The sequence below is a fragment of the Bradyrhizobium sp. LTSP857 genome, from assembly GCF_000938285.1.
GTDB lineage: Bacteria > Pseudomonadota > Alphaproteobacteria > Rhizobiales > Xanthobacteraceae > Bradyrhizobium.
The window spans coordinates 1-47,924 of record NZ_JYMS01000023.1; the positions used below are offsets into that span (position 1 = coordinate 1).

Below are 47,924 nucleotides of genomic sequence, written 5' to 3' on the forward strand. Positions count from 1 at the left end.
CCTCAGAGCGTGTGATTTTTTGGCAGCGTGCCAGGTAAATCTGTCCGAATGCCGGTGGCATGTGATTCTCTGGCGATGATGGATTGGCGGGAGGCGAAGATGGCTGCCGATGAATTGTTCGGTGATCTGCCGGCGCAGTCGAAGCCTGAAGCCGACGCGGCGCCGCTCGGCGCGCCACGGCTGCGTGAGCCACAGCGCGACCAGATCGCGTTGCGAGCGGTGGATATCGAGAGCCTGATCGGGGAAGACCATCCGGTGCGCCTGATCTGGTCTTATGTCGAAGAGCTTGATCTGAGTGAGCTGGAGAACCGGATCAAGGCCAGGGGCGACCGCCCCGGTCACCCCGCGACCTCGCCGCGGCTTTTGCTGGCGCTGTGGCTCTCAGCCACCAGCGAGGGCGTCGGCAGCGCGCGAGCATTGGAGCGACTGTGCGAGAGCCACGATGCCTATCGTTGGCTGTGCGGCGGGGTGTCGGTGAACTATCACATGCTGGCGGACTTCCGGGTCGGTTGCGCCGACCTGCTGGACCGGCTGCTCAGCGAGCATCTGGCGGCGCTGGCGAAGGCTGGTCTCGTCAATCTGGCGACACTGGCGCAGGACGGGGTGCGGGTCCGGGCCAGCGCGGGAGCCGCCTCGTTCCGGCGCGAGGCGACACTCGAGCGGCATCTGGCCCTGGCTGGGACGGTGGTGGAAGACCTCAAGCGCGAAGTCGACGTGCGCTCTGACGCCAGCAATCAGCGCGCCCGGGCAGCCAAGGAGCGAGCCGCGCAGGAACGCAGCGCGCGCGTGAAAGCGGCGCAGGCGGCGCTTGCCGAGATCAAGCAGCAGCGCAAGGAACGCGAGAGCAAGCAAGGCAATGGCAAGACGCCGAAGGAGCCGCGCGCGTCGACGACGGACGCCGATGCACGGGTCATGAAGATGGCGGATGGCGGCTTCCGCCCAGCCTACAACGTGCAGGTGACGAGTGCGGCCGGCGAGCAGTTCGTCACTGACGTTAAGGTATGCAACACGGGGTCCGACCGCGGGCTGATGCGGCCCATGCTGGAGCGGCAGCGCACGCGCCCTGGCGGCCTGCCCAAAGACCATCTCGTCGATGGCGGCTTTGGCAGCGCGGAAGACATCGAGTGGGCGCATGCCGAGGGCATAGAGGTTTTTTGCCCGCCCACTCAATCCAAGCACGGCACCGACCCCTACCTGCCGCGACGCGGCGACGGCGCGGGGGTACTGGCTTGGCGTGCGCGGATGGCGAGCAAAGAGGGCAAGGCCCGGTACAAGCCCCGTTCGATATGCGAGTGCATCCATGCCCGCTGGCGCAACTGGAACCTACGGCAATTGACCGTGCGCGGGATCGAAAAGGTCCGCGCCGTCGTGCTCTGGTACGCCCTCACCAACAACATCCTGCAAGGCAACCGCCTCCGCAGCGCATAAACGAGAGCTCATCGACGAACTCAGACCCGCCATTTACCGCGACAGGAAACTCCACTCCGTTCCGAACAAGTAAAAGCGTCACAAGCTCTCAGGGTGACGGTGATGGAGTGGCCGGCGCGGAGAGATCTTCACCCGAACCGGTGTTCGTACCGATCCACCGTCAGCGCACTCACATCTACATCCGGCTTCTTGCCTGACAGCATGTCCGCAAGCACCCGTCCGGAGCCGCAGGACATGGTCCAGCCGAGCGTGCCGTGACCGGTGTTGAGGTGTAGATTGGCGTATTTGGTCGGGCCGATCACGGGCGGGCCGTCCGGCGTCATCGGGCGCAGGCCGCTCCAGAACGTCGCCTTGGCGAGATCGCCGCCGCGCGGGAACAGATCGGTCAGGGAGTGATCGAGCGTGGCGCGACGGGCGTCATAGAGCTTGGTCGAGAAGCCGGAGATTTCGGCGGTGCCGCCGACGCGGATGCGATTGCCGAGACGGGTGATCGCGACCTTGTAGCTCTCGTCCATCACCGTCGATTCCGGCGCGCCGGAGGCGTCCTTGATCGGCACCGTGATCGAATAGCCCTTCACCGGATAGACCGGCAGCGAAATGCCGAGCGGCGCGACGAGCCGCGACGACCAGCTTCCGAGCGCGAGGACGTAAGCGTCTGCCTGCAACATGCCGGCGCTGGTTGCGACACCGCTGACGCGCGCGCCGTCGGCGACGATACGATCGATGCCGGTGTTGAACACGAAGCGCACGCCGAGCGCCTCGGCATGCTTGGCCAGCGCCTGCGTGAACATGTGGCAGTCGCCGGTTTCGTCCTGCGGCAAACGCAGTCCGCCGGCGAATTTCTCCTTCACGCCCGCAAGCGCCGGCTCGACTGCGATGCAGCCCTCACGGCTCAGCACCTCGTAAGGCACGCCATATTGCTTGAGCACGGCGATGTCTTCGCCGGTGCCGTCGAGCTGGGCCTGGTAGCGGAACAGCTGGAGCGTGCCTTGCGAGCGCTCGTCATATTGAATGCCGATGTCGCGGCGCAGATCGCGCAGGCAATCACGGCTATACTCCGCGATCGGGATCATCCGGCTCTTATTGATCGCGTAGCGCGCGCTGGTGCAGTTGCGCAGCATCTTGGTGAGCCAGACCCACATCACGGGATCGAGCTTCGGCCGGATCACCAGCGGGCCGTGCTTCATCAGAAGCCATTTGATCGCCTTCACCGGCACGCCGGGGCCGGCCCAGGGCGAGGAATAGCCGGGCGACACCTCGCCGGCATTGGCGAAAGAGGTCTCCAGCGCCGGCTCCGGCTGACGGTCGACGACTGTCACCTCATGGCCGGCACGCGCGAGGTAGTAGGCAGAGGTGACACCGATGACACCGCTGCCGAGGATCAGAACTTTCACGCTTCGTCAAACTCCCGCGGCATCACGCTCGCCGCTGCAAGAACAAACTCCGCAACGGCGAGAGCAATTATCAGGCCACCCGCTTGATGGCGTCCCCGAGAATCGACACGATGTCGTCGATGTGGCTCTTCTCGACGATGAGGGGCGGCGACAGCGCGAAGGAATCGCCGCTCATGCGGAAGTACAGCCCGCGGTTGAAGCAGTCGACCATGACGTCGTAGCCACGCGCACCGACCGTGCCGTCACGCGACGACAGTTCGACCGCGCCCATCAGGCCGCAATTGCGGATATCGACGACGTTGGGCAAGCCCTTGAGCGAATGCAACGCATCGCCCCAGTACTCGGCGATCGACGCACCGCGTGTGAGCAGACCCTCGTCCTTGTAGATGTCGAGCGTCGCGATGCCCGCGGCACAGGCGATCGGATGCGCCGAATAGGTGTAGCCGTGGAACAGCTCCATCTGGTTCTCCGGGCCGACCATCAGGCCGTCGTGCACCTTACGGCTCGCAAACACTGCGCCGCAGGGCACTGTGCCGTTGGTGATGCCCTTGGCCGTCGTCATCAGGTCCGGCGTGACGCCGAAGAAATCGGCGGCGAACGGCGTGCCGAGACGGCCGAAGCCGGTGATGACCTCGTCGAAGATCAGGAGGATGCCGTGCTTGTCGCAGATCTCGCGCAGGCGCTTCAGATAACCCTTCGGCGGCGGCAGCACCGCGGTCGAACCCGGCACCGGCTCGACGATGACGGCAGCGATCGTCTCAGCGCCGTGCAGAGCGACGAGACGCTCAAGATCGTCGGCGAGCTCAGCGCCGTGCTCGGGCTGATCCTTGGCGAAGGCGTTGCGGGTGAGATCATGGGTGTGGCGGATATGGTCGACGCCCGGAAGGAGGGTCGCGAAGGCACGGCGGTTGGCGACCATGCCGCCGACCGAGGTGCCGCCGAAGCCGACGCCGTGATAGCCGCGCTCGCGGCCGATCAGGCGGGTGCGGGACGCTTGGCCGTTGGCCCGATGATAGGCGAGCGCGATCTTCAGCGCGGTATCGACCGACTCGGAGCCGGAGTTGGTGAAGAAGATCCGGTCGAGGCCCTTTGGCGCGATCTCGGCGAGGCGCTCGGCGAAATCGAACGCCAGCGGATGGCCCATCTGGAACGAGGGCGCGAAATCCAGCGTCATCAGCTGCCGCTCAACTGCGGCGGCGATCTGCTTGCGACCGTGGCCGGCATTGACGCACCAGAGGCCGGCGGAGCCGTCGATCACCTTGCGGCCGTCGACGGTGGTGTAATGCATGCCCTCGGCCGAGGAGAACAGGCGCGGCGCCTTCTTGAACTGCCGGTTGGCCGTGAACGGCATCCAGAACGAATCGGTCTTGATGGTGTTCGGAATCTGATGAAGGGTCACAGGCCACGCTCCTTTGCTGACGGGATACCAGAGCCACGGCTTCGATAGCGCAACAAGTCCTTTTCTGGTGAGCTGCAAGCCATTGATTTAACTAGGGCTGCCGGTCCATATTTGCGCGATCCGCAACACCTGCAACAGGGACCAGGGGTATGAGCGTCGATATCGGTGGACGGCTGCGATTCATCCGGGCGCGCCAGAAGCTGTCGCAGCGGGCGCTCGCCAAGCGCGCCGGCGTCACCAACTCGACGATTTCGCTGATCGAATCCAACCAGATGAACCCGTCGGTCGGCGCGCTCAAGCGCATCCTCGACGGCATCCCGATGGGGCTCGCCGAGTTCTTCGCGCTGGAGCCCGAGACACGGCGCAAAATCTTCTACCGGTCGGAGGAGCTGACCGAGGTCGGCAAGAAGCCGATCTCCTATCGCCAGATCGGCGACAATTTGTTCGGCCGCAACTTGCAGATTTTGAAGGAGCGTTACGAACCCGGCAGCGACACCGGGCGCGTGCACCTCGTCCATGACGGCGAGGAAGGCGGCATCGTGATCTCGGGCAAGCTCGAAGTCACCGTCGAGGACGAGCGGCGCATCCTCAATGCGGGCGATGCCTATTATTTCGAAAGCCGCCGACCGCATCGCTTCCGTTGTGTTGGCGGCAAGCCCTGCGAAGTGATCTCGGCCTGCACGCCGCCGACGTTCTGAAGCGCGTCAAAATTATCCGGAATCCTACGGAGTGCCCCGGTGTCTTACGGAGCTTGAGGCATCTCAATTTTCGCAGCCCGATCCTCTATATCTTGCGAGCCGTAGCCGAGCAGCCTGGCGCTGAGGTTCCGAGGCCGCTTCGAAACAGAGCTCGCGATGAGGACCACTCTAGCCAATGCAGAAGCCGCGCTCGACGAAGTTCAGCGCGATGCCCACAAGCTCCGCTCGCAAGAGCTGCGCGAGGCTATCGAAAAATGTATCGAAGAACAGAGGCAGCAGATCAAGGCGCTCCGCCGGATGATGAATTAACGCGGCTGCCGGATTGACACCGGACGCGTTCCCGGCCACCTGAACCGAAGCGACGCCGTAGGCGACCAAGATCCAGAACGTCCCGCCCCGCGGAGTGCATCACCATGGCGAGCCGTACCGGCATCATTGCGCGCCTGATCGGCGCGCTGCTCCTGCTATGCGTCGCCACCACAGCGCAGGCCGAGAAGCGCGTCGCGCTGGTGGTCGGCAATTCCGCCTATCAGACGGTGGCCAAGCTGCCCAATTCCGCGGCCGACGCCCGGCTGATGTCGGATACGCTGCTCTCGCTCGGCTTCTTCGTGGTCGGCGGCGGTGCCCAGGTTGATATCGACAAGGCGGGCTTCGACCGTGCGCTGCAAGCCTTCAGCCAGGAACTGATCGGTGCTGACGTGGCGCTGTTCTACTTTGCCGGCCACGGGGTCGAAACGCACGGCCTCAATTACATCGTGCCTGTCGATGCCCATCCGGCGGACGAAGGCGATGTGTTCGTGCAGGGGGTCGGCCTTGCCGGCGTGCTCGATCAGATGGAGAAATCCGGCGCCAAGATCAATTTGATGCTGCTCGATGCCTGCCGCAACAATCCATTCGTCGGACATGGCCTTCGCAACGCTGCCGGCGGACTGGCCCAGATGCAGGCCCCGCCGGGCACGCTCATTTCATTCGCCACACAGCCCCGCAGCGTGGCGCTCGACGGCGACAACGGTCACAGTCCCTATACACGTGCCCTGGCTGACGCCATGCAGCACCAGGGCTACGGGCTGTTCAGGACTTTCAACGAGATGGGATTGGCGGTGGAGAAGGCTACCCACGGTCAACAATTGCCGTGGGTCGCTTCGTCGCCGATCGCAACCAGCTTCTACTTCGCCGGCAAACCTGTGCCGCCTGCGCCGATACAGGCTGCGCTAACGACGCCGACCGCCGTGTCGCCGGCGCCACTGCCAGACACGATGTCGCGTCGTGATCTGGTTACCGACTGCGATCGTCTCGCAGGCATGCCTGATGACGCACTTGGTGCTGCGGGCGTTCCGGGCGTCGCGTTCGAGAAGATCAAGGCGACTGAAGCCACCGCCGCCTGCAATGACGCCATGCAGCGCTATCCGGAGGTGGCGCGATTCGCCTACGAGGCCGGCCGAGCCGCCACCGCCCGCAAGGACTATTCGGAAGCGCTTCGTTTGTACGGGAAGGCTGCGGACGCAGGCTATCCGACAGCGATGCACAATATCGGCGTGCTTTACGCGACCGGCGAAGGCGTCAAGAAGGACGACGCCGAGGCCGCGCGCTGGTACAAGAAAGCATCGGACGCCGGCGATCCCTTCGGCATGCTGGAACTCGGCTGGCTCTACGCTTTCGGAGAAGGCAGCGCCAGGAATTGCCCCGAAGCCATCCGGCTCAACGAGGCCGCGGTCAAGGCCGGCGTCGCGGCGGCGATGAACAATCTCGGCTTGCTCTATGTCCGGGGTCGCTGTGTCGAGCGGGACTACGCGGCGGCGCGCCGGCTTTTCGAGCAGGGGGTTGCATTGAACGACGACGCCTCCTTGAACAGCCTTGGCTCGATGTACAACGAGGCCCAAGGCGTGCCGCGCAACGCACGGCTCGCCCGGGAATTGTTCGAGAGGTCAGCCGCGCAGGGCTATGCACTCGCCCGGCAGAACCTGCGCAACATGCGCCGCTAGCGGCGCAGCCTCGTCAGAGCTGGGTCAGCAGCTCCTCGATCCGAATCGGGAAACGACGCACCCGCACGCCTGTCGCGTGCCAGACGGCATTGGCGACCGCGCCTGCGCTGCCGGTGATGCCGATCTCGCCGACGCCCTTGATGCCGAGCGCATTCACATGCGGATCGTGCTCCTCGACCGTGATGACGTCGAGCGGCGGCACGTCGGCATTCACGGGGATGTGGTACTCGCCGAGATTGGCATTCATGATCCGCCCGCTGCGGCGATCGGTGATGGCCTCCTCATGCAGCGCGAACGAGATGCCCCAGATCATGCCGCCGAACAGCTGGCTCTTCACCAGATGCGGGTTGACGATGCGCCCCGCGGCGAAGGCACCGACCATGCGCGTGACGCGGATCTGGCCGAGATCAGGATCGACCTTCACTTCCGCGAACACCGCGCCATGCGCGTGCATCGCGTATTCTTCCATCGCCGCAGGGTTCGGCGCACCGGTGCCGCGCGCCTCGACTTCGGCGACCCCGGCGCGCGCGAGAATTTCGGAATAGCTCTCACCGCGGCTTTCATCGTCACGCCGGAACAGCTTTCCGTCGCGCGCAATGACGCCGGCATTACCGGCGCCGAACAGCGGCGAGCGCTCGTCAGAGGTGGTGAGGTCGGCGAGTTTGGCAATCACGGCCGCTCCAGCGCTGTGAATCGCAGCACCCGCTGTCGCCGTGTGCGCCGAGCCGCCGGCGATGCCGGCATCGGGCAAATCCGATGTTCCCGCCTTGAACGCGACGCGATCGATGTCGAGCCCGAGGCCATCGGCAGCGATCTGGGCCAGCGCCGTCCACGCGCCCTGCCCCATGTCATGCGCGCCGATCTCCATGGCGCCGGAGCCGTCACGCCGGATCACCGCACGTGCCGCAGCCTGGAACATCAGCGCCGGAAATGTCGCGGTGCCCATGCCCCAGCCGACCAGCAAGCCGGCATCGTCGCGCATCTGCCGCGGCTGGAGCGGACGCTTCGCCCAGCCGAAGCGCGCCGCGCCCTGTTCGTAGCAAGCGCGCAGCGCCTTGGAGGAGAACGGCTTTCCGGTGATCGGCTCGACCTCGGCGTAGTTCTTGAGGCGGAAGGCGAGCGGATCGATGCCGCAGGCCCAGGCCATTTCATCGATGGCGCTTTCCAGTGCGATCGAACCGGTCGCCTCGCCAGGTGCCCGCATGAACAGCGGCGTGCCGGTATTGACGCGCACGGCATCATGCGACGTGCGGATCGCAGGTGCCGCATAGAGCGTGTGCGAGGCATCGGCCGCAGGCTCATAGAAATCATCGAACGTGCTCGACACGGTTCTCGCATGGTGATCGAGCGCAGTCAGGCGTCCCTCGCCATCGGCACCGATGCGCAGCCGCTGACGCGTCGGCGCGCGATGGCCGACTGGGCCATACATCTGCTCACGGCGCAGCACGAGCTTCACGGGTCGACCGACGAGCTTGGCGGCCATGATGCCGAGGGTCGGCGGGCCGGACATCAGCCCCTTGGAGCCGAAACCGCCGCCAAGGAAGGGACTACGGATGTGGATCTTGTCCGGCGCAATGCCGAACAGTTCGGCGATGCGCCCAAGCGACAGCATCAGGCCCTGGGTCGGCATGTCGACCGACAGATTGTCGCCGTCCCACGACGCGACGATCGCATGCGGCTCCATGGCGTTGTGATATTGCGGCGGCGTTTCGTAAACCGCGTCGATCTGTTTCTCGGCCGAGGCAAGGCCCGCCTCGACATCGCCGCGGTGATTTTCCGTCGGGTTGCCGACACCGACGACCGGCGGCACGAAACTTTTGCCGGCATCGAGGCCGACAAGCGGGGGCAGCGTCTCATAGCGCGGCGCCAGCAGCACAGCACCTTCGGTCGCCGCCTCCAGCGTTTCAGCGATGACGACGGCGATCGGCTGGTTGGCGTAGCGGACTTCGTCGCTCTGCAACACCTCCATCCGGAACACGAATGGATTGGTCTTGATCTCGGGGTCGATTGCGAGCGGCGGCTTGTGGCTCGATGTCATGACATCGACCACGCCGGGATGGCGCTTGGCGGCTGCGACATTGAGCGAGGTCACACGGCCGCGCGCGATGCTGGAGACGGCCATCACCGCAAACAGCATGCCGGGCGGGTGATTGTCGGCAGCGTAGGTCGCCTGCCCCTTGACCTTGAGCACGCCGTCGCGGCGGGTCAGGGGCTGGCCGATGCTCGAGCCGTGCCGCAGATGAGCGGGAGCGCTGGTGAGATTGAGCTCAGACATGGATAGCTCCGGAGATGGAGGCAAAGGGTGAAGCCGGCAGCGCCGGCAGGCGCACGGGCGTGCCAGCGGCGGCCAGTGTCAGCGCGCGCACGACGATGCGGCGCGCGAGCTCGATCTTGAAGGCGTTGTCGCCGGACGGCTTTGCGTCCGAGAGCGCGCGCCAGGCGGCTTCCTGGAAGGCGTCCGCCGTCGGTGCGACGCCCTTGAGCACGTCTTCCGTGGCGCGGGCACGCCAGGGCTTTGCGGCGACGCCGCCAAGCGCAAGCCGCGCCTCCGTGATCTTGCCGTTCTCGATCTGCAAAGCGGCCGCAGCCGAGACGACGGCAAAGGCATAGGAGGTCCGCTCGCGAACCTTGAGGTAGCGCGCATGTGCCGCGAAGCCACGTGCCGCGGCCGGCAGACGCACAGCGACGATGAGGTCGCCGGGTTCGAGCGCCGAGTCACGCTCGGGCGTATCGCCGGGCAAACGATGAAGCGCATCGAGCGCGATCTCGCGCCGGCCGTTCCTGCCCTCGATCTCGACGATGGCGTCAAGCGCAACCAGCGGCACACAGAAGTCGGAGGGATTCGTGGCGATGCAGCTTTCGCTCCAGCCGAGCACCGCGTGGGTCCGGTTCTCGCCGTCGCGGGCGTCGCAGCCACTGCCGGCCTCGCGTTTGTTGCAGCTGCTGGCGGTGTCATAGAAATAAGCGCAGCGCGTCCGCTGCAGGAGATTGCCACCGACTGTCGCGGCATTGCGCAGTTGCGCTGATGCGCCGGAGAGAAGCGCTTCAGCGACAGCGGGATAAGACTTTGCGAATTTGGCATCATGCGCAAGATCAGCGTTGCTCACCAGCGCACCAATACGCAACGACCCATCGGCGAGATGCTCGATCTGGTCGAGCCCTTCGAGATGCGTGACATCGACCAGGCGATCCGGACGGCTGACGCCGCCCTTCATCAGATCGAGCAGATTGGTGCCGGCGGCGAGATAGGCGGTACCCGGCTGGGCGGCCGCAGCAACGGCCTCTGCGACCGTGGCGGGCCTGACATATTCGAACTGTTTCATGCGGAGCGCCTCTGATTGGTTTCGTCGGCACCGGCCTGAGCCTCGAGCACGGCATCGACGATGCCGGCATAGGCGCCGCAACGGCAGAGATTGCCGCTCATGCATTCCCGGATGCGCTCGGGATCGTTGCCGGCCTGGGCTTCCTGCATCATGCCGATCGCACTCATGATCTGGCCGGGCGTGCAGAAGCCGCACTGAAATCCGTCATGGGCGATGAAGGCGGCCTGGACCGGGTGAAGCTGGTCGCCGCGCGCGACGCCTTCGATGGTGAGGATGTCGGCGCCATCATGACTGATGGCGAGCGCGAGGCAGGAATTGATACGCTTGCCGTCGACGAGAACGGTGCAAGCGCCGCATTGGCCGCGGTCGCATCCCTTCTTGGTTCCGGTCAGATGGAAGCGCTCACGCAGGAGATCGAGCAGCGTCACGCGTGGATCGTCGAGGACGAAGTCGCGCCGCGCACCGTTCACGGTGAGGCTGATGGAGTGGTTCATATAAGGCTCCGATCAGATATGGACATGTGTGATCGCGCAGCGCACCACCTCCGTGGCCGCCGTCGATTCTAGCGCCGCCCGGACACAATCCGGGCCAGCACCTCTGCGAAGATACGGAGGCACCCTCCGCTTAACAAGGGCTGCCCAAAAATATTTGGAATTCGTCAAAAGCCCGTGCGCAGACAACGCGGTGCAGCCCTGCAAGGGTTCAATCTAACCAATTCGTGATCTACATTGTCGGCATGGACGACCACACCGACCAGATCCGCAAACCTCGCGCCGACGCCGTGCGCAATCGCGAGCGCGTGCTCGAAGCGGCCAAGGCTGTGTTCAACGCGGGCGGCCCGGAGGCAAGCCTGGAGGCCGTCGCGAAACGCGCCGGCGTCGGCATCGGCACGCTCTATCGGCATTTTCCGACCCGCGAGGATTTGTTCGAGGCGGTGTACCGGCGCGAGGTCGAGCAGCTCAGCGAGCTTGCCGAGCAGCTGAAGAATGCGAAGGATCCGGTCGATGCGCTGCGGCGCTGGCTGCGTTCCAATGTCGAATTCGTTGCCACGAAAAAGGGCATGTCGGCAGCACTGGCGCTGACATTCCAGAGCTCGTCGGAACTCGCGGCGTTCTCGATGGACCGCCTGACCAAGGCGATCGGGTCGCTGCTCGATCGTGCGGTCGCGGCAGGCCAGATGCGCGGCGATGTCAGCCCGGAGGACCTGCTGCGGGCGCTCGTTGGCATGTGCTACATGCACGACCAGCCCGGCTGGCAATCCTCGGTGCTGCGGATGCTCGATGTATTCGTCGACGGCCTGCGCGTGCAGGCGGGTGTCAAGGTTAAGGCGCGCGCCGCCAAGCCGGCGAAGACGGCGACCAAGCGGAAGCGATAGCGCGTCCCACATCTTCCCGAAGTCGTGCTAGGATCATCTCCGCCGGGATACCAACGCGGAGCCAGCTATGCGCATTGCCGCCTTGCTCGTCATTCTCAGTATTGCTTGCAGTCCCATCTCGGCGCGCGCCGACGATGTCGCGACAGCGCAGGGCGTGATCCGCGCCCAGGAGCAGGCCTTCGGCCACGACGATGCGGCGACCGCTTATTCTTACGCCGCACCGGCGGTCAAGCAGATCTTCCCCGCCCCCGACATCTTCATGTCGATGGTGCAGAACGGCTACGCTCCGGTCTACCGCCACAAGAGCTTTGAGTTCGGCGACAGCAAGACCGAGGGCAGCGCGATTGCCCAACGTGTCCACATCATCGATGCCAATGGCGAGGCCTGGGAAGCGCTCTACACGCTCGAGCAACAGAGCGACGGCGGCTACAAGATCACCGGCTGCTCGCTGTTGAAGGCGGGACAGGCGGTCTGAGTGGACATTGCCCGTTCGTCAGGCAACCATCGCTGTCACGGCGCGCAGCACTGTCCCGCCGGCTTCCGCGATCCTGTCGAGCACCGTGAAGTGATTGCTTCCGGGGATCTCGCAATAGCCGGCTTCGCCGCCCTGCTTGTGCCACTCGGAGACTAAATCAGAGGTCCAGTGCTTGAATCCGCCAGTCTCGTCGCCACCGACGGCGCCGAGCAGCGGTACGAGGTTCGCGCCCTTCGGCAGGCGGTGAACCCGCAACAACGGACTCAGATCCGCGGCCTCATCGGGCGACAGTGTCAGGTCGCGGTTGATCGAGGTCTTGAGCAGCGGACGCAAATCGAAGGCACCGCTGACGCCGACCAGGCCGACAATGCGTCCCTGCCCGCTGACCGCCTGATCCAGCGCGAGCATCGCCGCCAACTGACCGCCGGCGGAGTGACCGGAGACGACCACGCGGGTGGGCTTCAGATGGGTCAGCGTCCAGGCAAGGGCCGCGCGGATCTGCTCAACGATGCCGCTGACGCTCACGGCCGGCACCAGATCGTAGGTCGGCATCACCACGGTCATCCCGGAGTTTCGGTAATGTTCGGCGACGAAGGAGACGTAGGACTTGTCCAGCGCGCGCCAATAGCCTCCATGGATGAAGAAGAGCACCGGCGCGCCCTCGCCCGCCGGGAACACGTCCAGCAGGCATCGCGGTCCGGCGCCATAGCGAATGTCCAGGCGGCAATTGCCCGCCGCGCGCAGTGCGGCGCTCCGCCGCTGGTGATCGCGATAGATCTCGTCGCGCTCGGGATGGCGCTTGCGGAGCGCATATTGCGCTTCCAGCCCGTCATCGATGGCTTGCAGGATTTCACTTCCAGAATGCATGATCAAAGTCCGAGATAGGCAGTGCGTACGATCGGGTCGTGCGCAAGCGAGGTGCTTTCCGCCTCGCGCACGATCTCGCCTTCCGCGATCACGTAGCCCCAGGCGGCGCTTTGCAGCGCCATGTTGGCGTTCTGCTCGGCGAGCAGGATCGAGATGCCCTGCTGATTGAGCCGCCGGATGATGGCGAAGATATCCTGCACGACGCGTGGCGCGAGACCCATGGACGGCTCGTCGAGCAACAGCAGGCGCGGCCGCGACATCAGCGCGCGTCCGATCGCGAGCATCTGCTGCTCGCCGCCGGACAGCAGCCCCGCCGGCTGGTTCAGCCGTTCGCGCAGCCGCGGAAACATGTCGAACACCGCGTCCATGTCGGCTTCGACCCTGCGGTCGCGACGGGGCCACAGGCGGCGGAACGCACCCATCTCGAGATTCTCGCGCACGCTCATCGGCGCAAAGACGCGTCGGCCCTCCGGCACCAGCGTCACGCCGAAATCAAGCCGCGCCGAGGCCGACCGTCCGGCAATGTCGTTGCCTTCGACCAGGATACGTCCGCTGCTTGGCCGCAACAGCCCGGCCAGGCAGCGCAGCAACGTGGTCTTGCCGGCGCCGTTCGCGCCGATCAGGCAGACCGACTGGCCCGCCGCCACCCGCAGCGAAATCCTGTGCAGCACGGAGACATGGCCGTAGCCCGCCGAAAGCGCGTCGACCTCAAGCATGCTCGGCCTCCCCGAGATAGGCCGCCAGCACGTCGGGATGGCGGCGCACGCTGTCGGCATCGCCCTCGGCGATCCGCATGCCGTTGTTAAGTACCAGGATGTCGTGCGAGAGCGACATCACCATGCGCATGTTGTGCTCGACCAGCAGCACCGTCATGCCGTCCCGGTTCAGGGCGGAGATGATCTTGCCGATATGCTCGGCTTCCGCTTGCGGCAAGCCGGCGGCGGGTTCATCGAGCAGCAGCAGCCGCGGCTCGCTTGCGAGCGCACGCGCCAACTCCAGCACCTTCATCTGGCCAAAGCCGAGATCGCCGGCAACAACATCCGCCTTGCCGTCGAGCTCGAAACGCGCCAGCAGCTCAAGCGCCGCATCCGCCATCGCCCGATTCTCTGCGCGCAGCGACGGACCGTGCAGCAGCGCGCCGATCACCCCCGCGCGGCCGTGCATATGCCGCCCGGTCATGACATTCTCGAGCACAGTCATTTCGCGGAAGATCTGGAGATTCTGGAAGGTACGGGCGATGCCGAGCCTGGCGCGACGAAATGTCGGCATGGCGTCGATACGAACGCCATCGAAGAAGATTTGGCCCGAGGTCGGGCGGGTCACGCCGGCGATCATGTTGAACAGCGTGCTCTTGCCGGCCCCGTTCGGCCCGATCACCGCCTTGATCTCGCCGGGACGAACCTCGAAGCTCAGATCGGCGACGGCACGCAGCCCGTCGAAATAACAGTTCAGCGCTTCGGTGCGGAGCAGGGGCGCGGTCATGAACGCCTCCTTGCGAGCCAACGGCGCAGGATCGCCGGCAAGCCCGCGATCCCGGTGGGCGACGCGATCAGCACGACCAGCATCGCGAAACCGAACAGCATCAGCTCGGCGTCTTCATATTCGAGCAGAAGCGGCGGCACGGCGGTGAAGATCAATGCGCCGAACAGCGGTCCCCAATAGAGTCCGCTGCCGCCGATCGCAACCATCACCACCAGCAGGATGGAGTTGGAGACGCTGAATGTCTCCGGTGATGCGAATTGGTTGACATGGACATAGAGGCTGCCGGCGATCCCGGCCATGCCGGCGGAGAGCACGAAGACCAGAAGCTTGGTTCTGAAGCTGTCGATGCCAACGGCATCCGCACCCAGCTCGTTGGTCGCGACCGCTCGCAGCGCGCGGCCGGTGCCCGAGCGCAGCAGGTTGAGGATGGCAAGCATGACCAGCAGCGACACCAGCCAGAGCAGCGGAAACTGGCGCGCGTCGGTGTCGAGCGCGAAGCGGCCGAACGCAAAGGGGCGGACGCCCAACAGGCCGTTGGGACCGCCGGTCAGGTCGATCAGCCGGTTGAACATCACCACCAGAATGGCGTTCCAGCCGAGCGTTGCCATCGACAGATAGAGCCCGCGCAGGCGCAGTGCCGGAATGCCGATGAGCAGCGCCGCGAGCCCCGTCAGCAGTGCCGCCGCCGGCAGGCCAATCCAGGCGCCCAGTCCGAACTTCACGCCGAGCACACCGCTCACATAGGCGCCGAGCCCGTAGAAGCCGGCATGCCCGAGCGAGATCTGTCCGCCATAGCCCATCAGGAGATTCAGGCTCGCGATCAGGATGAGATTGATCAGCATCATGTTGGCGAGCGAGACGAAGTAGGCATTCGGTGCCGCGAACGGCACCACCAGCATCGTGAGCCACACGATCAGCAAAAGCCGGTGATCCGACAGGATCGCAGCCGTCCGGCCCGGCGACCGGAGCTGCGGTCGGGACACCGCCTCCACCGGAGGCGATGATAACGAATCGGATTTCGCGCGAGCCAGGACCATCCGGTCAGACCTTGATCACGTCGGCACGGCCGAGCAGGCCCGACGGACGCGCGAACAGGATGAGAAGCAGCACCGTAAAGGCGATCGCGTCCTTGAAATCGGAGGAGACATAGAAGCTGCCGAACGCCTCGAGGAGGCCGAGCGCGAGCCCGCCGACAACGGCGCCCGGCAGGCTACCGACACCACCGAGCATCGCTGCGCTAAAACCCTTGAAGCCGAACATGGCGCCTTGGTCGTAGGAGGACAGCGTCAGCGGCGTGATGATGGCGCCGGCGAGCGCGCCGGCAAAGGCGGCGATCGCGAACGAGAGCATCACCGTGGTCTCGACGCGCACCCCGACGATGGCCGCCGCGTCGCGATCGGCGGCCGCCGCACGCAGCGCCTTGCCGAGCATACTGCGCTCGAAGAACAGATGCATCGCGAGCAGGAAGGCGAGCGTCAGACCGATGATCCACAGCGTCTGGGTCTGCACCGCGACGCCGCCCAGGACCAGCGTCGACACCTGCGAAAAGCCGGGATAGCCGACCGGCTTCTTGCCGAGCACCAGCATGACCAGGCTGCGCGTGCAGATCGCGAGCCCGATGCTGACGAGCGTGATCAAGAGCGTATTCGGCCGCCGCAGCGGCCAGATCACCAATCGTTCCGATGCGATACCGGCCATGATGACGATCACCACCGCGAGGGCGCAGGCCAGCCCGATATTGCTCGTCGCCGCAAACAGCAACGCCGAGATCATCCCGCCCATCACCACCCATTCACCCTGAGCGAAGTTCATCGCACCCGTGCTCTTGAACACGACGTTGAAGCCGAGGGCGATGAGCGCATAGATACTGCCGGTACCAACGCCTGCGACCAGCAACTGAAGGATGGTCGTCGTCATGGCGCTCAGAACGTCCGCATGCGGTTGGATTCGAACAGGGGCAGGACGACCCCGAGTTCGGCAAGCTTGGCCCGCGCATTCGCGGTGTAGGTTACCAGCGTATCCTCCTCCGCCGCACGCGGCGCACCGCCAAGGCCCGCGGACGCCGTCAATGCATCGGCCTCGGCCTCGACGGCGGCATGCTCGGGCGCGAGCCACGGGCAATGATAGCCCTTCAGTTCGGTCTCGCGCACATGCGCGGCCAGTTCGTCGGCGATGAGCGCACGGTCCTTGGAGCTCCAATGCGGCGCGCGTGAATCGAGATAGAGCCAGCCGAACGCAGCGTGGCGCTCCTTGTCGGCGATGACCCGATCGAGCACGGACTTGATGGTGGGGTTGCTCGCGCAGGCGCGCCAGGTGCGGCAAAGCTCGAGTTCGAGGCCGTCCTCGAATGCCGCGAATGCGGCCACGTAACTGTCGAGGTTCTGGTTCGCGTCCATCGCGCGCCGGTGCAGATTGCGGTTGAATGTTGCTTCGTAAGCGCGGTCGGCCGGCGCGGCGATCCGGCCGCCGAACGCCTCGGCGAGCCGGTCGAAACACTCGACATGCCAGGCTTCCTCTGTGTTGCGGACCGTAAGATAGAATTTTGGATCGACCTCGCGGCCGACCTCCATGCAAAAGCGCATGAGGAGCGCGGGCGTCTCGGTAAGACCGGTCGCCTCGGCCCAGAGCCTGCGGCTCCAGGTACGCCGCGCGGCCTGCTGCACCGGCTCGTCATATTGCGCGGGATCGAGCGCTTTCCAGTCGACGTCGCGATGCGGATTCCAGCGGCCGGCTTTGCCGGTGTCGTAGAGCTCCCGGATCTCTGGGAGCGTCACGTTCAGCTCGAGCGGGAAACGCCGCTCGATCAACAGGCGCGACGGCGGCAAGGTCGGCTTGACCTGATGCATGGCCCTCTGCACGTCAGATCGCCCCGAGCTTGTCGTGATGGAACGGGGGCAGATTGATGCCGAGCGGCTTCATCTGGTCGCGGATGCGCTGCACGGTCGCGACGAACACCGGCTTCTCGGCCTCTTCCACCGTTGAGCCGAGCCCGGCCTCATAGGTGATGCGATCGGCCTCGACCTCGGCCAGCGAGGCCGGGTTTTCCGGCGCGAGCCAACTCGAATGGTAGCCGTTGAGCTCGACTTTCTCCATCATGGTGATGACCGAGTTCTCGATCATCGTCTTCTGCTCCGGCGTGAGCGTCTCGCAGATCGCCTCGAGGAAATACCAGCCGAAGGCGCAGTGGCGCGATTCATCCCGCATGATGAAGCGCACGATCTGCTTGGCGACGGGATCACGCGTCACGTCGTCGAGATGCTTGAACACGTCGAAGGCGATCTCTTCCGCGGTGCAGACCAGCGCCGCGATGATGCCCTCGAGCGGCACGTCCGCATTCAGCGTCGCGCGGCGAACGCCGTGGGTCGACACCGAACCTTCGAACAATTGCTGCACCGGCTTTTCGATGTAGCCGCCGAGCTTCTCCGCCATGGTGTGGCAGACCTCGGCGTGGCGTGCCTCCTCCTGCGAACGGATGGTAAAGAAAAGCTGCATGTCCGAGGGGCGGTTCTCCAATCCAAAGCGAAGCTGGAGCGAGGGGCTCTCCGAAATCGCGCCGTACTCGCTCCAGGCGCGACGGCTCCAGTATAGCCGCGCGGCGTAGCGCTGTTCTTCGGTGTAGCTCTCCGGCTTGAGCAGGTCCCAGTCCACGTCGGTCTTCGGATCCCACTGGTTGCGCGTCGCTGCGTGAAACAGCTCGCGAATCCGCGGCAGGTCCGAATTGAAGGTCAGCGGGAAGCGGCTTTCGGGCGCATCGAGCAGGGTCTGCACCATTTCGAAAGCCTGGTCTTGCGACATATCACGCGAGAGTGCCATGGCATCCTCCTTCCTGTTTTGGCTTATTCGTAGTCGGCGAGGTTGAAACGGCCGTCTCGCCAGTTGATCAGCACGATGTCCTTTTTCGACAGGCCGGAGTGACGCTCCGGCGAGAAGCTGAACACGCCGCTCATGCCCGCGAAATTCTTGACCTGCTCCATGCCCTGCGGAAGCTTGGAGACGTCGCCGCCGACCTTGCTCAGCGCTTCCTTCGCCAGCATGGCCGCGTCGTAGGATTCCGCAGCGTAGAGACTGGCCGCGCGGTTGAAGCGCTCCTGATAGGAGCGGAATAGCCGGAGAATGCCCGCCTTGAGCGGATCCTTGTCCGGAAGCTGGTCGCCGACCGGGAATTTCAGGCTTGCGAGCAGCACGGATTTCGCGGCATCGCCGGCGAGCGTCATGTAGTGCGACGAGACGAAGCCGTAGCTGTGAACCAGCGTACGGCTGTCGAGACCGAGCTGCTGCGCCTGCTTCAGGAATACGACGCCGGCGGGCGTGACGGTCCAGCAGATGATCGCTTCCGCCCCGCTGTCGCGAATGCGGGTGAGCTGCGGCATCATGTCGGTGTCGGCGGGGTCGAACGACTCGTAGGCAACGTCGAGGTTGCGACGCGGGCCGACCTTCTTCATCTGCGTGACGGCGCCCTGGCCGAATCCGCTGGTATCGGCGATCAGCGCCACCTTCTTGATGTTCTTCTTGGCGAAATAGTCGGCGATGCGCTCGAGCACGTCCTCGTCGTCGACCGTGCTCTTGAACACCCATTTCCGCTCGGCGACCGGCGTGACGATTGCAAGCGCTCCCTCGCTCGAAATGAAGGGAATGCTGGCGGATTCCGCCATCGGCGCCATCGCGAGCGCAATGCCGCTCATATTGCCGCCGCTCAGGATGAGCTCAACCTTGTCCTGGCTGATCAGGCGTCTGGTGGCGGAGATCGCCTTCTGCGTCTGGCTTTCGGCATCATAGAAGGTCCATGCGATCTTGCGGCCGCCAATGCCGCCCGCGGCATTGATCTCGTCGACGGCGAGCTGCAGGCCGGCCTTCATGTCTTCGCCGAGGAACGCGGCTGGCCCGGTGACAGAGAGGATCGACCCGACACGCAGCGGCTCGTCCGCAGCCCAGCCGGGCTGAATGCCTGTTGCGGCGAGCGCGGTGCCGCCCATGAATTGCAGGAAATTGCGTCGTCCCAGATTCACGATACCCCTCCACTCAAATGGACGCCGGGCGGCGTCCTGATGCCCGTCGTTCAATCGTCATGCACGCCGCTCTTGTCGATCTCACCCGCGGGCGCCTTGCCGTCGCGCGACAGCGGCATGCTCAACGAGTAGCGCACGAGGTCGCCGCGATGGACGGTATGGCCCGCCATCACCAGGCGGCCGGTCGCATCGCGATAGCGAAGCGTGCGCGTCAGCACCGGTGCGCCGGCGGCAAGATGCAGGTATTCAACCTCCTCGGGACCGGCGATGCCGGCCTCGATGCCGAAGTCGCCGCTGCGGAGCTCGACGCGTTGCCACAACAGATGCAGTGGCGAGGCGAGGGCCGCGCTCTCATCCCAGTCGGCGACGAGATCGGCTGGCAGATAGCGGTAGTCGATGGCGACCGGCACGCGCGCGGCAGCACGCGTCCGCTTGATAAAGAGAACGCGGGCGCCGACCTCGACTTCGAGCGCGGCAGCAATCTGATCGTCGGCGCCGCAGCGCTCGAAAACGAGAAGCGTGGGTTGAATTGGCGTGCCGGCAGCTTCCCACTGCCGCATGAAGTCCATGCCGGGTCCGAACCGCTCTTCCAGCTTGCGGACGGCAACGAAGGTGCCGAGCCCGCGGCTGCGGGTGAGCATGCCCTCGCGGACCAGTTCGGACAGCGCCTGGCGCACGGTGTCCCGGCTGACGCAGAACATCTCGCACAGCTCTTCGTCCGAGAAGAAGCGCCGGTCCGGCTGCTCCCAACGCAGGATCGTCCCGATAAGCCGTTGTTTTATCTGGGCATAGAGTGGGAGCGGCGACGTCCGGTCAAGCGGGGGATTGACCCAATCCGCTTCCAGCACCGGCAAGCTATCGCTCACGTCCTGCATCGCACCAACCATATCGTCGGCCTCTAATTGAATGATTGTCTGCCTAACCATACAATTGCACAAGCAGAAATTTGCGCCAGCCTCTGTTTGATGATGCGTCATCTTGTGGCGGCCATGCGGCCAGCAGCCTTTGCGCAGCATTCTCTGTGCATTGCGGCATGGCCGCTAGGCGCACGCGCGCTTTGCCATTATTCTGCAATTGGCGTCTGCAACATTGCGACGCAGCGAACAGTTCGGGCGATGTCCTTGCAATTGAAAAGGTCGGTACGGATCAGGGTGGGGCGGCTCGTCGCCCTCGCCTATCTGTTCTGCGTGCTCGCGCCGGCAGCAAGCCTTGCTTGGGGCAGTGGTCCCGCACCATGCCTTGATGATGTGCTGCTGGCCGATCTCGTGCCGGTGCATCACCAAGTGGCGGCGAGCCACACCCATGACGGCGACGTGACGCACGACCACGCCGGCATGCATGCGCATCACCAGACCGCCGCGCAGGACACACCCGCTCCGCATCATCATGACGGTAAGGGCAAACCTGGTCCGTGTTGCGCGATGATGTGCGTGAGCGCGCTGCCGGCCGATCTCCCCAGCGTCGCCAAGCCCGTCCTGCCGATCTCCGCCTGCACGCCCGAGATCGTTACCAGCCTGCGCAGCGAGGCGCCGCCCCTGCTCTACCGCCCTCCCATCGCCTGACCTGACACGACGATTTGAGGCCGCACGCATCAAGCGTGCGTGCGCCTTTGGTCATCTGACAGATCAGGGATGAATCATGCTTACGCTTTCCGGGGCGAAGTTCGCCGCCGAATCTTCGGCGCGTGGACGACATTCTCTATTTAATTGGCCGTTTCTGGCTGCGGTTGCGCTGGCGCTGTCCGGCTGCATGCCGGCAACCACACCGATAGTCGGCGCCGATCCTGCCGATCCCGCGGCCAAGGCCGCGCGTGCCGGCTATCGCTCGACGATCGCGCCTTACGCGAGCCTGCGGCCTGCAACGCCGGCGCCCTGGCGCGAGCGCAACGACGCCACCGCGCCGCAGCCCAAGCCAGACCAGTAGGAGCGCGCCATGGCACACCATTTTGCGCGCAGCTTGCTCGTAGTTGCTGCGTTCGGTCTCTCTGGTTGCGCCGCGTTCTCGCCGGACAGCGGCATGAATGCGGTCTCGGAGCTGACAAGCCAGACCATCAACAAGGACGTCGCCTTCGTGCGAACGGCCGAGGGAGCCGGCGCAACCGACGATCGCGTTCGCAAGTTGCTCTCGCGAACGCTGAGCGTCGATGCTGCCGTGCAGATCGCGCTGCTCAATAACAAGGGGCTGCAAGCGGCCTATAACGAACTGGCGCTCGCCGAGACCGATCTCGCCGAGCAGAGCTTGCCGCCCAATCCGGTGTTCTCGATCTCACGCATCAGCGGCAACGGTGCCAGCGAGATCGAGCGCCAGGTGGTCGGCGACATTCTCGCGCTGGCCACGCTACCGTTCCGCTCCGAGATCGCCCGCGACCGGTTTCGCCAGGCACAATTGCGCGCGGCGCTGGCAACGCTGCGGCTCGCCGCCAATGTACGGCGCGCCTACGTCCGGGTCGTCGCAGCCAACGAGATGGTTGTGCTGCTGACGGACGCGAAGTCAACGGCGGAATCGACCGCGCAGCTTGCGGTGAAGCTCGGCGAGACCGGCTCGATCAACAAGCTCGACCAGGCCCGCGAGCAGGTGTTTTACGCCGAAACCACCGCCGATCTCGCCACCGCGCGGCAGTCCGCGACAAGTGCGCGCGAAAAGCTGGCGCGGTTGATGGGACTGTGGGACGACGGCCTCGATTTCCGCCTGCCCAACGCGTTGCCATCGTTGCCGCGTCGGCCACAGAATCTGCCCTCGATCGAGGCCGACGCGGTCGCCCATCGCATCGACTTGCAGATCGCGCGGCTCGAACTGACGGCGCTGGCAAAGTCGCTGAACCTCACCGAGGCGACGCGCTTCGTCACCCTGCTCGATCTCGCCGGTATTTCCCGCCGCACCCAGGACCCGGAAGGCGCGCCGTTCCGCGAACGCGGCTTCGACGAGCAGTTCCAGATCCCGATCTTCGATGGCGGCGAGGTGCGGGTACGGCAGGCGGCCGAGACCTACAATCTCGCCTTCAATCGCCTGACCGAGCGGGCCGTGAACGTTCGCTCGGAAGCGCGCGACGCCTATCGGGCCTACCGGTCCACCTACGACATCGCGAGCCACTACCAGCGCGAGATCCTCCCCTTGCGAAAAATCATCACAGAGGAAATGCAGCTGCGCTTCTCCAGCATGCAGGTCGACATCTTTGCGCTACTGACCGAAGCCCGGCAGCGCCTGGCGTCGCTCCGCGGCGCGATCGATGCGAAGCAAAATTTCTTCCTCGCCCAGTCCGACTTGCAGACCGCCGTCAACGGCGGCGGCACGCCGGCGACCGGCGGGGACCATTCAACCACCATCGCCGCGGCAGCGNNNCCTGCCGATGGCGGTCACTGACATGGAGGCCGACATGTTTTCCCGCCGAGGATTTTTGGGCACCGCCGCGCTTGTCAGCGCATCGGCCGTCAGCGGCCGCGTCCAGGCCGCATCGATTCCGGAAGCAGCGCACATGGACAAGGCGGTGATGCAGCCGCCGCTGCACCCCATCAGCGGTCCGGACTATCGCCCCGTTGTCACGCTCAACGGCTGGACGCTGCCGTTCCGCATGAACGGCGACTGGAAGGAATTCCATCTCGTCGCCGAGCCGGTGGTGCGCGAATTCGCCGAGGGCATGAAGGTCAATCTCTGGGGCTATAACGGCCAGTCGCCGGGGCCGACCATCGAGGCGGTCGAGGGCGACAAGGTCCGCATCTTCGTCACCAACAAATTGCCCGAATACACCAGCGTGCACTGGCACGGCATGATCGTGCCGAGCGGCATGGACGGCGTCGGCGGATTGACCCAGCCGCATATCGAACCCGGAAAGACCTTCGTCTACGAGTTCGAGATGAGGAAGAGCGGGACTTTCATGTACCACCCGCATTCCGACGAGATGGTGCAGATGGCGATGGGCATGATGGGCATGGTCGTCGTGCATCCCCGCGACCCGAATTTCCGTCCCGTCGACCGCGACTTCGTCTTTGTGATGAGCACGTACTGCGTCGATCCCGGCACTTACTTGCCGAAGGTCAACGAGATGACCGATTTCAACATGTGGACCTGGAACGCACGGGTGTTTCCCGGCATCGATCCGCTCCCTGTGCGGCTCGGCGACAGAGTGCGCCTGCGCATCGGCAATCTCAGCATGGACAATCATCCGATCCATCTGCACGGCCACAGCTTTGCGGTGACCTGCACCGACGGCGGGTGGATTCCGGAGAGCGCGCAATATCCGGAGACGACCACAGACGTCCCGGTCGGTGCGGTGCGGGTGTTCGACGTCCTCGCCGACAATCCCGGCGACTGGGCGTTCCACTGTCACAAGTCGCATCACACCATGAATGCGATGGGCCATGACATGCGCAACATGATCGGCGTGTCACGCAAGGATCTCGCCAAGGCCGTCGGCAAGCTCGCGCCGGATGGCATGGCGATGGGTTCGACCGGCATGGCGATGGGCAATATGGAGATGCCCGCGCCCGACAACACGCTGCCGATGATGACCGGCACCGGCCAGTTCGGGCCGATCGAGATGGGCGGCATGTTCACGGTGATGAAGATCCGCGAGAACCTCGCGCGCGACGATTATCGCGACCCCGGCCCCTACCAATTCCCGCAAGGCACCGTCGCCTACGAGGTCGCCTCGCCGGCGGCGGAGCCGGCACGGCAGCCCGCCACGCCGATGCAGAAGAAGATGTAGATGTGAGCGTTTCGATGCACCGCCAACTGGAGACCACAATGAAAAAGACGATCAAACTCGCCATTGCGCTGGTCGCGCTCTCGATCGCGCCCGCCCTCGCGCACGAGCATCACGGCCATGAATCCTTCTCGGCCGGCGAGCCCGGCGATCCCAAAAAGCCGGCGCGCACCATCGAGATCGCGTTGAGCGAGATGGCCTATGAGCCGTCGAACATCACAGTGAAGCGGGGCGAGCAGATCCGTTTCGTGCTGCGCAATGTCGGCAAGGAGGACCACGAATTCCTGCTCGCCACTACAAAAGAGAACCTCGCGCATGCCGAGGTGATGAAGAAGCATCCGCATATGGAGCACGACGACCCGAACGGGGTGCGGCTCGCGCCCAACAAGACAGCCGAGATCGTCTGGAAATTCACCAGAGCCGGCACCTTCGAGTTTTCCTGCCTGATCCCCGACCATCGCGACTACGGCATGGTCGGCCACGTCACCGTGAAATGATGGGGAGAACCATGAAACCGATCAACCGCATCACCGCAGCACTGGCCCTGACGCTGGGCCTGACCGTGAGCGCACTCGCGCAAGCCGCTTCCATCAGCGGCGAGGTGAAGAAGATCGACGAGCGCGCGGGCAAGATCACGCTCAAGCACGGCCCGGCCAAGAACCTCGGCATGGATGAGCCCATGACCATGGTCTACCGCGTCAAGGACCCCGCCATGCTCAAGCAGGTGAAGGTCGGCGATAAGGTGACCTTCGAGGCCGAGGAGGCGTCGTCGGGGTACACGGTGACGAAGATGCAGAAGGCGAAGTAGGGACGCCGGCATTTTACCATGGTCATTCCGGAGCGCGCCTCTTGGCGCGGGCCCGTAATGACGACCTGGGAGGCCCGAAACACCCCGGTCTGACCTCTTGCCGCGCCTCTTGTTAACCCTTTGCTAACCATACACCGGGCAAAAATTGCCCAGTGGAGTCGAGTGTCGTCAGCCGCGTAGAACGGGAGCTCCCGTGGACGCCAGTGCGGTACCTCACTTTCGAAACGGCGGCCCTTCGGCCGCCGCGCAGACAATTGGGGCGCGTGGACGGCAGTCGCGCGGGAAGGCAGCTACCATGGTCGACGTCACCGCGGGACAGGGCGTAGGCAGTACGAACGCCGGCTTCCCCACCCTTGCCGAGATCGGCAACATCCTCAAGCGCGGCGACATCGCGCTGGCGCTCGGCGTCCTCACCATCCTGGTGGTGTTGATCCTTCCCCTGCCAGCGATCGTGCTGGACCTGTTCCTGGCGATTTCGATCACGCTCTCGATCCTGATCCTGATGACGTCGCTGTTCATCCAGGCGCCGCTGGAATTCTCCGCCTTCCCGACCGTCCTGCTGATCTCGACCATGCTGCGCCTGTCGCTCAACATGGCCTCGACCCGCCTGATCCTGTCGCACGGGCACGAGGGCACGGATGCCGCCGGTCACGTCATCGAGGCCTTCGGCAGCTTCGTGATGGGCGGCAATTTCGTCATCGGTATCATCGTCTTCGCCATCCTGATCATCGTCAACTTCGTCGTCATCACCAAGGGTTCGGGCCGTATTGCCGAAGTCGCCGCCCGCTTCCACCTCGACGCCATGCCCGGCAAGCAGATGGCAATCGACGCCGACCTCTCCGCCGGCCTGATCGACGAGAAGGTCGCCAAGCAGCGGCGCAAGGACCTGGAGGACGAGAGCGGCTTCTTCGGCGCCATGGACGGTGCCTCCAAATTCGTCCGCGGCGACGCCATCGCCGGCCTGCTGATCGTCTTCATCAACGTCGTCGGCGGCATGATCATCGGCGTGGCGCAGCAGGGCCTGTCCTTCGCCGACGCCGGTCGCAGCTACACGCTGCTGACGGTCGGTGACGGTCTCGTCACCCAGGTGCCAGCGCTGATCGTCTCGACCGCCGCCGGCCTGCTCGTCTCCAAGGCCGGCGTTTCCGGCGCTGCCGACAAGGCGCTGATGAAGCAGTTCTCCGGCTATCCGCAGGCGCTCGCGATGTCCGCGGCGGTCATGCTGGTGCTGGCGGCGCTGCCGGGCATCCCGACCCTTCCCTTCCTCGCACTCGGCACCGGCGCCGGCGCGCTCGCCTGGCACGCCCGCAACCGCAACCGGGCGACTGCCAAGGCTGACGAAATTGCAAAGAACGCGCCTGCGCCGGGAACGCCGGGTGCACCCGGCTCCGCTGCGGCGGAGGAGCCGATCTCCGCAGCGCTGAAGATCGACGACCTCAAGATCGAGCTCGGCTATGCGCTGCTGCCGCTGGTCAACGGTCCCGACGGCACCGACCGCCTCACCGAGCAGATCAAGGCGCTGCGCCGCTCGCTCGCGATCGAGATGGGCTTTGTCATGCCGGCGGTGCGCATCCTCGACAACGTCCAGCTCGAAGCCAACACCTACATCATCAAGATCAAGGAGGTCGACGCCGGCACCGGCAAGATCTGGCCAAACCAGTTCATGGTCATGGACCCCGGCGGCAGCCAGGTGCAGGTGCCCGGCATCCACACCACCGAGCCGACCTTCGGCCTGCCCGCGACCTGGGTCGATGCCAGCCTCAAGGAGGAGGCTTCGCTCAAGGGCTACACCGTTGTCGACGCCGCGACCGTGCTCTCGACCCACCTCACCGAGTTGCTCAAGGCCAACATGTCGGACCTGTTGTCCTATGGCGAGGTCCAGAAGCTGCTCAAGGAGCTGCCGAAGGAGCAGGCCGAACTGGTCAAGGATATCGTGCCCGGACAGGTCACGGTCTCCGGCATCCAGCGCGTGCTGCAACTGCTGCTCGCCGAGCGCATCTCGATCCGCGACCTCTCGACCATTCTCGAAGGCATCGCCGACTCGCTCGCCTTCTCGCGCAATCCCGCAACCATGGTCGAGCATGTCCGCGCCCGGCTGGCCCGGCAGATCTGCGCGCAAAATACCTCCTACAACGGCTATCTGCCGCTGATCGCGCTGTCGGCGCGGTGGGAGCAGGCCTTTGCCGAATCCATCGTCGGCCAGGGCGAAGAGCGCAGCCTCGCGATGCAGCCCTCAAAGCTGTCGGAGTTCATGACCGGCGTGCGCGAGGCCTTCGAGCGCGCCGCCCGCGAAGGCGAAGCGCCGGTGCTGGTCACCTCTGCGGCAATTCGTCCCTTCGTGCGCTCTCTCGTCGAGCGGTTCCGCGCCCAGACCACGGTCTTGTCGCAGGCCGAAATCCACCCCAGGGCGAGGCTGAAAACGGTCGGAAGCATCTGATTTGCCTTAAGAAGCCGTGTGTTTTTTGGCCACAGGCAAATGGTTTTTGAGTTCCTGGTGCCTGGTCGACCAAATGCTGAGAGGGCACCTTACAAGGACATTATACCTTTGAAATAATTACAAAATCGTACGATCAAGGGCCGCTTTTGATCGCGGCCGATCACGTCGTGTCACGCTCTTGTGATCGCCTCTTGGGAACGAATCCCCCCAATACTAGGTTGTTGGGCATCGGAAGCATGAACCTGCCTGAACAAGGTGGCGACTACTTCCGGTAGATGGCGGCAGGAGCCTTCCATGAACCACTCGATTTACAGCGCAGATCGCTCGACCCACCTGAAGATCGTGGTCGTGGCCCTCGTCGCAGGGATCGCGGTGGCGGGCTTCGGCATCACGGCACGCTCGGGTTCGGACGACGGCCTAACCCAGACCGCCCGCGTCATCAAGGCCGGCAAGCCGGTTGTGATCACCAGCTCGAACGCATCGCTCGTTCGCTAAGGAGTTTTGACGAGTTTTTCGAATTCACGCGGCTCTTTACCAGCCCCCCAAAGTCGCCACGTGGATATGTAGACGACCCCAACCCCAAGTCGACTACAGAAAGCGCCCGCCCCCCACGGGCGCTTTCTCATGTCTGGGGTCTCGTCATCGCAATGACGGAATAGAGCCTACCGCGCCCCATAAGTTGGCGGCGGCGCCTGCACGGTCGGCGCGGCAGCGGCGAAGAGATCGTCCTTGCTGCCGGTGAGCGGCGGATAGATCCGCTTGCGGTTGATGGTCTGCTTGGTCGCTTTCGCGGCCTGACCGGTCGTCCGCACCTCGCGGTCCCACCCTTCCGTATAGAGCGCACCCCAATTGCCGAGATCGAGCACGGTCACGTACCAGTCGATCCGCAGCGGCAACATCGGTTGGCCCATGAGATCGGCCACCACATTGTGGCCGGCGAAGCGGCCCATGGGGCGGGCGAACTGGCAGGACATCACGGTCGGATGTAGCCCGTCGACCACGCTGGAGGCGACGTCGCCGGCCGCGAAGACGCCGGGCTGATCCGCAACCTGCATGAAGGGATCGACCAGGAGGCGCCCGAGGCGATCGCGCGCGCCTGGAAAACTCGCGGCAAGCGGACTCGCCCGCATGCCGGCGCACCAGATCACCGTCTTTGTCGGGATGAACTCGCCCGAACTGAGGTGCATGCCGGCGGCCTCGACGGACACGACACGCACACCGAGCCGCGTCTCGATCTCGAGCGACGACAATGCCGTCTCGATGACGGGTCGCGCGTGCGCGCCGATGGTGGCGCCGACAGTCGGATTGGGATCGACCAGGATGATGCGGTGGCTGCCCGTGACGCCGGCGCGCGCCAGCCTGTCCGGCATCTCGGCCGCGACCTCGATGCCGGTAAAGCCGGCCCCGACCACGACGACCGTCGACCGCCCGGGCGACGGCGCGCTGCGTCCGAGCAAAGTGAGATGGTCTTCGAGGCGGAGCGCCGCGGCGTAAGTGTCAACGTCGAAGGCGTGGTCAGCAAGGCCGGGAATGTCGGGCCGCATCACTTCGCTGCCGAGCGCGAGCACGAGCCGGTCATATGAAAGCATCTCCTCGCCGCTGCGCGTGACCAGCGAGATTACGCGCCGCGCCGGATCGATCGCCTCGACCTCGCCGATCCCATGGCTGACGCCGATCGGATCCAGCAGTTGCGCAAGTGGAAGCGCGACCTCGCTGAGATCGACCTCGTAATTGCGCACGCGAATGTTGTGATAGGGATTGCGGTCAACGACGCGGATCTCGATGTCGTTGTTTGCGCCGATCTCGTCGCACATGCGGGCGGCGCCGATGGCCGCCCACAGGCCTGCAAATCCAGCGCCAAGCACGACGATACGCGCCATTTCGTCCCACCACGCTTTGTTACGGACCAAGCGTTCTTGCCACGCGCAAGCTCATATAGCTCATCCGGTTCGGTGGACCAAACCAGATTCGCGCCGCCGAACGCCGGGTCTGGAGGGAACGGCTGGCCGCACCGCCTCGCAGGACGCGGCCCTTGCAGTCTCCCGTGACCCACGCAGAGCCATCCGTCGGAGCGCCGACGTAATTGTCGTGCCAGCAGTCCTCGACCCAGTCGTAGACGCTGCCATGGACCTCGTAGAGCCCGAGAGGATTGGCGGTCCGGGGCGTCGCCGATATCACCGACGTCATCGCGATGCCGATGTCGGCGATCAGATCGGCGGCCGTCGCCTCGGTCAGGTGTGGATCTACTCCATCGCCCCACCAGAACGCAGTGGTGGTGCCGGCGCGCGCGACGTATTCGCGCTCGGCTTCGCTCAAGAGCCGATAGGTGCGGCCGCTCGTGCGCGAGAGCCATTGCACGTAGTCCTTCGCCTCGTCCCACAGGATGCCGGTGACAGAATCGTACTCGTGATCCGCCGTCACCTCGGCGTGGCGGCTGCAACCCTTCGCCCTCACGCAGGCGTTCCATTCGTCGCAGGTCACGGGCGAACGTCCGACGCCGAAGCGCTGCACTGTCACCTGATGCTGCGGCCGTTCGTCCTCCGTGCTGCCGGGCTCGTTCGCGCTCGCGCCCATGGTGAAGGTGCCATCTGGAACGACCACCATCTCCGGACAGTGCTCGCACTCCCTGAACCGATCCTTCGGCCGAAGCGCTGCTTCCTCGTGCCGCGACAGCGGTTTTGAAAGCCGTATATCCAGCAACGACGAGTCGCTGCTCGCCAGGGCGAGCCCGGGCTGGGAACTCTGCTGCATCGTTTGCGCCGACGCGAGCGGCGTTGAAAAACCGGCAATGAGCAGTGCAAACAGGGCAAGCGGCCGGTCAACAAAGCTGACCATGTGGCCCTCCTGGTCACAGCGTGACCGTCAATGACTTTTTCAGAAACGGGCTTCAAAAAGCGGCGTTCGCCGGCAATCGCAAAATCAGCGCCGCAAAATTCGACGCAGCTGGGCTCATCAATTTCAGGATCATGCAGAGTGATTGTTTCAGGCCCGCGTTGCCGCGCTCGAAAATGACTTCGTGGCGAAGCATTTTCCGCCTTTTGGCGGCGACAAAACGTCTCGGCTTCAAATCGGCCGTGCGCCCACCTCGATCCGCAAGCGAGGATTGCAGCGCCGACTGCTCAGGCCTCGCGCAGCTCCGATGGCGTCGTGCCAAAGCGCTTGCGGAAGGCGCGGTTGAAATAGGACAGATCGGAGAAGCCTGACGAATGCGCGATGTCGCTGATCTTGCGCGCCCTCGCGCGGGGATCGCCAAGCAGTTTTCGCGCCATCAGCAGGCGCTGCTCGAGCACGAATTCGGTGAAGGTCGTGCCGGCCTGCTCGAACAGCCGCTGTGCCTGGCGCGGGCTGAGCCCTGAGCGCGTCGCGACTTCGGACAGGCAGAGATCGTTACGGCCGAGTGCTGCCATCACGTCGGCGCGCATGAGATCGAGACGAGCCGCCGCATGGCCTCGGCCGCGCGCGAGCGCCGTGTGCTCGGCATCCGTGCCAACCAGCAGACCGACGAGATCCACCATATGCTGCGCGGTGAGGCGCTGGCCGACGGCGTCGAGATGCGGGGCATGATGGGCTGCGAGCGCGTGGTAGCGGAAGATGGTTTCGGCGACCGCACCGTCGCAGAGCACTTGCGACAGCTTCTCTTCGGCGCGCGGATTGATGTCGAGCAGCGCGCGACGCGGCATGCGGATGGTGGTGAAGCGGTTCTCATCGGTGTGGCCGACGGTGCCGGTGATGCCCATATCGACCAGCACCATCTGCGCCGGCGCGAGCTCGACGCTATGACCGTTCTGCCCGACGCGGACGAGACCCGCATGCGCGGCGATCAGCACGAGATCGTCGCTGCCGTCGGCAAGCAAGCTCTGGGTGCGTGAATATTGCGCGGAGGCGCCTTCGGGAATGGCCAGCGCGATATTGTCGACCACACTGATCTGGAGCCGGCAATCGATGCTCTCGCCACGGCTCGGCCCGATATCCAGGCCACAGGGCCCGCAGGCCCGGTCGCGCCAATGCTCGAAGGCGGGGCCGTGCGGCAGGCCCGCATATTGGTGAATGAAGATGCCCGGCGGCTTGACTGCATCCATCTGATTTCTACCCCCTCTCCAGCACCACGATCGGCGGCGCTGACTATAAATTCCGGGGATTTGACGCCGCGGATGGCGGGGAGGTTCAAATCGGGGGCGGATTTGGCCGGGCTTGTCTGATTACGACGATGGAGCGGACAGCGGCGACAAGGACGAGCGCGGTGGCAGTCCTTTGGAACCGGCAACCTACTTCTTCGCGGGCACCTGCGGCTGCGTGGGCGGCACCGTCTCGATCAGCTTGCCGGAAAACACCGGCGCCGAGGTCGGCTGGCCGTTGGGCGAGCCACCCGACTGCTCGACGGTGACGGCATAGGTCGCACCGTTGACGACGTCGGCATCGAAGCCGGCGAGCACGGGACGTGCGGTGAAGTCGCCGCTGCCGATCACGCCGAGCGAACGCGGGCGCGGCAGCTTGTCGGAGATCAGCCAGAGCTCGAAGCTCTTGCCCGGCTCCGGCGTCGCACCGACCTTGCGCACCGTGAAATTCTTGGTCGCACCATCGATGGTGAGGATGAACGCGGGTCCGCCGCTCTGGCCCTGCAACAGCGCAACATATTGCGCCGGCGCCGACAACGGCACGGTCGGGGTCTTCACCTCGACCGTCCGGACACGCGGTGCAGGACGCAGCGCGCCGGGCAGCGCATCGGGCGAGAAGATCTGAAGCGACAGCGTCACCAGCAGTGCGGCCGCGAGCGCGCCCACGGCGGAGGCGACATTGCGCCAACGCTTCACGCGACTCTCGAGATAGATCACATTGGTATCGTCGACGATTGGCACCTGCGTGACGGGCAGGACGCGCGGGTCGGGCGCGTGGGTCTGCGGGATAAACTGCGGCGCGATGTCCGGGATGACATCGGAGTCAGATTGCGGCGGTTCGGGCGGCTGCACGTCCAACGATGGAGCCTCGCCCAACGATGGAGCCTCGGGCAACCCAGACTCCGGCGATGACGGCTCCGGCGCATAAACCTCCGGCAGCGGCGGCGGCGCGTCCGCCAGCATCGGAGGCTCCGGAGACGAATCTTGCGATGATGCCGTCCGCGCGATCTCGCGCCTGATATTCTCCCACACGATCGGCCGCGGCTCGATCGTGCCGACCATCTGGTTGAGGACGCCGAGCCGGAATTCCCAGGCCTGCACGATCGCGGCGAACTCCGGGTCCACCGCCATCATGGTCGCGACCTGCGCACGCTCCTCGGCATCGAGTGTGCCGAGCGCGTATTCCGCGGCGAGCGCGATATGGTCCTCGCTGTAGGCCATCAATTGCAGTCCAAACCCATCCTCGTTCGTCCGGCCCTCATAGTCCAAGCCTTCATAGTCCAAGGCACTCCCGGATATCCAACATGCTGCGCCGGAGCCACGTCTTCACCGTGTTGACGGGCGCGGCAAATTTCTCCGCCAACTGGTCGCGGCTCCAGCCGTTGTAATAGGCGAGAAGCACGAGCCTCTGACGATCCGGCTCGAGCCGGCCGATACATTCCAGCAGCCGCTTCAACTCCTCGGACATCTCCCGGCGCGCCAGGGGATCGGGACTGTCGGCGGCGACTTCCATCGCCTGAGGCTCCTCCTCGATGGAGACTTCCGTCTTCTTGCGCACGATGTCGATGGCGCGGTTGCGCGCGATCGACGCCATCCACGTGATCGGTGACGACAGCGCCGGATTGAACTGGCCGGCGCTGTTCCAGATCTTGACGTAGGTCTCCTGAATGACCTCCTCTGCGAGATCCTGTCGGCGCAAGATACGGAGCACGACGCCAAAGAGTTTCGCGCGCGTGGCCCCGTAGAGGCGCTCGAACGCGGCCTGATCGCGCTTCGCCACCGCCTCAATCAGCCCGACCAGCTCTGCTGGCGTCAGCATTCAGCCCCCCAACGCGCAGGCCTCATCGCATCCCGCGCGGACCCTGGCACCCCTGCTACCATAGCGCGCGGCCAAGCCCCTCACCAAGGGGGCGGCGCGCCACACTGTGGACAGCAAATGCAAAAACCCGGACCTTGCGGGTCCGGGCTCGCAAATTCTCAGGCGATTTTGATTGCGGGCTGCGCCTTCAGGCGACGGCACCGATGCGGGAGCGCATCAGGCCGATGCTGTCGAGATCGGCCTGCTCGCGGGCGTTTTCCTCGGCGCGCTCGCGGGCCTGGTCGCGCTCGTCCAGGAGCTCGACCTTCTTCAGCTCCTCGAAGGCCTCCCCGAGCGCGGCCTTGGCCTCGTCGAGCTGACCCTTCAGCTCGTCGGCCGAGCGCGTCAGGTTCTCGCGGCGCTGGATGGCGGCCTTGGCATAGGTCGGATAGGCGAAATGCGCGGGATCGTTGATTCCGGCGCGGTCCTGTTCGGTCTGGATCTCGCGATCAAGATCGGTCGACATCCGCTGGAAGTCGGCGATCATGGACTCGATCTGTGCGACCCGGCGGCGCTTCTCGTCGACCTGAAATTTCTTCAGGCGAATGAGGGTATCACGTGACTTCATCGACTCGTACTCCCCAGAAGTCCCTTAGCTGCACGTGGGACGACACCGGTCTCCCCACAGGCCCAATTTGGGCCAAGACCGGCTTTGCTACTCTGTGGGATGGGATGATGACGGGACAAAGTTAGCGTTCCGTTTCCAAATTGCCGAGGATTTGCGCCAACTGGCGGTAGCCGTCGGCAAGCGACGCATTTTCGTCCTTGCGCTGGCGCAGGAAGGCCTCCAGGGGCTCATGCAGGCGGATCGCCTCGTCGACCTCGGGGCTGGAACCTGCCCGGTAGGCACCCAGCCGGATCAATTCCTCCATATCGGCATAGGTCGCCATCACCTGGCGCGCCCGCTGGATGGTCGGCCAGAACTGCTGGTCGGCCGATTTCGGCATGGTGCGGGAGACGGATTTGAGGATGTTGATGGCAGGGTAGCGGCCGCGCTCGGCGATCGAGCGCTGCATCACGATGTGGCCGTCGAGGATGCCGCGGACGGCGTCGGCAATCGGCTCATTGTGATCGTCGCCGTCGACCAGCACCGTGAAGATCGCGGTGATGGCGCCCTCACCGAGACCGGGGCCGGCGCGCTCCAGCAATTTCGGCAGCTCGGTGAAGACGGTCGGCGTGTAGCCCTTGGCAGTCGGCGGCTCGCCGGCGGACAGCCCGATCTCGCGCTGAGCCATGGCGAAGCGCGTCACCGAGTCCATTAGGCAGAGCACGTCCTGATCCTCGTCGCGAAAATATTCCGCGACCGCGAGCGTCAGATACGCGGCCTGCCGCCGCATCAGGGCCGGCTCGTCGGAGGTTGCCACCACCACAACGGAACGTGCCAGCCCCTCCTCGCCGAGGTCGTCCTGCAAGAATTCCTGCACCTCGCGGCCGCGTTCGCCGATCAGCCCGATGACGCTGATATCGGCATCGACGTTGCGCGCGAGCATCGAGAGCAGCACCGACTTGCCGACGCCGGAGCCCGCGAAGATGCCCATGCGCTGGCCGCGACAGCAGGTGAGAAAGGTGTTCATCGCGCGCACGCCAAGATCGAGCGGGGCACCGACGCGCTTGCGCGAATGCGCCGGCGGCGGCGAATTGCGGAACGGCATCGGCGAGGCGCCTTGCGGCAACGGCCCCTTGCCGTCGATCGGCTCGCCCAGCGCGTTGACGACACGGCCAAGCCAGGCCGACGACGGACGCACCTGATTGGCGGCATTGGCGATGACCGCCTTGCAGCCGCGGCGCACGCCGTCGAGGCCAGCGAACGGCATCACGACGGCATTGTTCCCGGAGAAGCCGATCACCTCGCAGGGGATCGAACGGTTCGCACCGGTCTCGATCACGAGCCGTGCACCGACCGACATCGCGTGGATAGGGCCGGCCACTTCGACCATCAGGCCGCGAACGCCGACCACACGGCCATAAATATTGACGCCGTCGATGTCGCCGATCTGTTCGGCAAGAGCCTTCATAATGGGGCCTTCATAGGGTGGCCTTCATAAGGGGCGCGCCTTCAGGATTGGGGCCTTCATGGCGAAAACCTTAAGTTTCGCCATATTTCTGAACGGCGCTTAACTTCGTGTTTACCCGCATCGTTAATCATTGCGTCACTGTCTTTGTGACTGAACGTGATTCCCCTTCAGAAGAAGGCTGAGTCGCGGGAGTCGGTTAGGCCCGTCTCTTAAAGTGGAACTTGAACGGCGTTGCGTGACGAAAGCTGCTTCCTACACAAGACCTTAGGGCGATTCGACAAAAATTGCACCCAAGGGCTTGCGTTCCAGAATCAGATTTTGTTAACCATCTATCGTCAGGATCCGAATCAGTTGTTCAAAGGCGTTTTGTTGAGTGCCGCGAATGCGGCCGACCTGACGCCCAGGAGCGGCGACTATGGGGAACTGGCATGCGCGTTTTGCTGATTGAAGATGACAGCGCCGTCGCGCAGTCGATCGAGCTGATGCTGAAGTCTGAGAGCTTCAACGTCTACACGACCGATTTGGGGGAAGAAGGCGTCGATCTCGGTAAATTATACGATTACGACATTATTCTTCTCGACCTCAACCTGCCCGACATGTCCGGCTACGACGTGCTCAAGCAGCTTCGGGTCTCCAAGATCAAGACACCGATCCTGATCCTCTCCGGCCTTGCCGGCATCGAGGACAAGGTCAAGGGTCTCGGCGTCGGCGCCGACGACTACATGACAAAGCCCTTCCACAAGGACGAGCTGGTTGCCCGCATCCACGCGATCGTGCGCCGCTCCAAGGGCCATGCCCAGTCGGTCATCCAGACCGGCGACCTCGTCGTCAACCTCGACACCAAGACGGTGGAAGTTGGCGGCCAGCGCGTGCATCTGACGGGTAAAGAATACCAGATGCTGGAGCTGCTCTCCTTGCGCAAGGGCACCACCCTCACCAAGGAAATGTTCCTCAACCACCTCTATGGCGGCATGGACGAGCCGGAGCTGAAGATCATCGACGTCTTCATCTGCAAGCTCCGCAAGAAGCTCGCGAATGCCTCGGAAGGCCGCAACTTCATCGAGACCGTGTGGGGCCGCGGCTACGTGCTGCGCGAGCCGCACGAGGTCGAAGAGCGCATTCCGGCCTGATCAGTTTACGTCGCAAGCCCTTCGGGGCTTGCTCCTCCCAGCCTGGACCCCGCCGCAAATGGCGGGGTTTTGTTTTTTGGGGGCTCGTCAGGCGCTGGCGAGCACGGGACGTGCGAGATCAGGGCTCCTGACCGGGCAGCGCGCGGCTGCCTCGCGCAGCCAGGCGATCAACCCAAAACCGATGACGAACCCGAACGCGAAGGTCGGAACCACGAAGGACCACAAGAACGGCCACGCGGGGACGTTGTCGACGACTGCCATGACCGGCATGGGGCTGACCTGGTGGATGGCCATCAGCACCCACAGCATGGTGGTCATGCCACCGCCGAACACGAGGCCATCACGCATCCGCCGAGTTATCCGGGACCGCCTGCTCCACGTCGAATCCTGCACCAGAAGCGCTGCCATCGCCGCGATCCCCCAGGGGAAGATCAGGAGCGGCAGTTCGTGCAGGAATACGTCGAGATAGGACTTCTGCGGAAACTGGTAGAAGTCGAACAGCGCCTGAAGCGGAAGGAAGAAGAGCAGCGCACTCCAGAGACCGATCGTCAGGATGAACCGGACCGGCAGCTGGCCGAAGATAGTGTCGTTCGCGAACGCGTAGTGCCGCTTGAAATAATAGACCAGCCAGAAGTTCACGATGAGGTAGAGCGGCGTTACCACCAGCGTCCGCAGCATGCCGACATACTCCTCTCCCGGCGTGTGGACGACCTTGCCGGATCCAATCAGCCACGCCAGGCACCAGACAAAGGCGAAGCCTGCCACGACCGCCACGAACTTCGCGATGCCGGGCGGGGACGGCTCCAGCGTGAAGCCGATAGCGCCCAGCCTTCGCCTGCTGCCGGCGAGCGACCATTCGCCGGCGAACGCGGCGCGCGCAGCAAACAGCAGGAGATTGTTGAGCAGCGCATCCATGTCCTTGCGAAGATCCTCCAGCATGCATCCCGCCGCCGTCTGGGCGGCCAGCTGAAGCTGGCTGACCGCGCTATGGCGGGTCGAGAGCTGGTCGAGCGCCTGCCAGTCGTCCGGCTCGACCTGGCTGTCTTCCATGATCGCGCCGTAGATCTCGGCGCAGCTCTTGAGCACGCGGACGGTGCGGAAGCACAGGGAATCGTGGACCGCGAGCAGCTCGGCATAGAGATCGGAATTGCGCTCAACAAAGGCCTCGTGGTCGGCGGCCCAGCGTTCGATATGAAGCATGAGCGCCGAAATCTTGAGGAAGCGCGACTGTATCGCGGTGGATTGCACGGCGCGGAAATCGTCGATCTGGTAGCCGACCCTGGACAGCTTGCGCTGGAGGCTCGGCATGTCGTCAGGGTTGACCTGGAACGGCGATGCGGCCAGCGCGTCACGCAGCGCGAGCGCGCTGACGGGAATGCCGGCCAACTCCTGGCAGAATTTTCGCCACGCCTTCGGCGCGACGGGAATGAGCCAGACGAACGTCAGGAGCCAGATCGCGGCGAGCGGCGACAGCTTGTCGGGAAGAAGGGCATAGATAACCAGAAACGGCGTGATGAAGACGGCGACACCAAACACGAACAAGGGCTTTGTCGTGAACGAGCGCGTGCCCTTGAGCGTATGGAACCTGAACCAGTAGAACAGCACGACCAGAAGCGGTCCGCCGAAGGACTCGAAGATCGCATTCAGGGGGTCTACGACATTATCGAGCGTCACGGTGAACTCCTATCGCTAGGGTTCGCTGATGAAGACGCACCGGATGCCGCAGCATCCGGCGGTCGTGCGAGAATTATGCAGCCTGGGCAACCATCTTGGCCTTCTGGACCAGGAGATCGATGTTGTCAGGTGCAAGCGCAATCGCGCTGTCCATATCGTTCTGGGCCTTCGCGGCGTCCTTGATCTGGGCATAGGCGTTGGCCCGGGACACCAGATATTTCGGTTCGTTCTCATTGGTCGCGATCGCCGTGCCGAAGGCCTTGATCGCCTCCTCGAGATAGCCGCGCTTGTCGTCGATGCCGGCGGCCGTCATGCTGACGATGCCCTTGATCCAGTAGAATTCCGGATTCTTCGGCTTCAGCTTGATCGCTTCGGTGATGTCGCTGAGCGCATTCTCGTAGAGACCGACCGTCACGTTGAAATTGGCTCTGCGCACGAAATATTCGGGCTTCGCCGGGTCAAGCTTCAGCATGTAGGCGAAACTCGCCGCCGCCTTCGGAATCAGCTTCTGCTTGTGCTGGAGCGTGCCAAGGTCGAAATAGACCTTTGCGAGCCGGACCGAGAGTTCGGCATCGTCGGCAAGCAGGCCGTGGAGCTCCTGCCCGCGCCGGGTCAGATCCTCCAGAGCCTCGATCGTGGCCGCACCGGCCGCGAGCGCCTCCATGAATTCGTCGCGCCGCTGCCGCAGCATTTCCTTCGAGGGGCGCGCCGCCTCGGACGGGCTCTCCGGCGGCTTCGCAGTTTCGACATCGAAGATCCGTCCGTCGGACGAGCGCATGTAGAGAACCGGAATTCCCCATTCGACCCGCGATTTCTCCTGAATGAACTTGCGGGCCAGCATCAACGCATCGTCGATCGGACGGTTTCCGGCCAAGGCAGCGTAAAACCCTTCCGACATTGAGATCGCGGCATTGTCGGTGATGGGAAACTGCATCGCCACCACGGCGGGCAGCCATCCGGTCTTCATCAGACCGATCGCCGGATTGCCGAAACGATCGCCGACATTGATCCGCGCGCTCTCGCAGCAATTGAGCACGATCAGGCGCAGGCTGCGCTTTGCCCCCGTCAGCATCATGGCAAGGTCGGACGCAAACTTCTTCACCGGCTTGCCGTCCTCGTCGACCATGACGACGAAGCCGCTCGCGCCGGCCCCGGGCAACGCTTCCTCGATGCCGCCATGCCCGATGAAATGAAAGATGTGCCAGTCGCCTTCCAGCAGCTTCTTCATCAGGTCTCTTCCGCTCCCTCCCGGGACCCACTGGAAATCGACCTTGCCTTCGTGCTGGAGCGCATCAATGCCCTTGTTGATGCGATCGCGCTCCTTGACGACGTTGAGCTTCGGCCATTCGCTGGTCGAGGGATCGGCGATCATGCCGAGGATGCGCAGCGGTCCCTTCACGCCCATCCGGCCGACGCCGCCCGCCGTTTCGAGATACCGCACGATGGGACGCGTCAGGCTGACGAAGCCGGGCATGTCGTCTTCGTCGTAGAGATATTCCCAGGGCAGTCCGGCAAGGTCGGCCGCCTCGATGCGCAGCTTGATTCTCAGATCCTGCGCCGCGCCCTTGCTGCGTTCATAGATCCGCTGGATCGACGGCACGTCGGTGAAGACGCTGCGGAATACCCCGCGCCCGAAATCCCGCAAGACCTGTTCGCCGCGCGTCGCCGGCCCCTGGTGGTTTTTATCGTCGATTTCCAGAACGGCGTTTTCCAGCTCGCCCCTGAGCTTGGCCAGTTCGCCAGGCGCAGAGAACCAGAATTTGACCTGGCTCTTCGGCGCCTCGCCCGCCGGTGACTTGAGGACCCGGCCGTAATATTGCTGAGGGCCGCCACCCATGGGCAGATCGGAGCCGATCTCGAGCTCGAAATCTTCGTATTCGGCAACGGGCATTTTGAGCCTCACTCAACAAGATTTCTATTTGAACGAAGAATCCCTCGAATTAGCGTGGCTTGCGGCATCAATGGGCCACACTATCACACGCAACCTCGAGACGCATTTGTGAAGCATGTCTCACACGGCCCGAATATTTGTGCAGTGCCCAGCGTTCGCCGGCGAGCCGTTTCGTTTCTGGAGATCGAACCTATCCGCCCGGTGCGGTGACTAAGCGATCGTGCCAGACTTCGCGCCGTCAACGTCGGACCTCCCCCATGATCCTGCAATCGCTCGCCGGCCTGCCTGCTTTCCTGGTCTATTTCTGCACCGGGCTGATCGCGATAGTAGCGTATCTCTTCGTCTACACGCGGATCACGCCGCATAACGAGTTCCAGCTCATCCGCGAGAACGACACGGCTGCGGCAATTGCGCTCGGTCTCAGCCTGCTCGGCTTCGTGGCGCCGTTGTTCAGCGCGATCGCACATTCGGCCAACGTGCTGGACTGCCTGATATGGGCCTTCATCGCGCTGATCGTGCAGGTCGTCGTGTTCTTTCTCGTGAAGGTCCCGGTGCCGAACCTGTCGGCGCGGATCGCCGCTGGCGAGCTTGCACCGGCGATCTGGCTCGGGCTGTCCTCGCTCGCCGCGGGCATCTTGAACGCCGCCTGCATGATCTACTGACATGACAGAGAAGCCGTCCACCAAGGAGTTCGGCAAGCGCAGGCCGGCGCCGGTGTCACCGACACTGGGCGAGCCGGTGAAGCGTTCCCGCCATGTCGCACTGCTGGTGATGGGTACGATCGCGGTCGGCACCACCGCCTTCACGCTGATGCCGCGGCCGAATTGCTATCCCCCTCCTCCCGGGGCGCCAGTCCCCGGGACGTCAGCCCCCGGCGCGGTGGCGCCGGTACAGACGAGCACCAATTGCAGCAGCGGCTCGTCAGGCAGCGGCAGCTCGCACTGGTCGTCGCGGTCGAGCTTCTTCAGCAGCGACTCCTCGAGCCATTACTCGTCGGGGACCTCATCCGATTCAGGCTCCGGCGGCGTCACGCGCGGCGGCTTCGGCTCGTTTGCGCATGGCTTCTCGGGCGGCGGGTGAGGCGCGGGTTTGTGAGTTCAACGCCGCGCGCAGGTCTGCTTAGCTGGCTCCGGAGGATCACCGCATGAAACGTTCGCGAAGGGTCGTGCTCACCCTGATGGGTACTGCCGCAGTCAGCGCGGTCTCGATGGGATTTGTGAAGCGCGAGCGCCCTTGCGGCTCCGGGCTCGAAGCCGTTCCCGGCATCGACGGCAGGCCCTATTGCCGACCAGCCTATGGCGGCTTCGGCGGCACGCTGCATCACATGAGCGCGCACGGCCATGGTGGTCACGGTCACGGCGGCCACGGCGGCGGCTGACCCATGCAACGCATCGTCTGTCCCGAACGCGACGACTGGCAACAGACCGCCGAACAATGCGGCTTCGCCTTCCACACCATCGACGGCGAGCGCTATTGGGACGAGCGCGCCTATTACGCCTTCACGCTCGACGAAATCGAGCGCGGTATCGAGACCCCGACCGGCGAGATCGACGCGATGTGCGTGGAGCTCGCCGGCCGCGTGATCGGCGACGAGCGACACTTGCGGCGTTTGAAGATTCCGGAAGCGTTCTGGGACTTGATCGCGGCGAGCTGGGAGCGCGACGACCGCAGCCTCTATGGCCGGCTCGACCTGACATTCGACGGCGAGGGCCCGGCAAAACTGCTCGAATACAATGCGGATACGCCGACCTCGATCTTCGAGGCCGCGGTGTTTCAATGGACCTGGCTGGAGCAGGCGATCGAGCGGCGCATCATCCCCGCGCGTGCCGACCAATTCAACTCCATCCATGAGCGGCTGATCGAGGCGTGGAAGACGATTGCCGCGGGCCGTCATCTGCATCTGACCGGCACCACCGGCAATGAAGAGGACGCCGGTACGCTCGCCTATCTCGAGGACACCGCGCGTCAGGCGGGACTATCGACCACGCTCATTGACATCGAGGAGATCGGCTGGCGCGATGCAAGCGGCTTCGTCGATCTTGACGATCGCGACATCGCGCTCGCCTTCAAGCTCTACCCCTGGGAATGGATGTTCCACGACGCCTTCGGCGCAAAGCTCGCGGACGTATCGACGCGCTGGATCGAGCCGCCGTGGAAAGCCGTGCTCTCCAACAAGGGAATCCTGCCGCTGCTCTGGGAGATGTTTCCGAACCATCCCAATTTGCTGCCGGCTTTTTTCGAGGATGATCCGCGCGCAGCCGGGCTCGGCAGCTCCTATGTGCGCAAGCCGCTGCTGTCGCGCGAAGGCGCCAATGTCACGCTGGTCTCGGCCGGTGTTTCGCTTGACGCGCACGCAGGCCCTTATGGCGCCGAAGGCTTCGTGCGCCAGGCATTGTCGCCGTTGCCGAACTTTTCAGGCTTCTATCCGGTGGTGGGAAGCTGGCTGGTCAACCACGAACCGTGCGGTCTGTCGATCCGCGAGGACGAGAGCCCTATCACCGGCAACAGTTCGCGGTTTCTCCCGCATGCAATTTTGTGAGGTCTTCTTTCCTTCTCCCGCAACAAGGGGAGAAGGAAGAAAGCTCACCGCGCCGCGGCGATCTTCAGCGGCTGCGGCATCAACCCACCCATCGGGCGGCCGGAGCGCGCTGGATTGAGCTGGTAGAGGCCGCGGCGATCGGCGACGGGACGGAACGCGTCGGTGATGCCGACGACGGATTCGGCGGCGCCAAGCAGCAGCGTGCCGTCCGCCTCCAGGCCCTTCGACATGCGCTCGAAGATCACGGCCTTGGTACCCTGATCGAAATAGATCAGCACGTTGCGGCAGAAGATGATGTCGAACGTGCCGAGATGGGAGAAGTCCTGCAACAGGTTGAGCTGGCGGAACTGCACCATCGCGCGGATATCGGCATTGAGCTGCCAGATGTCGCCGACTTGCGCGAAGTATTTCATCAGGAACTGGATCGGCAGGCCGCGCTGCACCTCGAACTGGCTGTAGATGCCGGCCTTGGATTTCTCCAGCACCTCCTGCGACAGATCGGTGGCGACGATCTCGATGCGCCAGCCGGCGAGAGCAGCGCCCATCTCCTTGAGGCACATCGCGATCGAATAGGGCTCCTGCCCCGTCGACGAAGCTGCCGACCAGATGCGCAGCGATTTGCGCGCGGCGCGGGCCTGGATCAGGCCGGGCATGATGGTGTCGCGCAGATGATCGAACGGAATCTTGTCGCGGAAGAAGAAGGTCTCGTTGGTGGTCATCGCTTCGACCACGTCGGTCGCGAGCCGGCCGTCGCCGTTCCTGATCTTGAGAACGAGATCGGGGATGCCGGGCAGGCTCGCCTTGCGGGCGAGCGGCAGCAGCCGGCTTTCGACCAGATACTGCTTGTCGGGGGAGAGATCGAGACCTGAACGTTCTTTCAGGAACTTACGCAGATACTCATAGTCCGTGGGCGTCACGAGCGGTCTCCCGCAAACAGGCGATTGACCTTGGCGCCGATCTGGTTGAGCGGCAGGATTGCCGCGCAGATGCCGGCATTGGCGGCGGCGCCCGGCATGCCCCACACCACGCTGGAGGCTTCGTCCTGCGCGATCACGCTGCCGCCGGCAGCGACGATGTCCTTGCCGCCGCGCATGCCGTCCGAGCCCATGCCGGTCAGGATCACGGACAGGATGCTGCCGTGCCAGATGTCGATGGCGGAGGTGAACAGCGGATCGACCGCGGGCTTGCAGAAGTTGACGGCGGGGCCGTCATCGAGCGCGATTGCAACATCGGCACCATTGCGCACGACGCGCATGTGCTTGCCGCCGGGCGCGAGGTAAATGCGACCCGCCTTCACAGGCTCGCCGTCGACCGCCTCGGCTGCCGGCTTGCGGCTCGAACGCGCCAGATGCTCGGCAAGAATGGTGGTGAAGGTCGGCGGCATGTGCTGGGTGATCAGCACCGGGACGCGATCGATCACCGGACCGAGCTCGGTGACGAGCGCCATCAGCGCCTGCGGACCACCGGTCGAGGAGCCGATCAGCAGCACCTTTGGTGCCTGGGTCGAGAACGGGCGCGTGGTCAGCGGCCCCGACGACAGGGCATGCAGGGCCGGAGTCGCTGCGGGCGCGGCAGGGCGTGCGACAGCCGGTCCACGTGCGGCCGGAGCCGGGCTCGCGGGCGCCAGCGGCGGGCTCGCGACCGCGGGCTTCCTGCGCAGCCGCGCGCCGAGATGGCGGATCTTCTGAATGAGGTCATGGTGGAAGATGTCCGCGGCCGACGCCTCGCGCGTCGACTCCGGCTTCGGAATGTAGTCGGCGGCACCGAGCGACAGCGCCTTGAAGCTGATCTCCGCGTTGCGGCGGGTCAGGGTCGAGGCCATGATGATGACGAGGTCGCGCTTCTTCGCCAGCAGTTGCGGCAGCGCCGAGATGCCGTCGAGCTCGGGCATTTCAATATCGAGCACGGCGACGTCGGGATTGATGCGTTCGATCTGGTTGACCGCCTCGAGCCCGGTGCGCAGCGAGGCAGCGACCTCCATGTCGTGCTCGGCGCCGATCCAGCGCGAGATCAGACCGCGTATGACGACGGAGTCGTCAACGACCATCACCCGCAGCGGCCCGGCTTCGCGCGACGGGCTCGTGGTCGAACTACCTGCGAACGCAACACTCATTACTCACCAACTCAGACTGAAACGGTTCAGTTGAAGACAATCGCCGAAGGATCCGTACGGCCTCCGGGAATTCGCTCAGATAAGTCCGACTTCCTGGAATTTCGCCGTCACGATGTCCTTGTCGAACGGCTTCATGATGTACTCGTTGGCGCCGGCGTGCAGCGCGCGCGCAATATGCGCGACGTCGTTCTCGGTGGTGCAGAACACCACCTTGGGCTGGTCACCGCCGGGCATACGGCGCAAATGGCCGAGGAACTCGTAGCCGTCCATGACGGGCATGTTCCAGTCGAGCAGCACTGCGTCCGGGAGTCCGCGCTTGCAGGCTTCCAGCGCCTTCTCACCGTCCTCAGCTTCGAGAATCTGGAAGTCGAGGCCCTCCAGGATCCGGCGCGCAACCTTGCGGATGACGCTGGAATCATCAACGACGAGACAAGTTCGCATGTGAGCCTCTGCTTCCTGTCCCCTTTGCGGGGGCACTTCCAATTGCACGTCCGTCGGCGGCGGCGCCGCCGTATCAGGCCGCCATCATTTCGGGCGCGAGTTCGAGCACGCGATCGACGTCGAGGACGACCATGAGCTGGCCGTCGAGGCGGTGGACACCGCCGGCGAGCTTGGCCATGCGGGGGTCGAGGTTGACGGGGTTTTCTTCCTTGCCGTCCTCGGACAGACGCAGGACCTCGCCGATCTGGTCGATCAGCAGGCCATAGGATTCACCGCGGAGATCAACGCCGACCGCCATCGGCACCTTGCCGTCCTCGGGCTTGGGCAGGCCGAGCCGGGCGCGCATGTCGACCACGGTGACGATGCGGCCGCGCAGGTTCAACACGCCCGCGATCTCGCGCGAGGACAAGGGAACGCGGGTGACGCGCTCCGGCATGAACACGTCCTGGACCCGGGAGATCGGCAGGCCGAACAGCTGGCCACCGATCATCGCGGTGACGTATTCGACCATGGCGCCTTCGCCCGTCTGCATCTTCTTGCTCATCTTTGCGTCTCCTGATCCGTGACTCTTTGTTTGAGCATGATCTCCGCACAAACGCGTTCCGCGTTTGTCGCGAGGGAAAACCGCTTCACACTTTTCCGGATCATGCTCTCACGCCGCCGCCCGGCTCAGCTCGGAGGCGCCGGCGGCACCCGCGGTCTGTTCCTTCAGCGCCGCGATCAGGCCGGGACGGTCGAACTTGGCGACATAGTCGTGGAAGCCGGCCTGACGGCCGCGCTCGATCGCCGCCGGCGACACCAGCGCCGACAGGCCGATGATCGGCATCGAGCCCAGATTGCTGTCGGAGCGGATCACTTCGGCGAACTCGAACCCGTTCATATCGGGCATCTCGATGTCGGTCAGGACCACGTCGAAGGTCTGCGCGCGCAGCGCGGCCAGGCCCTCCTGCGCGGTCGGCGCGGTGCGGACGCGGTAGCCCGCGGCCTTCAGCACCGGCGCCAGCATGTTGCGGAAGAACGCGCTGTCGTCGACCAGCAGCACCGACTGCGAGTGCAGCGACGGCTTCATCTCCTTGCGGGTGAACCAGTCGGAGAACGCCATCGGCAGGAAGTGGCCGACGTCGATCACTTCGGTGGCCTGGCCCTTGATCACGGCCGAGCCCAGAATGCCCTGGCTGGAGCCGCCGACCTCGATGTTGAGCCGTTCCTCGACGATGTCGATGATCTCGTCGACGACGAGGCCCATGGAGCGGCCGTCATCGGAGAACACCAGGATCGGCTGGGCGCCCTGCGAGGCGATGGTGACGCTCTCCATGGCGACGAGCGGCATCAGCTGCTCGCGGTACTGCACCATGTAGCGGCCGTTACTGAACTCGATCTTGTCCGCGGGCAGCTCTTCCAGGCGTGTGACGAGCCCGAGCGGGACCGCCTTGGGCTGGCTGGAGCCGGCGCGGAACACCAGCAGCGAGGTGGTCTGCTCGCCGGAGCTCGAATGATGCGCGGCGGCTTCATCAGCCATGCCTTGGGCCGAGGAGCCGGAGGCGCCGAGCGCCTTGGCAATGCCGTTGGGGTCGATGATCATGATGACCGCGCCATCGCCCAGGATCGTATTGCCCGAGAACATGTCGATGTGGCGCAGCTTGGTCGACATCGGCTTGACCACGATTTCTTCGGTGTGGAACACGCCGTCGACCACGATGCCAAAGGTCTGGCTGCCGACTTGCGTCACCACGATGAAGCCGTTCTCGGGATCGGAGGCCGCGCCGTCGTCGATCTTGAGCAGCTTCTTGAGGTGGATCAGCGGCAACAGCTTGTTGCGGAGCCTAAGGACCGCGGTGTCCTTGATGCGCTCGATGCGATGCTCGGAGTTGGCGCGGGCACGGACCAGCTCGACGACCGCGAGCTGGGGAATCGCAAAACGGTCGCCGGCGGCTTCCACGATCAGGGCGGAGACAATCGCGAGCGTCAGCGGGATCTTGATGGTGACGGAGGAGCCTTCACCGGCCACCGACTTGATGTCGATGGTGCCGCCGATCTGGTCGATATTGGTGCGGACCACGTCCATGCCGACGCCACGGCCGGAGACCGAGGTGATGGCGGCCGCGGTCGAGAAGCCCGGCGCGAAGATGAACTTGTGGATCTGGGCTTCCGACATCTTCTCGAGCTCAGCCTCGGTGGCGAGACCGGAGGAGATCGCCTTGGCCTTGATCTTGTCGGTGTTCAGCCCGCGGCCGTTGTCGGCGATGCAGATGATGATGTGGCCGCCCTCGTGATAGGCGGACAGCCGGATGGTGCCCTGCTCGCCCTTGCCGCCCGCGAGGCGCTCGGCCGGGGTCTCAAGGCCATGATCGGCGGAGTTGCGCACCATGTGGGTGAGCGGGTCCTTGATCAGGTCGAGCACCTGGCGGTCGAGCTCGGTGTCGGCGCCGTGCATCTCCAGCTCGATCTGCTTGCCGAGTTCGCTCGAGAGATCGCGGACGATACGGGGCAGCTTCTGCCAGGCGTTGCCGATCGGCTGCATGCGCGTCTTCATGACGCCTTCCTGCAGCTCGGCGGTGACGTTGGACAGCCGCTGCAACGGCACCTTGAACTCGGTGTCCTCGTTGCGGCGGGAGATCTCGAGCAGCTGGTTGCGGGTCAGCACCAGCTCGGAGACCATGGTCATCAGGTGCTCCAGCGTATCCACGTTGACGCGGATCGACTGGTTGGCGATGCGGTCGCCTTCGGAGGCGCCCTCTTCAGCCATCGACTTCTTCGGCGCGACCTTTTCCTTGG

47 protein-coding genes are annotated in these 47,924 nt (G+C 64.5%); 18 read left to right on the forward strand and 29 right to left on the reverse strand.

From position 1 onward, the window contains the following. Positions 1-99 precede the first annotated feature (99 nt). On the forward strand, positions 100-1,428 hold the full coding sequence (locus UP06_RS12170) for an IS1182-like element ISBrsp9 family transposase (protein WP_044999801.1): 1,329 nt from the start codon (positions 100-102) through the stop codon (positions 1,426-1,428). A gap of 128 nt (positions 1,429-1,556) precedes the next feature. On the opposite strand, the gene UP06_RS12175 is transcribed toward UP06_RS12170, so the two are convergent. Continuing rightward, positions 1,557-2,822, reverse strand: coding sequence for a D-amino acid dehydrogenase (locus UP06_RS12175; protein WP_045002819.1), 1,266 nt, complete (start codon positions 2,820-2,822; stop codon positions 1,557-1,559). A 70-nt stretch (positions 2,823-2,892) separates the two neighbouring features. Continuing rightward, positions 2,893-4,221 carry an omega-aminotransferase AptA gene (aptA, locus tag UP06_RS12180; protein ID WP_045002820.1) on the reverse strand — a complete coding sequence of 443 codons (1,329 nt, stop codon included), beginning with the start codon at positions 4,219-4,221 and terminating at the stop codon, positions 2,893-2,895. A 149-nt stretch (positions 4,222-4,370) separates the two neighbouring features. On the opposite strand from aptA, the gene UP06_RS12185 reads away from it, so the two are divergent. Next, positions 4,371-4,919 (forward strand): cupin domain-containing protein, encoded by a 549-nt coding sequence (locus UP06_RS12185; RefSeq protein ID WP_045002821.1) that lies wholly within the window; start codon positions 4,371-4,373, stop codon positions 4,917-4,919. Between the two features lie 168 nt (positions 4,920-5,087). Here the strand turns inward: UP06_RS12185 and UP06_RS40745 are convergent, their stop codons facing one another. Continuing rightward, the gene (locus UP06_RS40745; protein ID WP_045002822.1) at positions 5,088-5,297 is read right to left on the reverse strand and encodes a hypothetical protein; all 210 of its coding nucleotides are present in this window, start codon (positions 5,295-5,297) and stop codon (positions 5,088-5,090) included. A 35-nt stretch (positions 5,298-5,332) separates the two neighbouring features. On the opposite strand from UP06_RS40745, the gene UP06_RS39225 reads away from it, so the two are divergent. Beyond that, positions 5,333-6,901, forward strand: coding sequence for a caspase family protein (locus UP06_RS39225; RefSeq protein WP_050031606.1), 1,569 nt, complete (start codon positions 5,333-5,335; stop codon positions 6,899-6,901). A gap of 13 nt (positions 6,902-6,914) precedes the next feature. Here UP06_RS39225 and UP06_RS12200 read toward each other — a convergent pair whose 3' ends face one another. Genes UP06_RS12200 through UP06_RS12210 form a run of 3 tightly spaced genes read right to left on the reverse strand, consistent with a single transcriptional unit; the run spans position 6,915 to position 10,718 of the window. Further along, complete coding sequence (locus UP06_RS12200; protein WP_045002823.1) at positions 6,915-9,176, reverse strand: xanthine dehydrogenase family protein molybdopterin-binding subunit; 2,262 nt, start codon at positions 9,174-9,176, stop codon at positions 6,915-6,917. After that, positions 9,169-10,224, reverse strand: coding sequence for an FAD binding domain-containing protein (locus UP06_RS12205; RefSeq protein ID WP_045002824.1), 1,056 nt, complete (start codon positions 10,222-10,224; stop codon positions 9,169-9,171). The genes UP06_RS12200 and UP06_RS12205 overlap by 8 nt, the downstream gene beginning before the upstream one ends. Continuing rightward, positions 10,221-10,718, reverse strand: a complete 498-nt coding sequence (locus UP06_RS12210) for a (2Fe-2S)-binding protein (RefSeq protein ID WP_045002825.1) — start codon at positions 10,716-10,718, stop codon at positions 10,221-10,223. Before UP06_RS12210 ends, UP06_RS12205 begins: the two co-directional genes overlap by 4 nt. A 242-nt stretch (positions 10,719-10,960) precedes the next feature. On the opposite strand from UP06_RS12210, the gene UP06_RS12215 reads away from it, so the two are divergent. Together UP06_RS12215 and UP06_RS12220 are read left to right on the forward strand one after the other, a co-directional pair. Further along, positions 10,961-11,599, forward strand: coding sequence for a TetR/AcrR family transcriptional regulator (locus UP06_RS12215; protein ID WP_197087196.1), 639 nt, complete (start codon positions 10,961-10,963; stop codon positions 11,597-11,599). A gap of 67 nt (positions 11,600-11,666) precedes the next feature. Then, positions 11,667-12,074 (forward strand): DUF4864 domain-containing protein, encoded by a 408-nt coding sequence (locus UP06_RS12220; protein WP_045002827.1) that lies wholly within the window; start codon positions 11,667-11,669, stop codon positions 12,072-12,074. An 18-nt stretch (positions 12,075-12,092) separates the two neighbouring features. On the opposite strand, the gene UP06_RS12225 is transcribed toward UP06_RS12220, so the two are convergent. The 9 genes from UP06_RS12225 to UP06_RS12265 are packed head-to-tail and all read right to left on the reverse strand — an operon-like array spanning position 12,093 to position 20,295. Further along, on the reverse strand, positions 12,093-12,941 hold the full coding sequence (locus UP06_RS12225) for an alpha/beta hydrolase (protein WP_045002828.1): 849 nt from the start codon (positions 12,939-12,941) through the stop codon (positions 12,093-12,095). 2 nt (positions 12,942-12,943) lie between these two features. Continuing rightward, positions 12,944-13,657: an ABC transporter ATP-binding protein gene (locus tag UP06_RS12230; protein WP_045002829.1), complete on the reverse strand. Its 714-nt coding sequence runs from the start codon at positions 13,655-13,657 to the stop codon at positions 12,944-12,946. Beyond that, the gene (locus tag UP06_RS12235) at positions 13,650-14,423 is read right to left on the reverse strand and encodes an ABC transporter ATP-binding protein (RefSeq protein WP_045002830.1); all 774 of its coding nucleotides are present in this window, start codon (positions 14,421-14,423) and stop codon (positions 13,650-13,652) included. The genes UP06_RS12230 and UP06_RS12235 overlap by 8 nt, the downstream gene beginning before the upstream one ends. Continuing rightward, positions 14,420-15,406: a branched-chain amino acid ABC transporter permease gene (locus UP06_RS12240; RefSeq protein ID WP_050031608.1), complete on the reverse strand. Its 987-nt coding sequence runs from the start codon at positions 15,404-15,406 to the stop codon at positions 14,420-14,422. The genes UP06_RS12235 and UP06_RS12240 overlap by 4 nt, the downstream gene beginning before the upstream one ends. 58 nt (positions 15,407-15,464) lie before the next feature. Next, positions 15,465-16,340, reverse strand: coding sequence for a branched-chain amino acid ABC transporter permease (locus UP06_RS12245; protein WP_045002831.1), 876 nt, complete (start codon positions 16,338-16,340; stop codon positions 15,465-15,467). Between the two features lie 5 nt (positions 16,341-16,345). Beyond that, positions 16,346-17,269, reverse strand: coding sequence for a hypothetical protein (locus UP06_RS12250; RefSeq protein ID WP_045002832.1), 924 nt, complete (start codon positions 17,267-17,269; stop codon positions 16,346-16,348). Between the two features lie 13 nt (positions 17,270-17,282). Next, complete coding sequence (locus UP06_RS12255; RefSeq protein ID WP_045002833.1) at positions 17,283-18,236, reverse strand: ferritin-like domain-containing protein; 954 nt, start codon at positions 18,234-18,236, stop codon at positions 17,283-17,285. Between the two features lie 23 nt (positions 18,237-18,259). Then, complete coding sequence (locus UP06_RS12260; protein ID WP_156162923.1) at positions 18,260-19,429, reverse strand: ABC transporter substrate-binding protein; 1,170 nt, start codon at positions 19,427-19,429, stop codon at positions 18,260-18,262. 50 nt (positions 19,430-19,479) lie between these two features. After that, positions 19,480-20,295 carry a GntR family transcriptional regulator gene (locus tag UP06_RS12265; RefSeq protein ID WP_197090909.1) on the reverse strand — a complete coding sequence of 272 codons (816 nt, stop codon included), beginning with the start codon at positions 20,293-20,295 and terminating at the stop codon, positions 19,480-19,482. A gap of 249 nt (positions 20,296-20,544) precedes the next feature. Between UP06_RS12265 and UP06_RS12270 the strand changes: the two genes are divergently transcribed. The 8 genes from UP06_RS12270 to UP06_RS12305 all read left to right on the forward strand — a co-directional run bounded on the left by UP06_RS12270 (position 20,545) and on the right by UP06_RS12305 (position 27,868). Further along, positions 20,545-20,991: a hypothetical protein gene (locus UP06_RS12270; protein ID WP_045002836.1), complete on the forward strand. Its 447-nt coding sequence runs from the start codon at positions 20,545-20,547 to the stop codon at positions 20,989-20,991. Between the two features lie 76 nt (positions 20,992-21,067). Continuing rightward, entirely contained in the window at positions 21,068-21,352 is a 285-nt protein-coding gene (locus UP06_RS12275) for a hypothetical protein (RefSeq protein WP_045002837.1), read from the forward strand. A 9-nt stretch (positions 21,353-21,361) separates the two neighbouring features. Beyond that, the coding region (locus tag UP06_RS12280; protein ID WP_245305459.1) for a TolC family protein at positions 21,362-22,765 on the forward strand (1,404 nt) is incomplete at its 3' end. 37 nt (positions 22,766-22,802) lie between these two features. Then, a complete protein-coding gene (locus UP06_RS12285; RefSeq protein ID WP_045002861.1) occupies positions 22,803-24,131 on the forward strand; it encodes a copper oxidase in 1,329 nt (442 codons plus the stop codon). Between the two features lie 38 nt (positions 24,132-24,169). Beyond that, positions 24,170-24,625 (forward strand): cupredoxin domain-containing protein, encoded by a 456-nt coding sequence (locus tag UP06_RS12290; protein ID WP_045002839.1) that lies wholly within the window; start codon positions 24,170-24,172, stop codon positions 24,623-24,625. An 11-nt stretch (positions 24,626-24,636) separates the two neighbouring features. Beyond that, on the forward strand, positions 24,637-24,936 hold the full coding sequence (locus UP06_RS12295) for a copper-binding protein (RefSeq protein ID WP_045002840.1): 300 nt from the start codon (positions 24,637-24,639) through the stop codon (positions 24,934-24,936). Between the two features lie 295 nt (positions 24,937-25,231). Continuing rightward, positions 25,232-27,373 carry a flagellar biosynthesis protein FlhA gene (gene flhA / locus UP06_RS12300; RefSeq protein ID WP_045002841.1) on the forward strand — a complete coding sequence of 714 codons (2,142 nt, stop codon included), beginning with the start codon at positions 25,232-25,234 and terminating at the stop codon, positions 27,371-27,373. A gap of 294 nt (positions 27,374-27,667) precedes the next feature. Beyond that, the gene (locus UP06_RS12305) at positions 27,668-27,868 is read left to right on the forward strand and encodes a hypothetical protein (RefSeq protein WP_045002842.1); all 201 of its coding nucleotides are present in this window, start codon (positions 27,668-27,670) and stop codon (positions 27,866-27,868) included. Between the two features lie 167 nt (positions 27,869-28,035). Here UP06_RS12305 and UP06_RS12310 read toward each other — a convergent pair whose 3' ends face one another. The 7 genes from UP06_RS12310 to fliI form a co-directional block, all read right to left on the reverse strand. After that, the gene (locus tag UP06_RS12310; RefSeq protein ID WP_045002843.1) at positions 28,036-29,253 is read right to left on the reverse strand and encodes an NAD(P)/FAD-dependent oxidoreductase; all 1,218 of its coding nucleotides are present in this window, start codon (positions 29,251-29,253) and stop codon (positions 28,036-28,038) included. Positions 29,254-29,272: 19 nt separating this feature from the next. Next, a complete protein-coding gene (locus tag UP06_RS12315) occupies positions 29,273-30,208 on the reverse strand; it encodes a formylglycine-generating enzyme family protein (protein WP_050031607.1) in 936 nt (311 codons plus the stop codon). Between the two features lie 284 nt (positions 30,209-30,492). After that, a complete protein-coding gene (locus UP06_RS12320; protein WP_045002844.1) occupies positions 30,493-31,452 on the reverse strand; it encodes a helix-turn-helix transcriptional regulator in 960 nt (319 codons plus the stop codon). Positions 31,453-31,638: 186 nt separating this feature from the next. Beyond that, positions 31,639-32,709, reverse strand: coding sequence for an anti-sigma factor (locus UP06_RS12325; protein WP_045002845.1), 1,071 nt, complete (start codon positions 32,707-32,709; stop codon positions 31,639-31,641). 52 nt (positions 32,710-32,761) lie between these two features. Next, the gene (locus tag UP06_RS12330) at positions 32,762-33,307 is read right to left on the reverse strand and encodes a sigma-70 family RNA polymerase sigma factor (RefSeq protein ID WP_045002846.1); all 546 of its coding nucleotides are present in this window, start codon (positions 33,305-33,307) and stop codon (positions 32,762-32,764) included. A 187-nt stretch (positions 33,308-33,494) separates the two neighbouring features. Further along, positions 33,495-33,914, reverse strand: coding sequence for a flagellar export protein FliJ (gene fliJ / locus UP06_RS12335; protein ID WP_045002847.1), 420 nt, complete (start codon positions 33,912-33,914; stop codon positions 33,495-33,497). 121 nt (positions 33,915-34,035) lie between these two features. Then, on the reverse strand, positions 34,036-35,361 hold the full coding sequence (gene fliI, locus UP06_RS12340) for a flagellar protein export ATPase FliI (RefSeq protein ID WP_045002848.1): 1,326 nt from the start codon (positions 35,359-35,361) through the stop codon (positions 34,036-34,038). Positions 35,362-35,789: 428 nt separating this feature from the next. Here fliI and ctrA point away from each other — a divergent pair, with 428 nt between their 5' ends. Then, complete coding sequence (gene ctrA / locus UP06_RS12345; protein WP_007600544.1) at positions 35,790-36,491, forward strand: response regulator transcription factor CtrA; 702 nt, start codon at positions 35,790-35,792, stop codon at positions 36,489-36,491. An 87-nt stretch (positions 36,492-36,578) separates the two neighbouring features. Here the strand turns inward: ctrA and UP06_RS12350 are convergent, their stop codons facing one another. Next, positions 36,579-38,165 carry a hypothetical protein gene (locus UP06_RS12350; RefSeq protein WP_045002849.1) on the reverse strand — a complete coding sequence of 529 codons (1,587 nt, stop codon included), beginning with the start codon at positions 38,163-38,165 and terminating at the stop codon, positions 36,579-36,581. Between the two features lie 73 nt (positions 38,166-38,238). After that, positions 38,239-40,056, reverse strand: a complete 1,818-nt coding sequence (locus UP06_RS12355) for a CHAT domain-containing tetratricopeptide repeat protein (RefSeq protein WP_045002850.1) — start codon at positions 40,054-40,056, stop codon at positions 38,239-38,241. A 257-nt stretch (positions 40,057-40,313) separates the two neighbouring features. On the opposite strand from UP06_RS12355, the gene UP06_RS12360 reads away from it, so the two are divergent. From UP06_RS12360 to UP06_RS12375, 4 genes are all read left to right on the forward strand, one after another. Beyond that, positions 40,314-40,718 (forward strand): DUF350 domain-containing protein, encoded by a 405-nt coding sequence (locus UP06_RS12360; protein WP_045002851.1) that lies wholly within the window; start codon positions 40,314-40,316, stop codon positions 40,716-40,718. A 1-nt stretch (position 40,719) separates the two neighbouring features. Further along, on the forward strand, positions 40,720-41,136 hold the full coding sequence (locus tag UP06_RS12365; protein ID WP_045002852.1) for a hypothetical protein: 417 nt from the start codon (positions 40,720-40,722) through the stop codon (positions 41,134-41,136). 64 nt (positions 41,137-41,200) lie between these two features. Next, positions 41,201-41,434, forward strand: a complete 234-nt coding sequence (locus tag UP06_RS12370) for a hypothetical protein (protein WP_045002853.1) — start codon at positions 41,201-41,203, stop codon at positions 41,432-41,434. A 3-nt stretch (positions 41,435-41,437) separates the two neighbouring features. Beyond that, positions 41,438-42,595: a glutathionylspermidine synthase family protein gene (locus UP06_RS12375; protein WP_045002854.1), complete on the forward strand. Its 1,158-nt coding sequence runs from the start codon at positions 41,438-41,440 to the stop codon at positions 42,593-42,595. Positions 42,596-42,639: 44 nt separating this feature from the next. On the opposite strand, the gene UP06_RS12380 is transcribed toward UP06_RS12375, so the two are convergent. The 5 genes from UP06_RS12380 to UP06_RS12400 form a co-directional block, all read right to left on the reverse strand. Continuing rightward, a complete protein-coding gene (locus UP06_RS12380; RefSeq protein WP_045002855.1) occupies positions 42,640-43,512 on the reverse strand; it encodes a CheR family methyltransferase in 873 nt (290 codons plus the stop codon). After that, positions 43,509-44,708: a protein-glutamate methylesterase/protein-glutamine glutaminase gene (locus UP06_RS12385; protein WP_045002856.1), complete on the reverse strand. Its 1,200-nt coding sequence runs from the start codon at positions 44,706-44,708 to the stop codon at positions 43,509-43,511. The genes UP06_RS12380 and UP06_RS12385 overlap by 4 nt, the downstream gene beginning before the upstream one ends. Positions 44,709-44,783: 75 nt before the next feature. Further along, positions 44,784-45,149: a response regulator gene (locus UP06_RS12390; protein WP_007600538.1), complete on the reverse strand. Its 366-nt coding sequence runs from the start codon at positions 45,147-45,149 to the stop codon at positions 44,784-44,786. Between the two features lie 73 nt (positions 45,150-45,222). Beyond that, positions 45,223-45,693, reverse strand: coding sequence for a chemotaxis protein CheW (locus UP06_RS12395; protein WP_045002857.1), 471 nt, complete (start codon positions 45,691-45,693; stop codon positions 45,223-45,225). Between the two features lie 108 nt (positions 45,694-45,801). Further along, positions 45,802-47,924, reverse strand: a 2,123-nt coding sequence (locus tag UP06_RS12400; RefSeq protein ID WP_045002858.1) for a hybrid sensor histidine kinase/response regulator, incomplete at its 5' end; no start/stop codon positions are given.

Excerpts from the sequence above, each read along its gene's own strand:
- UP06_RS12170 (WP_044999801.1), top strand. The coding sequence starts at position 100 with ATGGCTGCCGATGAATTGTTCGGTGATCTGCCGGCGCAGTCGAAGCCT.
- UP06_RS12185 (WP_045002821.1), top strand. The coding sequence starts at position 4,371 with ATGAGCGTCGATATCGGTGGACGGCTGCGATTCATCCGGGCGCGCCAG.
- UP06_RS39225 (WP_050031606.1), top strand. The coding sequence starts at position 5,333 with ATGGCGAGCCGTACCGGCATCATTGCGCGCCTGATCGGCGCGCTGCTC.
- UP06_RS12200 (WP_045002823.1), bottom strand. The coding sequence starts at position 9,176 with ATGTCTGAGCTCAATCTCACCAGCGCTCCCGCTCATCTGCGGCACGGC.
- UP06_RS12205 (WP_045002824.1), bottom strand. The coding sequence starts at position 10,224 with ATGAAACAGTTCGAATATGTCAGGCCCGCCACGGTCGCAGAGGCCGTT.
- UP06_RS12210 (WP_045002825.1), bottom strand. The coding sequence starts at position 10,718 with ATGAACCACTCCATCAGCCTCACCGTGAACGGTGCGCGGCGCGACTTC.
- UP06_RS12215 (WP_197087196.1), top strand. The coding sequence starts at position 10,961 with ATGGACGACCACACCGACCAGATCCGCAAACCTCGCGCCGACGCCGTG.
- UP06_RS12220 (WP_045002827.1), top strand. The coding sequence starts at position 11,667 with ATGCGCATTGCCGCCTTGCTCGTCATTCTCAGTATTGCTTGCAGTCCC.
- UP06_RS12225 (WP_045002828.1), bottom strand. The coding sequence starts at position 12,941 with ATGCATTCTGGAAGTGAAATCCTGCAAGCCATCGATGACGGGCTGGAA.
- UP06_RS12230 (WP_045002829.1), bottom strand. The coding sequence starts at position 13,657 with ATGCTTGAGGTCGACGCGCTTTCGGCGGGCTACGGCCATGTCTCCGTG.
- UP06_RS12235 (WP_045002830.1), bottom strand. The coding sequence starts at position 14,423 with ATGACCGCGCCCCTGCTCCGCACCGAAGCGCTGAACTGTTATTTCGAC.
- UP06_RS12245 (WP_045002831.1), bottom strand. The coding sequence starts at position 16,340 with ATGACGACGACCATCCTTCAGTTGCTGGTCGCAGGCGTTGGTACCGGC.
- UP06_RS12250 (WP_045002832.1), bottom strand. The coding sequence starts at position 17,269 with ATGCATCAGGTCAAGCCGACCTTGCCGCCGTCGCGCCTGTTGATCGAG.
- UP06_RS12255 (WP_045002833.1), bottom strand. The coding sequence starts at position 18,236 with ATGGCACTCTCGCGTGATATGTCGCAAGACCAGGCTTTCGAAATGGTG.
- UP06_RS12270 (WP_045002836.1), top strand. The coding sequence starts at position 20,545 with ATGTCCTTGCAATTGAAAAGGTCGGTACGGATCAGGGTGGGGCGGCTC.
- UP06_RS12275 (WP_045002837.1), top strand. The coding sequence starts at position 21,068 with ATGCTTACGCTTTCCGGGGCGAAGTTCGCCGCCGAATCTTCGGCGCGT.
- UP06_RS12285 (WP_045002861.1), top strand. The coding sequence starts at position 22,803 with ATGTTTTCCCGCCGAGGATTTTTGGGCACCGCCGCGCTTGTCAGCGCA.
- UP06_RS12290 (WP_045002839.1), top strand. The coding sequence starts at position 24,170 with ATGAAAAAGACGATCAAACTCGCCATTGCGCTGGTCGCGCTCTCGATC.
- UP06_RS12295 (WP_045002840.1), top strand. The coding sequence starts at position 24,637 with ATGAAACCGATCAACCGCATCACCGCAGCACTGGCCCTGACGCTGGGC.
- flhA (WP_045002841.1), top strand. The coding sequence starts at position 25,232 with ATGGTCGACGTCACCGCGGGACAGGGCGTAGGCAGTACGAACGCCGGC.
- UP06_RS12305 (WP_045002842.1), top strand. The coding sequence starts at position 27,668 with ATGAACCACTCGATTTACAGCGCAGATCGCTCGACCCACCTGAAGATC.
- UP06_RS12310 (WP_045002843.1), bottom strand. The coding sequence starts at position 29,253 with ATGGCGCGTATCGTCGTGCTTGGCGCTGGATTTGCAGGCCTGTGGGCG.
- UP06_RS12315 (WP_050031607.1), bottom strand. The coding sequence starts at position 30,208 with ATGGTCAGCTTTGTTGACCGGCCGCTTGCCCTGTTTGCACTGCTCATT.
- UP06_RS12320 (WP_045002844.1), bottom strand. The coding sequence starts at position 31,452 with ATGGATGCAGTCAAGCCGCCGGGCATCTTCATTCACCAATATGCGGGC.
- UP06_RS12325 (WP_045002845.1), bottom strand. The coding sequence starts at position 32,709 with ATGGCCTACAGCGAGGACCATATCGCGCTCGCCGCGGAATACGCGCTC.
- UP06_RS12330 (WP_045002846.1), bottom strand. The coding sequence starts at position 33,307 with ATGCTGACGCCAGCAGAGCTGGTCGGGCTGATTGAGGCGGTGGCGAAG.
- fliJ (WP_045002847.1), bottom strand. The coding sequence starts at position 33,914 with ATGAAGTCACGTGATACCCTCATTCGCCTGAAGAAATTTCAGGTCGAC.
- fliI (WP_045002848.1), bottom strand. The coding sequence starts at position 35,361 with ATGAAGGCTCTTGCCGAACAGATCGGCGACATCGACGGCGTCAATATT.
- ctrA (WP_007600544.1), top strand. The coding sequence starts at position 35,790 with ATGCGCGTTTTGCTGATTGAAGATGACAGCGCCGTCGCGCAGTCGATC.
- UP06_RS12355 (WP_045002850.1), bottom strand. The coding sequence starts at position 40,056 with ATGCCCGTTGCCGAATACGAAGATTTCGAGCTCGAGATCGGCTCCGAT.
- UP06_RS12360 (WP_045002851.1), top strand. The coding sequence starts at position 40,314 with ATGATCCTGCAATCGCTCGCCGGCCTGCCTGCTTTCCTGGTCTATTTC.
- UP06_RS12365 (WP_045002852.1), top strand. The coding sequence starts at position 40,720 with ATGACAGAGAAGCCGTCCACCAAGGAGTTCGGCAAGCGCAGGCCGGCG.
- UP06_RS12370 (WP_045002853.1), top strand. The coding sequence starts at position 41,201 with ATGAAACGTTCGCGAAGGGTCGTGCTCACCCTGATGGGTACTGCCGCA.
- UP06_RS12375 (WP_045002854.1), top strand. The coding sequence starts at position 41,438 with ATGCAACGCATCGTCTGTCCCGAACGCGACGACTGGCAACAGACCGCC.
- UP06_RS12385 (WP_045002856.1), bottom strand. The coding sequence starts at position 44,708 with ATGAGTGTTGCGTTCGCAGGTAGTTCGACCACGAGCCCGTCGCGCGAA.
- UP06_RS12390 (WP_007600538.1), bottom strand. The coding sequence starts at position 45,149 with ATGCGAACTTGTCTCGTCGTTGATGATTCCAGCGTCATCCGCAAGGTT.
- UP06_RS12395 (WP_045002857.1), bottom strand. The coding sequence starts at position 45,693 with ATGAGCAAGAAGATGCAGACGGGCGAAGGCGCCATGGTCGAATACGTC.